Below are 57,671 nucleotides of genomic sequence, written 5' to 3'. Positions count from 1 at the left end.
TGTTCAAGTTCAAGAGCGGACAAATTGATGTTTTGGTAGCAACTGACATCGTTTCACGTGGTATTGATATTGATGACATAGCGATGGTCATCAACTATGATGTTCCACACGATGCAGAAGATTATGTTCATCGTATCGGTCGTACCGCACGTGCCGATCGTGATGGAAAAGCAATTACATTCGTGAATGAGGACGACATCTACTTCTTCCAACAGATTGAATCATTCTTAGAAAAAGAGGTTGAAAAAGCCCAACTTCCAGCAGAACTTGGCGAAGGTCCTGAATACAAAAGCAATAGTAAGCCTAAAAAAGGTAGCAATAGTGCGAAGAGTCGTCGGAAGAAAGATCGTGACCATCAAAGTCACAAAGATAAGAAACAGGGAAATAACAAGCAGCGCAACAGACGCCCTGTACCTCAGACACAAAACACCACTGATGAAAACGACATTAAAAGACAGGAGAATAAGGTAGCTAATAAACAGAACAACAATGCACTGAAACAGAAAGAAAACAATCCTGTAACAACGTCAGCAAACAAAAAGAATAATCGTCAGGGTAAAGGCAGACAGCAAGAGCGTCAAACAAAAACCGATAACGAGAAGCGCAATGAGAGAAAGCCTTCAAATAATAAAGGTAACGTAGAAAGTACTGCCAATCAACAGAATAAAAAGTCGAACAATAAGCGCAAAAAACGTAACAACCGCCAGCGTACTTCAGAAGAAAAGTCAGTAAGAAGAAGTACCAAATATGATATTCGTGAGGAGTTACCATCAACATCTAACAACGAGTCAGGTTTGAAGGCACTTATCAAGAAACCATTGAAATGGCTTCGTGGACTTGGTAAGAAATAAATTTAACACTCTAGGTCGTCAAAACATGATGCCCGTAGCCCAAACATTAAGGGTTGCGGGCATTATCTTTTCTTTACGGGTAATTAATAATTAAATCTACTGCTATCATCAAAATCTTGATTCCCTCACATCAAAACAACTTTTCGAAACAAACCTCTTGGAGTACAAAGCATCTATCTTTATGTTTATTAAAGTAATCATAGCAATATATATCATTCTCCGTCACAGTTATTATATTGTATAAGAAGGATGAGTCCCAAGTCCAAACCTTTCTTAGGTTAGACTTGCGCTCCTTAATACTATTTATTATATAACAGCTCAAATATAAGGCTATACTTTTAGGAAAGAATTTATTGTCTACATCTAAATATAACTCACCAGATCTAAAATATACAGCCAAAAGAAACTTTGAAACACAAGAAAACATAACAAGACAAGTTCGTTTATTTCCGTATAATTTAGTACTTTTGTACCAGAATTAAAAATAAAGTTATGAAACTTTCAACAATATTACTTTCCATCATGTTAGGACTTAGTTCTTCAACTATGGCACAACAGAAAGATATTACAATTAAACTTATCGAAACATCTGATGTGCATGGTTCCTTTTTCCCATACGACTTCATCACTCGAAAGTCTAAAAGCGGTTCTATGGCAAGAGTCTATACACTCGTTGAGGAACTTCGAAAGAAAGATGGGAAAGATAACATTTATCTGATGGACAATGGCGACATCCTACAAGGTCAGCCTATATCTTACTATTATAATTATGTAGTACCTGAGAAGACAAACATTGCAGCAAGTGTTCTTAACTATATGGATTACGATGTTGCAACTGTTGGAAACCACGACATTGAAACTGGTCATAAAGTCTATGACAAATGGTTCAAGGAATTAAAGTTTCCTATCCTCGGAGCCAACATTATCGATACGAAGACAAAAAAAACATACATCCTACCTTACTATACCATCAAGAAAAAGAATGGTATCAAGGTCAGTGTCATTGGAATGCTAACACCGGCCATACCAAACTGGCTAAAAGAAAGTATCTGGAGTGGTTTGCGCTTTGATGAAATGGTGTCTTGTGCAAAAAGAACTATGGCAGAGGTGAAGATGAAAGAGAAGCCTGATGTCATTGTTGGTTTATTCCATTCTGGCTGGGATGGTGGCATAAAGACATCAGACTATGACGAAGATGCGTCTCAGAAAGTTGCAAAGGAAGTTCCTGGCTTTGACGTAATTTTCTTCGGTCACGACCATACGCCACATAATTCTGTAGAAAAGAATATTGCAGGTAAAGACGTTATCTGCCTTGACCCGGCAAACAATGCACAACGTGTAGCGATAGCAACATTAACACTTAGACCTAAGAATGTCAAAGGTAAACGTCAATACACAATTACAAAAGCGAATGGACAACTTATTGATGTAAAAGATATCAAGGCTAACGAAGCATTCATAGAGCATTTCCAAACTGAAATCGATGCTGTGAAAGCATGGGGTGATCAGGTAATTGGGAAGTTTGAAAATACAATTTACACAAAGGATAGCTACTTCGGTAACTCTGCTTTCAACGACCTTATTCTCAATTTAGAACTAAAGATTACTGGGGCTGATATTGCTTTTAATGCACCTTTGTTATTCAATTCATCTATTAAAGCAGGACCAATTACTGTTGCAGATATGTTCAATCTCTATAAGTATGAGAATAATCTTTGTACTATGCGCCTCACAGGTAAGGAGATTCGGAAGCATCTTGAGATGAGCTATGATCTATGGTGTAACACTATGAAAAGTCCTGAAGATCATCTGCTTTTGCTTTCAAACACTCAGAATGATGCACAACGTCTTGGTTTTAAGAACTTCTCTTTCAACTTTGATTCCGCCGCAGGTATCGATTACGAAGTAGATGTAACTAAACCTGATGGAGAAAAGGTACACATCCTACGCATGAGTAATGGTGAACCTTTCGATGAAACTAAATGGTACACTGTAGCAGTGAATAGTTATCGTGCTAATGGTGGTGGAGAACTCTTAACCAAGGGAGCAAGTATCCCACGTGACTCTTTGAAGAGTCGCATCATCTGGGAAAGTCCAAAGGATCAGCGACATTATCTTATGGAAGAAATCAAGAAAGCTGGTGTAATGAACCCACAGCCAAACCATAACTGGAAATTTATTCCAGAAGCATGGACCATTCCTGCTGCTGCACGTGACCGCAAACTTCTTTTCAAAGAATAAGAAAAGAAGTACTCGTCAAAACTGAACTGACTCGTTTACGAGGTTAAGTTCCAAATTAAACGAATTTGGCAAAGTCTTAACACTGAGACTAATGAAGAAATATTGGTTTATTTTCTGTAAAACAGATATCATGCTTGAGAAAGTGGATGAGCATTACTTTATTCCACTCTCTGAAGATGCCCCAATATCACTGCATCCTTGGACACACGTACTTAATGTCACACCGATGAAAGATGGAACAGAGGTAAAGGCTGTCATGATTGACCAACCTATAACCAACAATGCACAATACGAGATGTGTGGCTTACGTTCCTCCTTCTATCGTCTTCCCAAAGAATTTTATCTTAAAGCAGGCAAGTGTCATGAGTTACTTTACTGGGATAATAACACCCGCTTCTGTGGCGTTTGTGGAGCGACAATGAAGATGCACACCGACATTTCAAAACGTTGCACAAACTGCGGAAAAGAAGTATGGGCACAGCTGGCCACAGCAGTCATTGTCCTTGTACATCATGACAATAAAGTTCTTCTTGTCCATGCACGCAACTTTAAAACTGATTTCTATGGACTTGTAGCTGGCTTTGTTGAAACAGGTGAAACACTTGAGGAAGCCGTTCACCGCGAAGTGGAAGAAGAGACAGGAATAAAAGTAAAGAATCTTCGCTACTTTGGATCACAACCTTGGCCCTATCCATGCGGTCTCATGGTAGGCTTCAATGCTGATTATGATGGTGGAAGCTTACACCTACAACGAAGTGAAATTTCAAAGGGAGCTTGGTTTACTAAAGACAATCTCCCGACAATTCCAGAACCATTATCAATAGCAAGAATGATTCTTGACGATTGGATAAACAAAACTTCAATATAAACAAAAGCTTATTTTTAAACCTTAAGACAATGATGACTTTCTTAGAAAAAGCCCTAGGATTTGATTCCAAATCTATGAAGCTCCGCACTGAGATTATTGCTGGAGCAACAACATTCTTAACGATGAGCTACATCTTAGCTGTAAATCCTGCTATTCTTACCACAACGGGAATGGATAAGGGAGCACTCTTCACAGGCACTGCTCTTGCTGCTGCTATCGCAACTTTACTTTTAGCGTTCATGGCGAAGCTGCCTTTTGCACAGGCACCTTCTATGGGGCTGAATGCCTTCTTTGCTTATACGCTCTGTGTGTCATTGAAGTTTACATGGCAGCAGTCTCTAGCCATCATGCTAATTGAGGGTATTCTCTTTATCATTATTACATTTTTCAATGTTCGTGAGATGATTCTCAACGCTATCCCGACAAATCTACGCTATGCCATATCAGCTGGTATCGGTATGTTTATTGCTTTTATTGGTTTGAAAAACGCTGATATTATCGTTGACAACCAAGCAACTCTCGTCGGACTTGGCGCATTCACTCCTACCTGCATCCTCGGTATTATAGCTATTCTTCTAAGTGGAGCATTAATGGCAAGAAATGTAAAGGGCTCTCTTTTCTGGGGAATTATCATCACCACTATCATTGGCATTCCAATGGGAGTTACGGTAATTCCTGACAGTTGGATGCCTGTATCAGCACCACAAGATATCACTCCTATCTTCTGCAAGTTTGACTTCTCTGGACTAATGAATCTGAAGACTGTGTTGGTCGTATTCTCTCTTCTTTTGATTAACATCTTTGACACAATCGGTACATTGATGGGCTTAGCTGACAAGACAGGTATTGTAGAGCCAAATGGCAATATCCCTCATGTAAAAGAGGCTATGATGAGCGATGCAATCGGTACAACTTGCGGTGCAATGTTAGGAAGTTCAACACTTACAACATACGTAGAGAGTGCCAGTGGTATTGCAGAAGGTGGCCGCTCTGGTGTAACAGCTTTTACCGTTGGTATCTTCTTCATCGTTGCCCTCTTCCTCTCTCCTATCTTCCTACTTATCCCAAGTGCGGCTACTAGTGGTGCATTGGTAATGGTTGGTGTATTAATGATTGACTCTGTAAAGAAAATCAATCTTCAAGATATAACAGAATCATTCCCAGCCTTTATCACAATGATTACAATGGTGCTTTGTTATTCTATTGCTGATGGTATCTGTTTGGGAATCCTCGCTTACGTCTTCATGAAGACTTTCACACGTCAGTGGAAAGATCTGAACTGGACACTTATTGTACTCGCCGTCCTATTTATCTTGAACTTCGTCAAAAGCTAAATACGCATATAATAAATCATCACCCCTATGAATCATCACATCAAGTGGTTCATAGGGAGTTTTTTATAATCATGAGATTTCATACCCAATCGTAACACATCATCGGCATTGAAAGAAAAAGAGCAAAAAAACATGATAAAGTTTGCACAGTTAAAATAAAATGACTACTTTTGCAACCGCTTACGAAAAGTAAGGGCGTTTAGCTCAGCTGGTTTAGAGCATCTGCCTTACAAGCAGAGGGTCGGCGGTTCGAATCCGTCAACGCCCACTACCTTGGGTAGTTTCCAGAGTGGCCAAATGGGGCAGACTGTAAATCTGCTGCTTCTAGCTTCGGTGGTTCGAATCCATCACTACCCACAAAAGAGTTGTAATCATTTGATTACAACTCTTTTGCTTTATATTTCTATTATACAAGAAAGACACAAACCCAAACTGTCCGGACACTCCGGACAAAGTGTTCGAAGGCTTCGGAACAACTGTCCGGAAGCTCCGGACAGAACTAGTAAGCAATCAAATAAATGAGGTTCAGTAGGAAAAGTTCCTGTCATTTATAATAAGTGATTATTATCTTATTTGGATGAAGCAACAAAAAAGGACCCTCAACATTGAGAGTCCTTTGAGGTGCCTAGCGGAATCGAACCGCTCTACATGGTTTTGCAGACCATTGCCTAACCTCCCGGCCCAAGCACCATTTTATAAACAAATCATTATTGCGATTTGCGAGTGCAAAGATAATCAATTAATTCGGTTCAGCCAAACAAATAAGAAACTTTTTTCAATAAACATTTGGGAAGCTACTTTATAAGAAAAAACTCAAGATGTTTTGTGAAACATAAGAAAAAGATATGACTTAAAGAGACTAATTGACAAAAATCTTCCTTGTTTCTATTTGAAACAGACAGGCTTCTTATACCCATTCTTCTTTTGTTTCTCTTTCAACTTATCATGTAAAGCACAACCTGCACATCCATGACAAGGGTCTTTCGCTGCACGGAAAGATTGCCACATACGATAAAGTACGTAGCCTATAGCAGATATAAGTATAACTGCTATTACAATATATTGCCACATAAAACCCTCCTTCCTAAATCTTATACTGGTGTATCAGTAGTATCTTCTGTGAAAAGATCCTCTGCTACGTTTATCTCATCGTCATCAAACCACTTTGACAATTTCTCACGTGCCTGCTTCTTCATATTATCATCAACAGATGTCCACACCTTATTTAATGCATAAAGCAGAACACCAAGATCATCTGCAAGCCCTGCTATAGGAATAGCATCTGGCACAGCATCAAGTGGCGAGATTAGGTAACCCAACGCACCCACAATAATAGCCTTGTCTTTAAACGACACCTTGTCACTTTGCATCAAATAATACAAAAGTAATGCTACATATATCAACTTAGCACCAGCGCGTTTTGCGATGCGTTGTATTTTGTCTGAAAAATCCTGCTGAGTAAACTTATCTTTGTATTTCTGAAAATCAGGTAATTCCATTCTACTATAAAATTATAAATAAAAGTTATTTGAAAGCCATTACATGGTCCACATAATTCTTTACCTCAGGATAATCCTGATTAGCTTGACGAATCTTCTTCTTAACCACGATCTTCATGATTACTCTGTAAAGAAAGAAGAGTATCAACCCAACTCCTATCGCTGCCAACACATTCATTATTCCTTCGAAAGGAAGTGAATCGTCTGGGAAAGCTGACATAATTAAAATAGGCAGACAGAGAAGAAAGCCTGCTATCGTATAACGAGAACGTTCTGTACCCTCACTATCTAAAGCTGCCTGATAGTCAAAGAGGTAATCCGCAAGATCATCTTCGCTAATATTAGCAGGTAACTGAGGGAAACCAGCATCGTTTTTATGGTTTCTTATTTTATTTTCAACTGTATGTTGGAAATCGTCCAACACAGTTACATAATGCTCTTCTAAATCTTTCATAAATAAACAAGTCTTCTATATTAGTAGCCATCATATCTCAACTCTTCAATACATTCTTCCTCGGTATTCCAACTAGAACACGATAAGATGAGCGAGTATGAAAGAAAAATAAAACAGTGTTCCTATAAGCCGGGTTCTGTTTCTTCCTCATCTTTCGATAATAGGAAGATGCCTGTCATTTATCTATATTGCAAGTTACCCTACAATTAAAGCATTCTACCCTCCGTTGTGCTTACGCTTGGGCGGGCTACCCTCAAACAACGGTTTACATGAACTTGCAGCTCCTGAACGGCACAGCCAGACGATCACCCGCCTGCTGGTAGTCTCTTACACCACCTTCTCATCCTTACCATACATTGCTATATGGCGGTTATTTTCTTCTGCCTACATCTACTGTCACCAATAGCTTCTATTTTCGGAAGCAGGATGCCCTATGCTGCCCGGACTTTCCTCTCGCACCCATTCAAGATGCCAGCGACAGAGCCGGAACACTGCCTTATTTGAATGCAAAGATAATGGAAAACATGGAAAAGCCAAAATATTTCAATGATTATCTAAACAGGGCGTATGAGAACTTTAAAAAGAAAACATATTATTACCAATACAAGAAGTGTAAAGATATCCATTTTTAGAAGAATATTAAAACTGTGTGAGCCTTTTCATAAAAAGGAAATTAAACCTTCTAAAATAAGAACCATCTAATTGCTAAATGAGCTATCACAATTAAAAGCAAGCAAACATATGGTTCCAATAAATAACATATTACTCATATCTTCACGAATAGAAATATGTTTGATTATTTCATTTTATAAATTTAAGAAAGGAAAATAAGCAGAATACAAACAAAACAAATATTAAAATCGAACAAATGCTAAATCTTAATCGTTTCAGATTAATAGCCGTTAAGGATTAAAATTCAATTGTTAAAATCGGATAAAGATATATGACAAAATGTCGGTTTTACGATTTTTGCACTTATATTTGCAATAACAATCCTGTCAACAAGACATTTTATTAATGACGACTTGACACCTATAAATGTATTTAACGTACAAATAATTAAGAATATGAAGAATTTATCAAAGTTTTTGGTTGGTGCAGCATGTGTTACTGCCCTAGCTTTTTCTACTGGCGCTTTCATCAAAGTTTATGCAGCTGAAGCACCAGCTGCAACTCCTGGTCAGCCTGTTGATCTCACTTACGCAGCAGAGAAAGCACTTCCTGCTGTTGTTCACATCAAGTATGTCCAGAATTCTAAGACACAGATGGTGGATGTACAAGATGACCCATTTGGTGGATTTTTTGACCCATTTGGTTTCTTTGGAAATCCTAACCAAGGTAATGGTTCACGTCGTCAACAGGTTCAGACGCCTAAGAAGGAGGCTACAGGTAGCGGTGTTATCATTTCATCTGATGGTTATATCGTAACAAATAATCACGTTGTTGAGGGTGCCGATGAATTAACAATCACACTGAATGACAATCGTGAGTTCTCTGCACGCATCGTTGGAACTGACAAACAGACAGACCTTGCTCTTTTGAAAGTCAATGCAACGAACCTCCCTACCCTTCCTATTGGCGACTCCGACAAGTTGAAGGTAGGAGAATGGGTAATTGCTGTAGGTAACCCATACAACCTCAACAATACTGTAACAGCCGGCATCGTAAGTGCAAAGTCACGTGGCTTGGGTGCTACACGCAATGGTATCGAGAGCTTTATCCAGACTGACGCAGCCATCAATCAGGGTAACTCTGGTGGTGCATTGGTAAATACACAGGGTGAGCTGGTTGGTATCAACGCTATGCTCTATTCACAGACGGGTGCATACAGCGGTTATGGCTTTGCTATTCCAACTTCCATCATGAACAAAGTTGTTGATGATATTAAGAAGTATGGTAGCGTACAACGTGTAATGCTCGGCATCCAAGGTGGTGATGTCCTGAATTACATCAACACACAGAAGGAAGAGGGTAAAAACGTTGACCTCGGTACAAACGCAGGTGTTTATGTAAACGAAGTGTCTGAGGATGGCAATGGTGCAGCCTTAGGTCTGACAAAGGGTGATGTTATCACTAAGTTTGACGGACAAAAGGTAACACGCATGTCTGAACTTCAGCAAGCACTCAACAGCAAGCGTCCTGGCGACAAGGCAACAGTGACCTACATCCGTAACAAGAAGGAAGTTTCAAAGACTATCACACTGAAGAATGCCCAGGGTACGACAAAAGTAATTGAGCAGGCTGACATTGACATCCTTGGTGGACAGTTCCGTCCAGTACAAAATGAGCTTAAAAAGCAGTTAAATATCAGCTATGGCTTGGAAGTATTAAAAGTTAACAATGGTGCTTTGAAGACTGCAGGAATCAGTCGCGGATTTATCATTCAGAATGTAAATGAAAACATGGTGAAGAACATTGATGACTTACAAAACATCGTTAAGAAGGCATCAACCAGCAAAGATCCTGTACTCTACGTTCAAGGTATATACCCAACTGGCAAGAAGGCTTATTTCGCTATTCCACTTGCTGACTAATATCAAATAGCTTTCAGCTGAATAGCTACCATTAAGGACTCCCCCATTTTTGTTTAATAAACAAGGATGGGGGAGTTTATTTTTGTATATAGCCAAACAGCTTATTCTCCGAACAGGTCACAAAACGCCTTTAAAATCATACTTCAGTCTCATCAAATCACACAAAATAATCTCTATTAAATAAATTTGGAAAACACAACAAACGGAACCAAATAAAGTTACTGGTAATCAACAAGTAACAAACGAAAAATTACCGACTAGAAAAATAACATAGATACATTCAAGATTCTTAGGTGAGTTTTTTACTCTTTTATTTGTTTAACTCATTGATTTTGCGTAAATTTGCCATCACTTTAAATAATGCTAAGCACATGAGACAGTTGAAAATCACAAAATCGATTACGAATCGAGAGAGTGCTTCTCTTGACAAGTATCTGCAGGAAATAGGTCACGAAGAAATGATTAGTATTGAGGAAGAAGTCGAACTCGCTCAGAAAATTAGAAACGGTGATCGAAAGGCGTTAGAACGCTTAACTAAAGCCAACCTACGTTTCGTTGTCTCTGTTGCAAAGCAATATCAAAACCAGGGGCTCTCCCTACCCGACCTAATAAACGAGGGCAATGTAGGACTCATAAAGGCTGCAGAAAAGTTTGATGAAACGCGTGGCTTCAAGTTTATCTCATACGCTGTATGGTGGATAAGACAAAGCATCCTGCAAGCTATAGCCGAACAAAGTCGTATCATTAGACTACCACTAAATCAAGTTAGTTCTGTCAACAAAATTAATAAGATTTTGACACAGTTCGAACAAGAGTACGAGCGTCGCCCAAGCATTGATGAGATTGCACAGAACACGGATATTCCAGAAGACAAGATCATTGATGCAATGAAAGTTAACTCGCGTCATATTTCGGTAGATGCACCATTCTATGACGATGAACAAAGTAGCTTGTTAGATGTCATTCCTAATGATAACACACCATCTACTGACAAAGAGTTGGTTGAAGAGAGCCTACGCGAGGAAATAGGTAGAGCCTTACAGATTCTCGAAGAGAGAGAGAAGGTAGTTGTAGAGGCATACTTTGGAATAAACCAACGTGAAATGACCTTGGAAGAGATTGGAAGTAAATACAATCTCACGCGTGAACGGGTAAGACAGATTAAGGAAAAGGCAATAAGGCGCCTACGCCAGCAGACCAATAGTAAGGTTCTGAAGGCTTATTTAGGACAATAACTATAAAATAGTAAGATAATAATTCAAGATGAAATTACGTCAGGTATTAATCATAGCAGTACTTCTGCTTGGATGGGTAAATAGTAGTAACGCAAAAGGATACAAGCCTGCAAAGGTATATATGTTCGGTTTTGCTGCATCTTTTAATGATTCAACGGTTTATATGACCAACATTCAAAAAGTAGATGCATACCTTGCAAACGACCGCACAAAATTCCTTGCGAATCGTGAGGACTACTCATATCAATTACGCAATTATCTTCAAACCAATGGTCTTGAAAGCTTTCCAACATGCGTTACATTGTATGCTGAGAATGAATCTAAGGCAATGAAGCAGTTCACGACGCTGAAAAATAGATACGAAAAGAGTAAGAAGAAATATGAGGTAAAGTTTATCTCTGATGCAGAGTTCAACTATAAGACTATAACACCTGACAATTTTATTTCAAATGAAGAGACACAAGTGAAGCCACAAGCCAATCTTAAGTAAAAGTAAGCATAGAAAGTAAAGATGGGAATACATAACTTCAGGATTGCTGACTTTGACATACAGATTATATTCCGTGAGACAAGTGTCAACGGAATGCACTTGTTAAACTCATTTGAACCATTCAGAATCAAAGATGCGTCAAAGAATCTGTTTTTTAGATTAACAGTTGATGATACATTGCGACCAATTCCTAAGGAAAGAAGACAACGTATTCGTGCTTTTGATACAGGAAATGGTGATACCATTGTTGACCGTGTTGATGATGGCAGTTATCAGTATATAATCAAAGACATCAATGGTGCTGATTGTTGTATGTTACAGGGCAACAAGGACTTCTCTGAATGTCGATGTGCGCTCAACGGCAACAGAAACATGCGTACCTTTGGCTTGAATAACGCACTGATGCTTATTTTCGCTTTTGCGGGTGCACATAAAAAGACATTGCTAATCCATGCTTCTCTTGTTCGAAACAATGGTTATGGTTATGCATTCATTGCTAAGAGTGGCACAGGAAAATCTACACAAGTTAGCATGTGGTTACGTTATATTCCAGGTTGCGACCTCATGAATGATGATAATCCTATCGTAAGAATTATAGATGGTGAGACTTGGATTTATGGTAGTCCATGGAGCGGTAAGACGCCATGCTATCGTAATATTAAAGCACGCTTAGGAGCTATCACACGTATTGACCGTGCAACTACAAACTCTGTTGAAAAGCCAAATCCGATTGCTGCTTTTGCATCTCTCTTGCCTTCTTGTTCAAGTATGAAATGGGATTCAGACATCTATAATGGCGTTTGCGACACCATAACAAAGATTGTTGAGGCAGGAAGAATATTTACGTTACATTGCTTACCTAATCAGGAAGCAGCAGAGATTTGTTACGAAACTGTAACGAAAAGATAAGACTTATGTCAAAGACTACACTTACTACTTCTGAAATTCAGTTTGCAAATGCAGAGTTCTTACCAGAAGTTGTCAAGATATTGAATGAAGGTCATACTGTAACATTACGCCTTCGTGGATACTCCATGCGACCCTTTCTCGAGAACGACCGCGATAAAGCATTGCTCGTGAAACCCTCAACTATAAAGGTTGGCGACCCTGTCTTAGCAGAGATCTCACCAAATCATTTTGTCTTACATCGCATAGACAGAATTGACGGCGACAACATCACCTTACGTGGTGACGGCAATCTTAAAGTTGAACATTGCAAAAAAGAAAACATTGTAGGTGCAGTTATTGGCTTTTATCGAAAAGGTCGGAAGGATATGGATACCACAGATTGTCGAAAATGGAAGCTATATAGCTTTTTTTGGATTCGACTTCTTCCTGTCAGAAGATATTTATTAGGCTTTTATAGACGTATTTGGATTCCTATCTTTGGACCGATTTAATGAGACATTAAAAGAATGATTATTATATAAACTATCAATAAGAATGAAAGTAAAGAAAGGCTTTAACCTCCGTGAAGTATGCGGAGAGCATATCATCGTTGCAGAAGGAGATGAGAATATTGACTTCAGCAATATCATATCAATGAACGAAAGTTCAGCATACTTGTGGGAAGAAGTACAAAAGATGGATTCCTTTACAATAGATACGCTTGTAGATTTAATCTGCAATGAGTATGAAATTGATAAGGATACAGCTCGTAAGGATGCTTCAATGCTTGCTGCTCAATGGGGGACTGCTGGTATTATTGAAGGTGATGACATTCCAGAAGATGACTCAACACCAGACAAAGAGGAGGCTAGTAAAGTAGCAAACGACACACTGAACAACACTGAAACAAAAGAAGAAAAGCCTAAGAAGAAAAGTTTCTTTAAGCGTCTTTTTGGATAATAGCAGTTTAAAAGAGAATCATACATAAAAAACTCGGACACTGAATTATTATAATCAGTATCCGAGTTTTTTATAGGAACTATTTAAGACAGTTAGACGTATCGATTAAATAGAATTCCCATCATCTTCTTAACAAACCACTTTCTTCTCGTTATAAAAAGATAGTAACACTGAGATGTATCGATAGCTAGACAATATAGCCTCATTACTGAAGCTCATTAAAGATTTTCGATAAACCATTCAGCTACTTGGCGCAACAAATGATTACGTGTGTTACCACCATAGATGCCATGGTTACGATTGGTATAAAGATTCTCCTTAAAGTCCTTATCAGCCTGTATTAATGCTTCAGAGTACTCAAAAGCATTCTGCGGATGAACATTGTCATCAGTCAGACCATGGCAGATTAAAAGTTTACCATAAAGATTCTCTGCACGCTTTATAGGATTGATAGCATACCCTTCGGCATTCTCTTGTGGTGTACGCATATATCGCTCTGTATAAACAGAATCATAATAGCGCCAATTTGTTGGTGGAGCAATTGCCACACCTGCTTTAAAAGCATTACGTCCCTCACTCATACTCATCAATGTGTTGAAACCACCGAAACTCCATCCCCAGATACCTATACGTGAAGCATCAACATAACTTTGCTTACCCAACCACAAAGCAGCTTCAACCTGATCTTTTGATTCTAAGTCGCCAAGTCTCAGATAAGTGCACTTCTCGAATGCCGCACCACGGGCACCAGTTCCACGTCCATCTATGGTAACAACAATATAACCCTTCTGTGTCAAGTAATAGTCATACATCGCACCACTACCCATAGAACCAACACTCCAGTTATCTACAACCTGCTGACTGCCCGGACCACTATACTGATGCATAATAACAGGATACTTCTTTGAAGCATCAAAGTCCGCTGGCTTCACCATCCAACCATTAAGTTTCACACCCTCAGAAGTTGTAAATGTAAAGAATTCAACTCCAGTGTTGCCATACTTTGCCAACTTTGCTTGCAGTTCATTATTATTAAGCACCTCACGTATCTCTTTACCTTTGTTATCATAGATAGCAAATACGTATGGGTGGTTGCTATCACTCCATGTATTGAGGAAATACTTATAATCACCAGAGAATGAAGCAACATTCCATCCCGCACGAGCAGAAAGGCAAGTCAACTTACCTGACTTATCTGCAACATATATCTCACGCTGCATTGGCTTACGTGCAGCTGCTTGGAAGTAGGTATTTCCCGTCTTCTCATCATAACCGTAGATTTCTGTTACATCATAGTTCCCCTTATCAATCTGACGTAAAAGCTTACCATCCTTATTATATAAATAAAGGTGCATATAACCATCACGGTCTGAAGGAACAAGAATCTGATCTTTCATAATTCGAATACCCTCCATTGCTTCCTCCTTTACATACTTTGGAACACTCTCTTTAATCAGCAATTTACAAGCACCTGTAAGAGGGTTAGCCGCATAAAGATTCAACTCGTCCTGATGGCGATTCATTGTGTAAAGGATAATTCTATTTGCATCGAAGGTCTGCTTGATACGTGGAATATAACCATCCGCAGCCAATGGTAAATCATACTTGCGTACTTTACCATCACTCAGATTATAAGACCACGCACTCACTTTTGAGTTAGCCTCACCAGCCTTTGGATACTTGTAATTATAATCACCTGGATAGATAGCGAACTGCTCAAATGTTGGGTGCGAACCTTTGTAGAACTGTAGTGTATAAGTCTTTACCTGACTTTCATCATACTTAATCCAGCTTAATGTCTTACTATCTGCACTCCAAGCAAGTGCATTATTAAAACCAAACTCTTCTTCATTCACCCAATCTGGTAAACCATTGATAATTTTATTGAATTCACCATCCGTAGTAACTTGTTTTACGTTCTCACCATCTGTAATATAGATGTTATTCTGATTGACATAAGCAATATATCGGCCATCAGGTGAGAAAGTAGGAATCTGCTCAGCACCAGCTTTTGAGAGTTTCTTTAATTGCTTCGTTTTAACATCATAAAGATAGAAATTAGCTGTGAACGAACGTCTATAAATACGATTCGTATTCGTTTGCAAAAGTAGTCGGTTGCCATCATTTGAAATCTGATAATCATCGAATGACTTTAATTGCTCACCCTTAGCATCAGCAAGGTCAAAGATAACCCCAGTGGAGTTACCCGTCTTAAAAGAATACTTTACCACCTGACGGGCATCAGATGATATTTGAGCAAACTCAGAAGTTCCTTCCAAAGGATTAACCCCCGAGATACGCTTAGCAGCAAAAGTGCCATTCGTAATGTCTTTCAAAGAAATAGGTTCTCCTGCCATCAAATGAAATGCGGTTAGCATTGATACACAAAGAAATAATATACGTTTCATAAATTCAAGTTTTAACTGCACAAAAATATAAAATATTCTGTAAATTTGCAAAGGAATGGAACAATATTATTGCGACTTCGGGAACTGGCTACGCTCTCAGTTCCCTTACAAAGTACAGAAGATATCGGTTAACGCAGGCTTTACCTGTCCTAACCGAGACGGAAGAATAGGGCGTGGTGGTTGCATCTACTGCAATAATCAAACCTTTAATCCTGCCTATTGTGATAATGGGAAAAGCGTTACTCAACAGCTTGAAGACGGCAAAAGATTCTTCTCTGGGAAATACCCTGAGATGAAATATCTTGCTTATTTTCAAGCCTATACAAACACATACGGCACTAACGACCACATAAAGAAGCTCTATGAGGAAGCACTTGCCGTGGAGGATGTGGTTGGACTAGTTATCGGTACACGTCCCGACTGCATTAATGACGACCTCTTAGATTACTTTGAGGAGCTGAATCGCCGCACATTCCTCATCGTTGAGTATGGTGTGGAAACCTGCAATGATGAAACATTACGACTGGTTAATCGTGGGCATGACTTTGCCTGTGCTCGCAAAGCTATTGAAGAGACTGCCCGACGTGGTATTCGTGTCGGTGCACATATCATCCTCGGACTACCTGGTGAGGATGCAAAAGAGAGTTTAAGACAAGCACCTATCATCTCTTCTCTTCCCTTGACAACATTGAAGATTCATCAGTTACAGATTATCCGTGGAACACGTCTTGCAAAGATGTACGCTGAAAAGTCATTTCACCTTTATACGGTTGAAGAGTTTATCAAACTCATAGCAGATTACATTAGCCTTCTCCGCCCCGACCTAGTACTCGAACGCTTTGTCAGCCAGAGTCCTCCCGACCTCCTCATCGCTCCAAAGTGGGGACTGAAGAACTATGAGTTTACACATCGCCTTCATAACTATATGAAAGAAAAGTTGAATAATAAAGTTCAATCAGACAAATGAATAAGACTGTATCAATATCTGTTTTCACTGTAATCTATATTCTTGGAGTAAGTTTTGTACAGAACACCTTCAGGAATGGTCACGATGTGGGAACAGGTATACTATACCTTTATAGCACCTTGCTCTATGTTATTAGTTTTATAATTTCATTCTCAATATTCGGAGGAAACAAGAAACGAAAATACATCTTTTTAGCTACTTCCTCCTTAGCCTTACTCTACTACATTTATCTTTGGATGCCACAATCGACTATGCCTTATGAAAGAATTTTCTACATTCTTTGGGGCATTAGCATCTATATCTGTGAGTTTATCTACCTAAAACAGCAAAAGAGCTGAGCGTAAAAATTATTTTCCTACGTTCCCCACCCTACCTTTCCATGAAACCAAAGACTGCCATTCTGTCCACAACAGATGCCACTTTGTCACCTACATAATATAGGCACAAGATTTGAGATATAGGCAACAGAAACAAAAAATAAAAACAAATTCCGAAGCCTATTATAAAGGTAAAGGAACTATAGGAAGGAGATTTGAATATGACATTTGAGAAATTTACAATCAAAGCACAAGAAGCTGTTCAGAGTGCGATAAACATTGCACAGCGAAATGGACAGCAGACCATTGAGCCAGTACACATATTAGTTGGTGTAATGGATAAAGGAAAGGACGTAATAAATTACGTCTTCCAGAAAATTGGCGTCAATGCACAAGCTGTAGAGACTGCCATTCAGAATGAGATGAGCCACTTACCAAAAGTATCTGGTGGTGAACCCTACCTCTCTTCTGAAACCAATCAGGTGATGCAGCGTACAGTAGAGACCTCCCAGAAGATGGGTGATGACTTCGTTAGTATCGAACCGATGCTACTCGCCCTACTTGCAGTGAACTCAACCGCAAGCCGTATATTGAAAGATGCGGGTTGTACCGAGAAGGAAATGACAGCTGCTATCAATGATCTTAGACAAGGTCAGAAGGTACAGTCGCAAAGTGGTGACGAGAACTATCAGTCATTACAAAAGTATGCGCGCAACCTTATCGAGGATGCACGTGCAGGAAAACTCGACCCAGTGATTGGTCGTGATGAAGAGATTCGTAGAGTATTACAGATTCTATCTCGTCGTACAAAGAATAACCCTATTCTCATTGGTGAGCCAGGTACTGGTAAGACAGCTATCGTTGAGGGGTTAGCAGAGAGAATCGTTCGTGGTGATGTGCCAGAAAACTTAAAGGACAAGCAACTCTACTCATTGGATATGGGTGCAATGTTGGCTGGTGCTAAGTATAAAGGTGAGTTCGAGGAGCGACTTAAGAGTGTGGTTAAGGAAGTAATGCAGGCTGATGGTAACATCATTCTCTTCATTGATGAGATTCACACATTGGTTGGCGCAGGTGGTGGCGAAGGTGCCATGGATGCTGCAAACATTTTGAAACCAGCTTTGGCACGTGGCGAGTTGAGAGCTATTGGTGCAACGACATTGAATGAATACCAGAAATATTTTGAGAAAGATAAGGCTCTTGAGCGTCGTTTCCAAACAGTTATGGTAGATGAACCAGACGAATTGGACGCTATCTCTATCCTTCGTGGATTGAAGGAACGTTATGAGAATCATCACAAGGTACGTATCCAAGATGATGCTTGTATCGCAGCTGTTAAGCTTTCTGAGCGTTATATCTCAGACCGTTTCTTGCCAGATAAAGCTATCGACTTGATGGATGAGGCTGCTGCAAAACTGCGTATGGAACGTGACTCTGTACCAGAGGAGTTGGATGAAATCAGTCGTAGATTGAAGCAGCTTGAGATTGAGCGTGAGGCTATCAAGCGCGAGAACGACACAGAAAAGATTACACAACTCGACAAAGAGATTGCTGAACTCAAAGAGCAGGAACATGGTTTCCGCGCTAAGTGGGAAGGCGAACGTGGACTGGTGAATAAGATTCAGCAGGATAAACAAGAGATTGAACAGCTCAAGTATGAGGCTGACCGTGCCGAGCGTGAGGGTAATTACGAGCGTGTTGCCGAGATTAGATACTCACGACTAAAGCAATTAGAAGACGATATCAAGAACATCCAACAGCAGTTGCAAGCGACACAAGATGGGCAAGCAATGGTGCGCGAGGAGGTTACAGCAGATGATATCGCTGAGGTTGTGAGCCGTTGGACAGGTATTCCTGTCACACGAATGTTACAAAGTGAGAAGGATAAACTGCTCCACTTAGAGGATGAACTACACAAGCGTGTCATCGGACAAGATGAGGCTATCACTGCCGTGGCAGATGCTGTTCGTCGTTCACGTGCAGGATTGCAAGATCCAAAGAAGCCTATTGCTTCCTTCATCTTCTTAGGTACAACGGGTACCGGTAAGACTGAGTTGGCAAAGGCATTGGCTGATTATCTCTTCAATGACGAGTCTATGATGACCCGAATTGATATGAGTGAGTATCAAGAGAAGTTCAGTGTAACTCGACTCATCGGTGCGCCTCCTGGATATGTAGGCTATGATGAGGGTGGTCAGTTTACTGAGGCTGTACGCCGCAAGCCTTACTCTGTCGTACTCTTTGATGAGATTGAGAAGGCACATCCAGACGTATTCAACATTCTTTTGCAGGTGTTGGACGATGGTCATCTGACAGATAATAAGGGACGAATTGTGAACTTCAAGAATACGATTATCATCATGACATCAAATCTTGGTTCACAATATATCCAGCAACAGTTTGAACATCTTAACGATACTAACCGTGAAGAAGTAATCGACAAGGCAAAAGTTGCGGTAATGGATATGCTGAAGAAGACTATTCGTCCAGAGTTCCTCAACCGTATCGATGAGACTATCATGTTCTTGCCTTTGACAAAAGAGCAGATTGGTGAGGTTGTTCGTCTACAGCTGGAGAGAGTTAAGGATATGTTAAAGGCACAAGGTGTTGACCTTCAATGGACAGACCCAGCCATCAATTATCTTGCTGACGTGGGTTATGACCCAGAGTTTGGCGCACGCCCTGTCAAACGAGCTATCCAACGTTACGTATTGAATGACCTTAGTAAGTCATTACTTGCAGGAACTGTCAAATGTGACAAGCCTGTCATCATCGACAGCTTCGGTGAGGGCTTAGTATTCAGAAATTAAAATAAAAGGGAGTGTATCATTTGATACACTCCTTTTTTGTTTCATCCGAAATTTCGAATGATACTACTGTAGATTTTTATGACGTAAACCTCTGTTCTCCTTGAGGCTTCTTCGTAATCAACAAGTTTTCTTATCTTTAGTGATTTTACGTGTCATAACCGTCCGCACTGTTGGTGTTCATTGTCCGCACCATTGGTGCTGAGTATCCGCACGATGATATGACATGATAACAAGGGCTATTGTGGCTCATACACTATGGAGAAAAAATAAGATGTGCCGTCACTGTGAAAACAGTTCCAAACTCCTTACTATCAAGAACGAGTCCGTCTCAGAATACGCTATTTCTCACATTCATTCCATCATCTATGATTTTCTACAATAAAAGAAGGGGCTTCTGGAATTTCAAGTGATAGTTTTTATATTTTTAGGCTACCTGCTGATAAACAAGTATGGATCTATAACGAATCGTGTGGGTAATTATAGAAAACTCAGACAAGAATATTACCTTTGTCTTATGAATAGTACCGAGATATTTACACAGGCTTTGAGCCTATCAGAAGCAACTTCTTAAAAGGAGGGCAAGGGGATTCGTAAATACAGAAAACTTTAAGTATATGGTCTATTTCATAACAGGGGAGCTTAAACTTAATTACCCACACGATTCGTTATAGAGCCGAATATTTTTTTGTAACTTTGTACTATAAAACTTAAATACATTGTCATTATGGCATCAAAAGCATATAACGTTCTATTTATTGTAGCTATGTTGTTGTTCAGTAGTTGCAGCGTATTCCGTGGACTCACACTCGATGGTCCTTCTGGTCCGGATATATATGAATATCAGAAGTTGGAACGAGACACTATTTTCAAAGGAAACAATCCGTTTCATTTTCCACTTGCTGCATCGCATCGTTGCATAGATAGAAGTATGCATATAACTCACAAAAAGGCAGGAAATGCAGAGGAGATGCGAATAGATTCACTCGTTGAGCAATGGTTTGGAAAAGATGGGCAATTGCTTATTATTCATAACGACAGTATTGTTTACGACCAATGGACAGAGCCTTTTTATCCAAGAAAGAATGCTACCATTTTCTCTGTTTCCAAATCGTTGACGGGGCTTCTTTGTGGTATTGCCGTAGACGAAGGTTATATCAAGAGCGTAGACGACTATGTAACTGATTATATTCCAGAATTGGCACAATACAATGCTACATTCAAAAAGTTACGGATTGTCCACCTACTGAATATGCAGGCTGGTTTCGATTTTTACGAGGACTATGAATTGACTCTAAAAGGTTTATTTAAAATATTCAAGATAACTCAACTGCAATATGGGCACGACTTCACCCGACTTTTCCGACACATAAAGTTCAAAAGTCAGCCTGGCGAGAAATATGAATATAACAGTTTAACAACAGCTCTACTCTCTTGGATTATTGAACGAGCTACGGGTAAAACCTATGCAAACTATATGAGTGAGAAGGTATGGAAACCATTAGGTATGGAACGCGATGCATGGGTTACAATAGACAGTCGTAAGCATCATCACACACAAGGCTTTGGAGGTATTGCTACAAACGTGTATGACCTTGCAAAAATAGGAAGATTATATTTGAATGGTGGTACGTGGAATGGGAAGCAAATTGTCAGCAAGGAGTGGATAGACAAGAGCTTAGAAAAGACTACCGAGAATAAAGGTTATCATTATTGCTGGTACCATCAGTATCGCGATAACAATGCCGATAACTCTTCTTTTTATGCGTTTGGTGTCGGACACCAATTCATTTATATTAATCAGAAGAAGAATGTGATTATTGTCCGAATAGGAAACAACTACAATTGGATGGGATGGGAAATGTCATTTTTCGACTCCTTGTGCGACAAATTGTTCTAAACAAAATAAGTAGTTAAAAATCTGAATATATTTTGTAGGTAATGACAAGTAATACTACACAAAATATCCCGAAAATTTATGAAAAACAATTTTGCCAGTTAAACTTGGGATAAGATCCTTACTGTCAAAAACGAGTCCGCCTCAGAATACGCCTTTCCCACATTCATTCCAATATCTCTGATTTTCTACAATAAAAGAAATCCTAAACATGAAAGTTCCTGTCACTCGTGTCACAAAAGAACAGCGTATAACCTTCTGATTTATAGTACGTTTACGTGAAGTGTTAAAAGTGACAGCAAAATAAAATAAAAAATACTATAGTTATATCGTTACATTTTTAAAAGAGCTAACAACTTTTTATTACTCAAAGAACAACATATAAACAGAATTATTAGACGCATCCAACTCTTACGTTAGAAAGATTAATATTTCTTCTCACGTAAAAGTGATTCTATCATAAATTAAAACATAGTGTATAGCACTAAGAGCCTTCTACTCATAGTAAAAAGAAGCTGTAAATAGTAGAGAACGAATATAAAAAGCGTTACTTTACACTTAACTATAAAGGTTCAAGACTGCATATTACATACTTCTTGCCGTGTATTAAAACATAGTTCATAAACAAACTATCTATAACAAATCCTGCATGGACTAAAGCCTTTTGACTTTGCCGCACTCACAGAAAGGCTTTTTATACTGCCAGAGCATCTATTAAGACCACGGCAATTTTGGCTTGAATGATACTTTCTTGCCTTTGGACCCGTACAAATGTAAACCGTTCCAGACTGAATATCCGTATTTCTCTTTGTAGAAGCAGTCGTTCCTCCTATCGTAGAGAACAAAGCAAGTGCTATAAACGCTGATTTAATAAATTGCATATTGGTATAAAGTAAGATTGTTGTAATGAACTTAGTAAATTAGAAGTGAGAGCGAAAGGTAAAGGCTCTACCTCTTTTGGTATACATTTATAAAATATAAAAATAGGCGGTATACCTACATAAAAACATGGTATACCGCCTAAAAAATATATTTCTAAGAAATTACTTCATTTCTTCCACTGCTGCTTGTGCCGCAGCGAGTCTTGCGATAGGCACACGGAATGGAGAGCAGCTAACATAATTAAGACCTACGCGATGGCAGAACTTAACAGAACTTGGTTCGCCACCATGCTCACCACAGATACCACACTTGAGGTTCTTGCGAGTATTACGTCCTTTCTCAACACCCATCTTTATAAGCTGACCAACACCCTTCTGATCGAGAACCTGGAATGGATCTACATCCAGAATCTTCTTCTCCAAGTAGCTTGGCAAGAAGCTTGCGATATCGTCACGACTATAACCGAAAGTCATCTGAGTCAAGTCATTTGTACCGAAGCTAAAGTATTCTGCCTTCTGTGCAATAACATCAGCTGTCAAAGCAGCACGAGGAATCTCAATCATCGTACCCACCTTGAATTCAACCTCAACGCCTTCCTTCTTGAAGAGTTTGTTTGCAGTCTTGCGAATGATGCTCTCCTGAATGTCAAGCTCATTAACAATACCTACCAATGGTACCATAATCTCAGGCTTAGGATTATAACCTTCCTTCTTCAACAGAACAGCTGCACCGAGGATAGCCTTGGTCTGCATTGCAGTAATCTCTGGGAAAGTATTACCCAAACGACAACCACGAAGACCCAACATTGGGTTGCTCTCAGAAAGTGCGCTTACACGGCTCTGGATAAAGTGAACGCTTACACCCATTTCCTCAGCCATTACCTCCTGACCCTTAAGATCGTGTGGAACAAACTCATGCAAAGGAGGATCGAGCAGACGGATGTTAACTGGCATACCGTCCATACATTTCAAGATACCATAGAAATCCTGCTTCTGATAAGGCAAGAGCTTATCAAGAGCCTTCTCACGCTCCTCTGTGCTGTTTGCGAGAATCATCTCACGCATAGCCTTAATCTTCTCGTTCTCAAAGAACATGTGCTCAGTACGGCAAAGACCAATACCAACAGCACCGAAGTTACTTGCTACCTCTGCATCGTGTGGAGTATCTGCGTTGGTACGAACAACCAACTTACTATACTTCTTACAAAGATCCATCAGCTCAGCGAAGTCACCTGTCACCTCAGCAGGGCGAGTCTTCACCTCACCAAGATAAACCTCACCTGTTGAACCATTCAATGAGATATAGTCGCCCTCACGGATAATTGTTCCATCAATCTCTAAAGTACGTGTCTTATAGTCGATCATGATAGCACCAGCACCACTGACACAGCACTTACCCATACCACGTGCCACAACGGCTGCGTGTGAAGTCATACCGCCACGAGCTGTCAAGATACCCTCAGCAGCAGACATACCTGCGAGGTCCTCTGGAGATGTTTCAATACGAACCATGATAACCTGACGGCCATCCTCATGCCACTTTGTAGCGTCATCAGCAAAGAATACTACCTGACCGCTTGCAGCACCAGGAGAAGCTGGCAAACCACGTGTTAAGACATGAGCCTGTGCCAATGCTTCCTTATCAAATACTGGGTGGAGAAGTTCATCGAGCTTGTTTGGCTCACAACGCATAAGCGCTGTCTTCTCATCAATCTCACCCTCATGGAGAAGATCCATAGCAATCTTAACCATTGCAGTACCTGTACGCTTACCATTACGAGTCTGGAGGAACCAAAGCTTACCTTCCTGTACAGTGAACTCCATGTCTTGCATATCATGGTAATGCTTCTCAAGCTTATCCTGAAGTGCATAAAGCTGCTTGTACAACTCTGGCATTGCTTCTTCCATAGAAGGGAACTTATTTGCACGAGTCTCCTCATCAATATTCTGCTGAGCTGCCCAACGAAGTGAACCTTCCTTAGTAATCTGCTGTGGTGTACGAATACCTGCTACAACATCTTCACCCTGTGCATTGATAAGATACTCACCATTGAAGAGGTTCTCACCAGTACCAGCATCACGAGAGAAGCATACACCTGTTGCAGATGAATCACCCATATTACCAAATACCATTGCCTGAACGGTTACTGCTGTACCCCATTCCTGTGGGATTCCTTCCATCTTACGATAAAGGATAGCGCGCTCATTCATCCATGAGTCGAATACTGCACAAATAGCACCCCACAGCTGCTCCATTGGATCGTCTGGGAAGTCCTTACCGGTCTGATCCTTAATAGCCTTCTTGAAAAGAACAACGAGTTGTTTCAAATCCTCAACAGTCATATCACTATCGAGTTTCACACCACGTTCTGCCTTAACCTTCTGGATAATGGCTTCGAATGGATCAATGTCTTCCTTGTTTACTGGTTTCATACCAAGGACAACATCACCATACATCTGTACAAATCGACGATAACTATCATAAGCAAAACGCTCATTACCCGTCTTCTTTACTAAACCTGCTACAACAGTGTCATTGAGACCAAGGTTTAGAATAGTATCCATCATACCTGGCATAGAAGCACGAGCGCCTGAACGTACACTCACCAAAAGAGGGTTGGATGGATCTCCAAAAGTAGAATTCATCAAGCTTTCTACATGCTTAACGCTATTTTCTACTTCTGCTTTTAATAACTTTACTACAGTCTCTTTACCCTTCTCGTAATACTCTGTACATACATCTGTGGTAATTGTAAATCCTGGAGGAACAGGAACACCAATAAGATTCATCTCAGCAAGATTGGCACCCTTGCCACCAAGAAGATTTCTCATGTCAGCCTTACCTTCAGCCTTACCATTACCAAAGGTATAAACTCTCTTTTCGCTCATAAGTTATAAATGATAATAATTTTTAGATATTTCTATAGTGCAAATATACCAATAAATAGGCAAAGCAACAAACTTTTCAGTGAAAATTGCTATCTTCACCTTACATTTTCAAGTTGTTAGCGAACACAGAGGGTATTAAAATTATTTAGAAGATTACAAACAAGAAAAAATTAGTAACTTTGCACCGAAATACAAAACAGATTATGAGTAGAAAAAGAAAGCCGTTACCCATTTTGGAGAATGTCACAATTGAAGCTGTGGCAGCCGAAGGTAAATGTGTTGCACATGTTGATGATAAAGTTGTATTTATTCCTTTTGTCGTACCTGGAGATGTTGTTGATCTTCAAGTACGCAAGAAGAAACGCAGTTATTGTGAAGCAACTGTCATCCGTTTCCTAAAAAAAAGTACAATACGTGTAGAACCTATGTGCGAACACTTTGGCATCTGTGGCGGTTGTAAGTGGCAAAATCTTCCTTATAACGAACAACTCAAAGCAAAGCATCAACAAGTTTATGATCAACTCAGCCGAATTGGAAAAGTGGAGCTTCCTGAGTTTCGTCCGATAATGGGTTCTGTGCATACAAAGGAATATCGTAACAAACTCGAATTCGGCTGTGCAAATAAACGATGGTTTACAGAAGAAGAACTGAAAGCGTTACCTGAAGGTGTTGGATTGTCTGAAGGAGCCATTGGATTCCATATAACTGGTGCTTTCGATAAGATATATCCCATTAAGAAATGCTGGCTAATGGATAATCTTTGCAATGAGATTCGCAATGATATCTACGACTACGCTCGCAACATAGGAATGAAGTTCTATGATAACCGTGCACAACATGGATTGTTGCGTGACATCATGGTTCGCAACTCCAATACTGGTGAATGGATGGTGCTCATTCAGTTTCACTATGATGAGGAGGGAGATGACAAACGTGCTGAGGCACTGATGCAGCATATTGCCGACCGTTTCCCACAGATTACATCTCTTTTCTATGTTGATAATCAAAAAGGTAACGACACTTTTAACGACTTAGAACTTACTCTTTTCAAGGGCAATGACCATATCTTTGAGACCATGGAAGAGTTAAAGTTTAAAGTGGGACCAAAAAGTTTCTACCAAACCAATACAGAACAAGCATATCATCTTTATGCTGTTGCTCGCGAGTTTGCAAACCTTTCTGGTAACGAACTCGTATATGACCTCTACACAGGAACAGGAACCATTGCCAACTTCGTCGCTAAAAAAGCAAAGAAAGTCATAGGAATAGAATATGTCCCTGAAGCTATCGAAGATGCCAAAGTTAACTCAGAGGTTAATAAGATTAATAACACACTCTTCTATGCAGGTGACATGAAAGACATCTTGACAGAAGATTTCATTCACGAACATGGACGTCCAGATGTTATCATCACTGACCCTCCTCGTGCTGGCATGCATCAAGACGTTATCAACGTTATCCTCGGAGCAAGTCCAAAACGAATTGTTTACGTTAGTTGCAATCCAGCAACACAGGCACGCGACCTAGCTCTCCTTGACGCAGACTATAAGGTAACTACAGTTCAACCAGTAGATATGTTTCCACATACACCACACGTCGAGAACGTAGTCCTATTGGAGAAAAGATAGAAAATAAGTCCTATTATAAAATTTGCATGCTATATCAGTAAATGGAATGATGCAGCTAATTACTGATTTAGCAGGCAAATTCACCTTAATATATCATATGCATCTTACAGTCCCACCATTTCAAAGAAAAACACATGACAAAAGCAGCATAATATTTTGCAATTATTCTATAAAATACTACCTTTGCATCATTAAAAGTTGAGTTATCTACCTAAATATATTATCATTACCTAAATTCATAGAATTATGAGAAAAACAATTATCCTATCAGCAATGTTGCTGTGCTCACTTCTCAGCAAAGCACAAGATGCACCGAAGTGGATTAACAATGTAAAATTGTCAGGATTTGGTATTGTTCAATACCAATACAACGGCATGAACAACAACAAGTCAAACACATTTAATCTTCGTTTAGGGCGCGTTTCTCTTGACGGCCGCATTCTTAATGACTGGGCTTGGAAGGCACAGATACAATTCAACGGAAACACATCAACACTGGGCGCATCACCACGCCTTGTTGACCTCTTCATTGAATGGCAAAAATATGACTTCTTCCGCATTAAAGCAGGACAGTTCAAAAACCCATTCACCTTTGACAACCCAATACACCCGATCGACCAAGGTTTCATGAGTGTTGCACAAAGTGTTCTGAAATTAGCAAGTTTCTCTGACCGAGCAGGTGCACATCCATCAAATGGACGTGACATCGGTGTTCAAATACAAGGTGACTTCTTAAAAAACAATGCAGGCAGAAACCTCGTACACTATCAAGTTGGTGTATTTGATGGACAGGGAATCAACGTTAGAGATGTTGACCAGCAAAAGAACATCATAGGTGGCGTGTGGGTTATGCCAGTTGAAGGCATGCGTTTAGGTTGGTTTGGCTGGACAGGTTCTTATGCGCGCAAGGGAACATGGACGGATGCCAGCGGTGCGACACAAACAGGCGTACGTAGTTTACAGCAACGCCGTTACGCTTTTTCAGCAGAATACAAAATAAAAGACTGGACTCTCCGCTCTGAATATATTCATTCTACGGGTTATGCCTTTGCAAAAGCTTTGAGTAACACGGATGCTTCAGCAGCAACAGACTGCAATCTAAGTGCAGATGGCAATAAGGCACAAGGTGTTTATGCATTGGTAATTGCACCTATCATTCCTAATAAACTACACGCAAAGGCTCGCTATGACATGTATCAGCCTTCAGATGGTGCAGAAAAGCAACGTACGCAGTACGACTTAGGAATCGATTATGAATTTACAAAAAACCTTGAATTAAGTGGCATTTACTCTTATGTACACGACCGCTCCATGAATGGTCCATCAGGAAAACCAAACTACTCAATGTTTGACTTAGAATTAAGTTTCCGCTTCTAAATTAAATTAAATTAAAAAAAAATCACGAACATTTAGGTAGTGTTCGTGATTTTTTGTACCTTTGTCAAAATTAATTCAAAGATGTATTTATGAGAGAAGGCCTTATACCATCCAGGGAAGACCTTTTTGTACAAACTCTAAAACATGACAAGACATCATCACAGTAACTACAACAATGGGGGAATGAAACCTCCATCTTCATCAGCAAGACGCCGTCGCAGAATATTAAACAAGATTATGAAGGTCATAATGACTTTCTTTGCTTTAGCTATTGTAGCAATAGTGTATTGGTTATATAATAACTAAGACCATTTACATCAAACACAGCTAAACATTCTTCCAAATCAAACATTATCTATCTTTATGAATTATATGAAGATGATAATGCGATCCATCATAATCCATACGCATCATCCTATTATGAAGCTCTTCGAAAGCAGATAAAGCTAAGGCTACATGCCCCATCGTACGTCTTAAATTTATTTCTACAACAGGATGAAGCTTAAATTCTCCCTTTGCTGCTACAATCATCATATCAACACCTAATGGTCCCAAATAAATACCTCTTAAGTGAGTAGTAAGCAACTGTTCCAAAGTTATTATCGCTTCATTTAAAAGTCCATTTGACACATAAGCTGACAAAACAGATCGTTTCTCTACTTCGTCTGCAAGACTATTACCAATATAAGCTCCATTAAGAGTATGAAAAACAGATAGCCCTGCATAGTGAACTCCTTCCGCATCAGAATAAAACTCAACGCCGAAATCCCTAACCTTATTATAATAGGGCTCTATCATAATACCACCTTGTGCCTTTATCACATTCTTTGCCCAATTCGCTAAAGCAGGATCCAAAACTGTATCAATATAACGTACCCCTCTTCCACTACTACTCCAAGGTGCCTTTATGACGACCTTCCTCGTTTCTTGAAGCATCTCTTCAAGTGCGGCAAGATTATCGACATAGAAGGCCTCACCTAATAAGTTGGGATTAGAGAGACTAGATTGCAAATCTTGTTGAATAGTAGTCGAAAACTTACGATTACTAAGTCTACGAATATCAGCAAGTTGCTCATCATTAGGCAATATAGAATTGGTAACTCCCATCTGTCCTAACTGAAATTTAACAGAAGCGTCCCATCCCCATGGCAACACCTTATCTATCTGTCCTGACAGGCGTCCGACATCATCTTTGTTAACAAAATGCACCTTCTTACTATAACGTTGAAAGCGAAATGCATGCTGACGAGCTGAATTTATGTTCTCAATCAGTACACAATCTCCATCTTCAGCCCAAAGCATAGGCAAGAAATCTAAATCATAGCGAAGTTGCCTGCCGGCATGCGGAGCTGTAAAGTACTTATTATCATAAGCTAACGCTATATCGTGTTCTGGATTAAATACATGTAATGTCATTATTTTTCTTCATTTATACAATGCAAAGGTACATCAAAGCAAATGCAATACAAAATAAAAAATCATTTTTTGCTATCTATAGTTTGCAAATAAGAGAAATAAGTAGTAACTTTGCATCTAGATTATGTTGTATAACGGGAACAAGATGGACGCATTCTTTCGCACGCATACTTACTTAGTGGAGCATGTATATGCCCCAGTGCGCCGTCGTCTCATGGATGAAATCAATTGGGACGACCGCCTCATTGGCATTAAGGGTACGCGTGGCGTAGGTAAAACAACCTTCCTCCTGCAATATGCCAAAGAGCATTACGGCTCTACTGATCGGCAATGCCTTTATGTCAACATGAACAACTTTTACTTTCAAGGCAGAGGTATAGCTGATTTTGCTGGTGAGTTTTATCGCCACGGAGGAAAAGTCTTATTGATTGACCAAGTTTTCAAACAGCCTGAGTGGAGTCGGGAACTCCGTCAATGTCATGACAATTACCCAGAGTTAAAGATTGTATTCACAGGATCAAGCGTCATGAGACTGAAAGAAGAAAACCCTGAGCTAAATGGCATTGTAAAAAGCTATAATCTTAGAGGGTTCTCTTTCCGTGAGTATTTGAATCTACAAGCAAAATTACAATTTGAGCCCTACACGTTAGAAGAAATCATTAACAACCATGAGGAGATAGCAAGACAAATCCTATCTAAGGTAAGTCCGATGAAATTCTTCGCAGATTATGTTCATCATGGATTTTACCCATTCTTCTTAGAGCATCGCAACTTCTCAGAGAATCTTCTCAAGACAATGAATATGATGACTGAGGTTGATATTCTTCTCATCAAGCAGATTGACTTAAAATATCTGACTAAGATTAAGAAGTTATTTTATCTCCTTGCATTGGAAGGTCCTAAGGCTCCTAACATCAGTAATCTTGCAAATGAGATTAATACAAGCCGTGCTACGGTCATGAACTATATCAAGAATCTTGCTGACGCACGTCTTATCAACCTCCTTTACCCAGTTGGACAGGAGTTTCCTAAAAAGCCAGCAAAGGTTATGTTACAGAACTCAAACTTGATTTACGCCATCTTCCCTATCCAGCTTGACGAACAGCAGCTCATGGAAACATTCTTTATCAATGCACTACAAGAGGTATGCTCAGTCAATGTAGGTAACAAACAAGGCACATACATCGTCAATCAAAAAGAAAAGTTTAAGGTATGCGACACTAGAAAGACTAAAAAACGATTCAGTAGTGACACAACCTATACTATATACAATACTGAGGTGGGGAAAGACAACCAAGTACCCCTTTGGTTAATAGGTTTCCTTTATTAGGCAAGACCAAAAACATTATAACAATATTCATTTAATAAATTTCAAAATGGCTAAAGAAAAGAAGTTTATCACTTGTGATGGTAACGAAGCCGCTGCTCATGTGAGCTACATGTTCTCTGAGGTTGCAGCTATCTATCCTATCACTCCATCATCTCCTATGGCTGAGCACGTTGACGAGTGGTCAGCACGCGGACGTAAGAACCTTTGGGGTCAGACAGTAAGCGTTCAGGAAATGCAGTCAGAGGGTGGCGCAGCTGGTGCCGTACATGGTTCACTGCAGTCAGGTGCCCTCACAACAACATTCACCGCATCACAGGGTCTTCTCTTGATGATTCCTAACATGTACAAGATTGCTGGTGAACTTTTGCCATGTGTATTCAACGTTTCAGCACGTACACTTGCAAGTCACGCTCTTTGTATCTTCGGTGACCACCAAGACGTAATGGCTTGCCGTCAGACAGGCTTCGCCATGTTCTGTTCTGGTTCTGTACAAGAGGTTATGGATCTCTCTGCAGTTCCTCACCTTGCTTCATTGAAGACATCAGTACCTTTCATCAACTTCTTCGACGGTTTCCGTACATCTCACGAGTATCATAAGATTGAGTGCATCGATGTAGAGGATATTCGCCCATTAGTTGACGAGGAGGATATCAAGCGTTTCCGTGACCGCGCAATGTCACCGGAGCGTCCAGTAGTTCGTGGTACAGCTGAGAATCCTGAGACATTCTTCACACATCGTGAGGCATCTAACAGTGCATACGAGAATGTAGCAGAGGTTGTTGAGCACTATCTCGGGGAAATCTCAAAGATTACAGGCCGTGAGTATCACCTCTTCGATTACTATGGAGCTAAGGATGCAGAGAATATCATCATCTTGATGGGTTCAGCAACAGAGGCCGCTCGTGAGGCTATCGACTACTTGATGTCTCAGGGTAAGAAGGTTGGTATGATTGCTGTACACCTCTATCGTCCATTCTCTGTTAAGCACCTGCTCGCTGCAGTACCAAAGTCTGTTAAGCGTATTGCAGTTCTTGACCGTACTAAGGAGCCAGGAGCAGAGGGCGAGCCATTGTACCTCGATGTTAAGAGTGCATTCTATGATGTTGAGAATAAGCCATTGATCGTTGGTGGTCGTTATGGTCTCGGTTCTTCAGATACTACACCTGCTAAGATTATCGCTGTTTATGACAATCTTGAGTTGCCAGAGCCAAAGAATCACTTCACAGTAGGTATCGTTGATGACGTAACCTTCACTTCTCTTCCAGAAGTTGAGGAGATTCCATTGGGTGGTGAAAGCACATACGAGGCTAAGTTCTATGGTCTTGGTGCTGATGGTACCGTTGGTGCTAACAAGAACTCAGTAAAGATTATCGGTGACAACACCAATAAGTACTGTCAGGCTTACTTCTCTTATGACTCTAAGAAGTCTGGTGGTTTCACTTGTTCTCACCTCCGTTTCGGTGACAACCCAATCCGTTCTACTTATCAGGTAAATACTCCTAACTTCGTTGCTTGTCACGTTCAGGCTTATCTGAATATGTACGATGTTACACGTGGTTTGCGTAAAAATGGTACCTTCCTTCTGAACACTATCTTTGATGGTGAGGAACTTGTACACTTCATTCCTAATAAGGTTAAGCGTTACTTCGCAAAGAACAATATCAGCGTTTACTATATCAACGCTACTAAGATTGCACAGGAGATTGGCCTTGGTAACCGTACCAACACTATCCTCCAGTCTGCATTCTTCCGTATTACTGAGGTAATTCCTCTCGACCTTGCTGTTGATCAGATGAAGAAGTTCATCGTTAAGAGTTACAGTAAGAAGGGTCAGGATGTTGTAGATAAGAACTTCGCAGCTGTTGACCGTGGTAACGAATATAAACAGTTGACAGTTGACCCAACTTGGGCTAACCTCGCAGATGATGAAGCTAAGGCAGACGACGCACCAGCATTCGTTAAGGAGCTCGTTCGTCCAATGAACGCACAGGCAGGTGACCTCTTGAAGGTTTCTGACTTCGTTAATCATGACACTGTTGACGGTACATGGTCAGTAGGTACAGCAGCTTTCGACAAGCGTGGTGTTGCTACCTTCGTTCCAAAGTGGGATGCAGAGAATTGTATCCAGTGTAACAAGTGTTCATACGTTTGTCCTCACGCTTGTATCCGTCCATTCGTTTTGGATGAGGCTGAGAAGGCTAACTTCAATGAAGAGACACTTGATGTCATCGCTCCAAAGCAACTCAAGGGAATGCAGTTCCGTATTGAGGTATCAGTTCTCGACTGTACAGGTTGTAGCAACTGTGCTGATGTTTGTCCAGGCAAGAAGGGTAACAAGGCTCTCTCTATGACACAGTTCGTTGCTGGAGAGGAAGAGGCTAATCATCGTGCTGCAAACTGGGATTATCTCGTTAAAAACGTTAAGAGCAAGCAGAACTTGGTAGATATTAAGTCAAACGCTAAGAACTCTCAGTTCGCTCAGCCATTATTCGAGTTCTCTGGAGCTTGTGCTGGTTGTGGTGAGACTCCATACGTTAAGCTCGTTTCACAGCTCTTCGGTGACCGTGAGATGATTGCTAACGCTACTGGTTGTTCTTCAATCTACTCAGCTTCAGTACCTTCTACTCCATACACAACTAATGAAGAGGGTCATGGTCCTGCATTCAACAACTCACTGTTCGAAGACTTCTGTGAGTTTGGTATGGGTATGGCTATGGGTAACAAAAAGATGCGTGAACGTATCGCTGTGCTTCTTAACGATTCTATGGCTAACGACCATACACCTGCTGAATTCAAGGAGGCTGCTCAGGAGTGGCTCGACAACATGAATGATGCTGATGCATCTAAGGTTGCTGCTGCTAAGCTGAAGCCATTAATCGCTGCTGGCGCAGAGAAGGGTTGCCCTGTATGCGCAGAGTTGAAGACACTCGACCACTATCTTGTTAAGCGCAGCCAGTGGATTATCGGTGGTGATGGTGCTTCTTACGATATCGGCTACGGTGGTCTCGACCATGTTATCGCTTCTGGTGAGGACGTTAACATCTTGGTTCTCGATACTGAGGTTTACTCTAACACCGGTGGTCAGAGTTCTAAGGCTACTCCACTCGGTGCTATTGCTCAGTTCGCTGCTAAGGGTAAGCGCATCCGCAAGAAGGACCTCGGTTTGATGGCAACTACATATGGTTATGTTTACGTAGCTCAGATTGCTATGGGTGCTGACAATGCACAGACATTGAAAGCTATCCGTGAGGCTGAGGCTTATCCAGGACCATCACTCATCATCGCTTATTCTCCATGTATCAACCATGGTTTGAAGGTTAAGGGCGGTATGGGGCGTAGCCAGGCTCAGGAAGCAAACGCTGTTGCTTGTGGTTACTGGCACCTATGGCGTTACAACCCACTGTTGGCAGAAGAGGGCAAGAACCCATTCTCACTCGATTCTAAGGAACCAGAATGGGACAAGTTCCAAGACTTCCTTCACAGTGAGGTTCGTTTCCTCTCTGTCCTCAAGGCTTATCCAAATGAGGGAGAGGAACTCTTCAAGGCTTGTGAGGATATGGCTAAGCTCCGTTACAAGAGCTACGTCCGCAAGACTAAAGAGGACTGGAGTGAGGAGGCATAATTGCCTAACACACAGATTAAAAAGATATAGTTAAAATACTATATAACATACGCAAAGAGGCTTCTCCATCAAGGAGGAGCCTTTTTTTGATACCTATTCGTGCAACTTATTAATCTTAACTAGGGATATTCAGAATTTTTCTAACTAATTGTTTGTCAGTGTAATATATTATTTGTACCTTTACATAAAATCCCCCGAACGACCCTTCACGGGCAGAATCGGGGGAAAAATTTAAAAAAAACGTCGTGAAGATACAAAAAATTTCTGATATAACACCAACTTTGCCCTTTACAGAGTTTGATTTTTTACAGAGCTATCGTGACAGCTTTGCAAAAAGCGAACTTGGACGTATCCATTCCCAGCTCCCACTTAAGGAGTTGGCAGCAGCATGTACGAGTCGTAGCCATAAGAGCAAGCGGGGCAAAAAGCCTCTTTTTTCGTGTGAGGGAGAAATAGCCCTGATGTTCCTCAAGTCATACACAGGTCTGTCTGACGATGGCTTGATAGAGATGCTTAACGGAAGCATCCACATGCAGATGTTCTGTGACGCTCTGATAGACCCTTCCTGTCCCATCAGGGATGGAAAGATTGTAAGTGCCATACGCAACCGTCTTGCCCGTCTTCTTGACATAGACAGCCTTCAGGGCATATTGTACGCCAAATGGAAAGACAGCCTCAAGGACAAGGACCTATGCCTGACGGATGCGACCTGTTATGAGAGCTACCTGCGCTTCCCGACAGACATCAAGCTACTCTGGGAGTGTTGCCATTGGCTTCACAAGCTGCTCGTCTCCGAGTGTAAGCACCTGTCGGAGCGTGTTCCGAGGAGCAAGTATAATGATGTTGACAAGGCTAGGCTTGCATACGCCAAGCAGCGCAAGCACACAGCATCATCCACGCGCAAGCTCAGGAGAAGACTTCTGAAACTGCTCTCCAAACTTCTTTCTCAGTGGTACCGTCTTTGCAAATTGTATAGCCCTTGTATCAGCCTGTCGGCAGAACAGGAAAAGCGTCTCTCCGCCATACGTGCCGTATTCCGCCAACAGTCAGCCTTGTTTTCAGGCAAGGAAGTCAGGCACCGTATTGTCAGCATCGACCGTCCCTACCTCCGTCCCATTGTCAGGGGCAAGGAAAACAAGCGTGTGGAGTTTGGGGCAAAGGTCAACAACATACAGATTGACGGCATATCATTCATAGAACACCACAGCTTTGAGGCTTTCAACGAGGGTGTCCGTCTTAAGCAATGTGTTGAGTATCAGGAATCTCTGACGGGAGTCAAAGTTAAGCGTGTCGGTGCCGATTCCATATACGCCAACAATGCCAACCGAACAATGTGTACGGAAAAAGGCATAACCACCTGTTTCGTCAGAAAAGGTCCCAAACCCAAAGAAGAGTCTGAGTGTCTCAGGACGGCAAGAAAGATTATCGGAAACCTCAGGGCCACGGTAATGGAGGGCAGCTTCGGGAATCAGAAACAGCACTATGCCGTTGGGCGAATCAAGGCACGTAACATGTTCAGCGAAACATTACTGCTCTTCTTCGGAATCCATACGGCTAATGCCGCCATTCTTGCCGCAAGGCAGATGGCCAGGGACATGAAGAAGGTGGCTTGATAAAAAGATAAGGTGATTTTATATCCATCCATAGGCAGGTATGGAAGGGGCAGGTATGCCCATACGGCTCAACATTTGAGATTTTTGAGCAGAAAACACTGCAAATTCTTTTTCTAGGAGCTTTTCTAAGAAAAAGAATCCAGTTTTTGAATGCTCTTGGCAGGTTCAGGAGTGAATTAACTGAAATTCCCTAACTATATGTGTATTAACGACATACACCCATCAAAATAATAACATTAATGTCATGTTTCAATATTTTTAACCAAAGTTTCACGATCCAACATATGTGTGAAACAACTTCAATCCACTAAAGTTAAAACTTGTTAAATACAAAGCAACTAAACGAAATTATACCTATCTTTGGCAAATATAGTAGTTCAAATTTTAATTCACTTAAGCTAAAAAGATTATGAAGAAGGTTTTTATTATGGCTATTGCCGTAATTGCAATGACATTCGCAAGTTGTAACAACGGTAAAACTAATGCTCCAAAAGCTAATGCAGACTCAGACACAACAGAGTCAGTTGCTACAGATTCAGCAACAACTGCAGCAGCTCCTGCCTCAGCAGATCAGCTCATCGAGCAACTCAATGAGAAAGTAAAGGCTAAGGACGATAAGGGTGTAGCTGCATTGCTTACAGCAGCACAGACCAAAATGGCTGAATTAGCACAGAAAGATCCAAAAGAGGCACAGGCTTATGTTGCAAAGCTCCAGCAGTGGATGCAGAGTAACTCTGAGAATATTCAGGCTGCTTTAAAGTCTTCTGGCAATGAAGCTGCCGCTAACGCAGTAGGTGCTGCTATCGACGCTGCATCGAAAGCTGACCCAAAGGCTATTACTGAAGGAATGTCAAAGGCTAAGGAAGCTATGCAATCAGCATCACCTGAGCAGGTAGAAGCTGCTAAGAAGGCTGCCAAGGAAGCTGCAGAAAAGATGCAGGGCAAGACTGGCGAGGCTGCACAGAAGGCAATGAAAGACTTAGGTCTTTAATATCACCTACCCCACTTCCTTCACAGTTTGAAGGAAGTGGGAGATTATTCAAGCCGACACGATAAAGAAATCATCCAAGAGAAACACACTATCTCAAATAGTTTTCGTATCTTCGCACTATGATTAAGATTGAAGATGCACAAAAAGAGCAGGCTACGGTGATAGCCCATCTTATAATGGAGGCTATGAACCATGAGTGTTGTCAGTGGTTTGCAGGCCCTAATCATAGTTTAAAAGACTTTCATCAACTCATAACAAAGTTGGTAGAACGCGAAGACTCGCAATACTCCTATCTTAATACACTTGTAGCAATAACGGAAACAAATAAGATTGTTGGTATCTGTGTCAGCTACGATGGAGCCAAACTTAAAGAACAAAGAAAGGCTTTCATTGAAGGAGTTTTGGAGGCTTTCGATCGTGATTTTTCTAATATGGATGACGAGACAACAGCTGGTGAACTATACATCGATTCACTTTGTGTTGACAATTCTTTCCGTGGACGAGGACTTGCTAAGCAACTACTTGAAGCTACAATAGAAAAGGGAAGAAAGATGAACCTCCCTACTGGCTTACTTGTTGATACCGGAAACCCACAGGCAGAACGCCTTTATCATCGAATAGGTTTCGTTTACATAGATGACAACCAATGGGGTGGTCATAAGATGAAACACCTACAAAAACCTCTCTAAGAATCTCGTCTCTACAACTGATAACCATCACGCTGTAAGTAGAAAAATACACCTTTATTTGCCAATCTCTCCCCTTTGTCGTATCTTTGCATATGCAATAGGTTCATTACCATCATGATTAAAAAGGGAAAGCGGTGGGAATCCGCTACTGTCCCGCAGCTGTAAGTTATCTCTCATTGGTAAGCTGATACCACTGGTGAATATAAACTGGGAAGGTGCTTACCTACATTGGATAACAAGTCAGAAGACCTGCCATTGCAAGTCATTGCATCCCTCGAGGAAGGGCATTGCATAGAACCCTTTGATTATAGAAAGAGACATGAGGCAGTTGGCTTCTTTCTTACTTTTATTGTGCCCACTCGGTGCGATAGCACAGACAATTGATTCTGACACAACACAAACCATAGATGAGGTTGTGGTCAACGGTTTCCGTATTTCTGGAAATGTATTGGCAAGTTCGCCAATACAGGCGCTTTCACATGCTGACATGGAAAAACTTGGCATCCGTGACATGGGTGACGCCTTGAAACGCTTTGCTGGTGTACAAGTGAAAGACTATGGTGGTGTGGGCGGTATGAAGACGGTAAACATCCGTGGTCTTGGAGCAGCTCATACGGGAGTCATTTATGATGGTGTACAGGTGGGTGATTGCCAGAGTGGACAAGTTGACTTGTCTCGCTTTACACTTGACAACATCTCACTCATCAGTCTTCAGATTGGTCAAGACGATAATATCTATCAGAGTGCAAAGTCATATGCTTCTGCAGGTATGATTAACATTAGCACACTGCAAGACTATACAGTCCATAATGATAAATCAACAAGAAAGAAGACCGACCTCTCTACAACCATCCGTACAGGTAGTTACGGTCTTTTCTCACCTTCCCTACTCTTCCACCAGCAGTTCTCACGGCTTGGCATTGGGGCATACGGAAGCTATGAAAGGGCTGATGGTGTTTACGCATTCAAGTTGAAAAATGGTATCAAGACCATCAATGAACGACGTAACAATAGTGACATTGAGACTTGGAGAGGAGAAATTAACCTCGATTATCAGCTCAATGATAAACAAATACTGAAGTGGAAGACATACGGCTTCACCTCTCATCGAGGCTTACCGGGTGCGGTCATCTACGATAACACCTACTCTGCCGAGCGATTAGTTGACAAGAATGTCTTCACACAACTATTCTATGAAAACCAATTCAGCCAGCGTATCAAGTTAAAAGCAGCAGCTAAGTGGAATTATTCATGGTCACGTTACTCAGATGTGCCTGCCAGTGGCTATAAAGAAGATATCTACAGACAGCAGGAAGCATATCTAACAGCAACCTTATGGAGCGAGCCTTTACAAGGACTTCACCTCTCTTTGGCACAAGACTATGCACATAATCATCTCTCAATGTCTCTTTCACAGGCTGCAAACCCTACACGTAACTCTCTGTGGACAGCACTTGCGGCAAACTATCGAATTGGACAATTCACATTCAACACTTCACTCTTAGCAACAAATATCACCGAACGAGTAAAACTTGGAAATGCCTCTGATGGCTTCCATCGTCTCTCCCCAGCCTTCAGCCTACAATGGAGAATCTTGCAAGACCTCCGTTTCCGCTTTGGATATAAGGATATCTTCCGTACTCCAACACTTAATGAACTTTATTATACAGGCATTGGCAATCGTCGCTTAAATCCAGAGAAGTCACGCCAGTGGAATCTCGGTGCAACCTATTCTCATACCTTCAATCGTACACTTCAGCTCTCATTGACGGCAGATGGATACTTCGGTAATGTCACAGATAAGATTATTGCAGTACCCAAGATGTTCTACTGGCAAATGATGAATGCGGGAAAAGTGCGACAAATAGGCCTTGACATCTCCGCTAATGCAGAGAAACGATGGAGCAATGACTGGTCACTCAGTGTGACAGGAAGCTATAGTATGCTCAACGCAACCGATAAAACTAATCCAACCGATATTTACTATGGACACCAGATAGCTTATACTCCACGCCATTCGGGGTCAGTTAGTTCGCTACTGCACACTCCGTGGCTGGATTTAAGCTACAACCTATTGTTGATGGGCGAACGCTATTCATTGGGATATAATATTCTTGACAACCGCATGACAGCCTTCACCGACCATAGTATTACAGTTTCAAAGGATATCAACATCCTCGAACAACAACTGCGTCTACAATTTGACTTACGCAACCTTGGTAATAAAAACTATGAGGTTGTACGCTTTTATCCTATGCCAGGAACAAACTGGAGACTCACAGTAAGTTGGAAACTTTGAGGAAAAAGAGACAATTGTAAAAAGCAAAGAGTAAATAAAAGAGATAACAACAAATTATAAACAAAACAACAAGAAAAATGAAAAAGAATCTTCTTGCGCTTGGTGTCATTCTGATGTCAGCGCTTACATTCACAGCTTGTAGTGATGACAATGACTTTACTTACACACAGCCAGCAGTATCTAACACAGATGTATATGTTGCTTGTGCTGGTAACTGGAATCAAAACGATGGTACAGTGGGTATTCTCGACTATAACAGCGAGTCACGTCCAACTGCACCATACATCTACAGCAATGCTTACATGACTCAAAATGGTATCGGAATCGGTGATGCACAGGACTTAATTGTCTTTGGAACTAAGCTTGTCGTTACTTGTACAACATCTTCAAAGGTTGAAGTTTTGGACCGAATGGGTAAGACAGAACAAACAATTAAGTTGCATAACGCCAGTCCACGCTATTTGGCAACAGATGGTAATTATGTTTACTTCTCTGCTTACAATGGTAAGGTATACAAGATGAACCCTAACAACGCACAGAAGCCATTGGTTGACTCTGTAGAAGTAGGCGATCATCCAGAGGCACTTTCTGTTGCTAATGGTAAACTTTATGCAAACATCTCAGGTTATGGTAATGGGAATACTGTAGCTGTTGTTGACTGTAACTCATTTAAGAAGACAAAGACACTTACCGTAGGTAAAAATCCTTACAACCAGAGTATTGCTGTTGGTAATGATATTTACTTTGTATCAATGTTCAACAATGATAATGCTCTTGTACAGAAGATTAATGCTAAAAACGATGAGGTTAAAAAGCTCTTCAAGGCAAGTTCAATTGCATACAGTGCTAAGAAGAACGCACTCGTATGCCTATATGCTACCTACTATGATACGAACAAGCGTTTCTTTATCTATGATCTCGCAACTGGAAAGGAAACCGACCTTGATATGGCAGGCCTCAAAAATCCTTCACAGGTTAATGTTGACCGTTATGGTAACATCTATGTTATAGATAACCCAAGCTATACGGCACCAAGTGAAGTTTTCTATTACTCTCCAGAGGGTAAACTTATTCAGGGCAAAATTGTAGTTGGATATAGCGCACAGAACGTTCGCTTTGCCAACTAAAGTAAACTTTGCAGCTTGATGTAACGACTATTTTTATAGGTCAAGAAAAACATAAAGTTACCTATAATAGGCTTTACATCAAGACTGAACAAAATCGCTATAGACAATGATTAGGGGTGCACACTTTTGTGCATCCCTTTATTGTAAATCATTCAGAGCAGGAGGCGACAACACAAACCTATAAAACTTTAGGTATTTTTTTTCAACATATAACTAGTTACAGCAAAGTAAAATGGGCAAATGAAGTTGTAAAGTTACCTCCGTCAACGCATTAGAATAATTTATGCCTTAACTTATTCTATGTTTCTTCAATCTAACTATTATTCGACGTCGTGTTTATAAACTTCAGATCTGGTGCGGAGGCTTAGCACAATTGGTGCGGAGCGTATGCACCACATGTGTGAAGGACAAGCTTCACGATGACATATGGTTAAAATGGGATGTGTTATCGTAAAACATTGTAATACAAAGTTTTACCATGAGGAGTAAATAAATGAACACAAAAAAGTAGGAACAAAAACTCACAATAAATCCTACATGGACCAACTAAAGCTTTTATTCCTACTTTGATTATAATATCAAATGAAATTAACTATTAAAGTGGAGTTGTGAAAACAAATGAGCGGATAACCCAGTATGAGAGAATTCCGGCAATATAACCAACGAAGGCAATCCAAGATATGCGCTTCATATACCAGCCAAAGGTAATCTTTTCAAGACCCATTACAACGACACCTGCTGCAGAACCAACGATAAGCATTGAACCACCTACACCTGCACAATAAGCGAGCAACTGCCAGAAGAGACCATCGACAGCCATATCACCTGTTGCCTGAATAGGATACATACCCATACTTCCTGCAACGAGAGGAACGTTATCTACGATAGATGAAAGTACACCGATAATACCTGTAACAGCATAATGGTTACCATCGAAAGCAATGTTCAAACCACTTCCTAATTCTCTCAACACACCAACTTCCTCTAGACAAGCCACAGCCATCAAAATACCAAGGAAGAAAAGAATGGTTGACATATCAATACGACTTAGCAAGGTGCTCACGCGCTTTGAGAAGTGAACATTGTCACCTCTCCGTTTGTGAAGATTATGATAGAATACTTCAGTAATAGTCCAAAGAATACCCAGTACCAACAAGATACCAACAAAAGGAGGTAAGTCAGTGAAGAAATGGAACACAGGTACAAAGCAAAGGCCACCTACGCCGATAGCAAAAATAATTTTTCGCTGCATTCCATTAAACTCTAACACTTCGTGATCACCTGACAGGTCATTTGCCAACTCGTCTCTTTGGATATTGCCTTTCAATGAAAGCGATAGTAAGAAGGCTGGTATCAACATTGAAACCAAGGATGGAATAAATATCTCACTGAGAACACCACCAGCTGTAATCATACCTGAATTCCACAACATAATAGTTGTTACATCGCCGATTGGTGAGAAGGCACCACCAGAATTTGCCGCAATAATAACCAAAGAAGCGTAAATCATTCGGTCATGCTTATCGTGAATCAGCTTACGAAGAATCATTATCATCACGATACTCGTTGTCAGGTTGTCAAGAATAGCAGAGAGGAAGAAGGTCATAAAAGCAATCTTCCATAAAAGACTGCGCTTCGTCTTCGACTGCATGACATTCTTCACCCAGTTGAAACCACCATTCTGATCGACGATTTCGACAATCGTCATAGCTCCCATAAGGAAGAAAAGCGTAGTAGCAGTGTCGCCCAAGTGCTCCGTTATCAAGGAGTTGGCAAAAGCAACAACATTCTCACCTGCACCACTAAAATCAGGATGCATAAGCTGTACAAACGGAGCTGGATCAACCATGAAAAGTGTCCAGCAGAACACAAACATCAACAAAGCGATTGCAGCCTTGTTAATCTTAGTAAGGCCCTCCATAGCAATGAGCGCATAGCCCAAAACGAAGACCGAGATAATTGCAATTGTTAGTGTAGACATAATATTTATAGTTTCTATTTCTTTCTGGCGTACAAAGATAAGCAAAAGATATGAGTTGACATCTAAAGAAATGAAATTAATTATAAGAAAGGTGCAATCATTCAGCAAATTGTAGTATATTTGCAAATAAAGCAAGGAATAAAAGAAAGATATTACCGGGCAATAGATAAAATTATGGAGACGAAACATCTCAACGTTGTTTGTGCTATCGTTCGTGATGGCGACAAAATCTTATGTACACAGCGATTACGCAAAGGTCCCAATTACATTGCCGAACATTGGGAGTTTCCTGGTGGTAAAGTCAAACAGGGAGAGAATGATTACGAAGCGTTACGTCGTGAATTGCTTGAGGAGATGGACTGGAACATTTATGTAGGAGCAAAACTTGGTAGCATAGAATATGAATACCCTGACTTTACGATTCGCCTTACGGCCTATGACTGCATGGCACACGACAATGACTTTAAGCTTCTTGCACATATCGATTCTTGCTGGTTAACACCTGAGGAGTTCGCTAAACTCAATTGGACTGGGGCTGATGCGGAACTTATCAAACAACTTTGGAAATAAAAACCGAGTTGTTTCTCATCATCTGTTTCATCTTATTTATATATTAGTACTAGTTATCATCGTCAATTATTATCAAAACTATGAACGAAGAGATACAATCACTTATTGACCGGCTTAATGCAGCTTCTGACGCCTACTATAATGGTCGTGAAGAGCTTATGACTGATTACGAATGGGATGCTGCCTTTGATAAACTAAAAAGATTAGAAGAAGAAACAGGCATCATACTTCCCAATTCGCCCACACAAAATGTTTCTGCCGATAAGTTAACAGGAAAAAAGGAAGCGCATGAGTTCCCTGCACTGTCATTAGCAAAGACGAAAAAAGTAGAGGACCTTGCTAAATGGGCAGAAAACAAACCAATTTGGATTTCATGGAAGTTGGATGGACTAACCCTTGTTGTCACATACGATAATGGCAAACTAACCAAGGTTGTCACACGTGGTAATGGACACATCGGAACCAATATTACCCATCTCTCCAAGGCCATTGATGGTATTTTACAGACCATACCTTATAAAGGGCATCTCGTCATACGTGGTGAAGCAGCCATCAGCTACCCTGACTTTGAGCAGTTTAACATGGAAGCAGAGGAGGAATATGCTAATCCTCGCAACCTAGCATCAGGTTCTCTAACCTTAAAAGACATCAACGAAGTGAAGGCTCGCCACATACGTTGGATTCCTTTTACCCTTGTCTATACAGAGGAAGAAATCAACTCTTGGGGTAAAAGAATGGAATGGCTTGAACATCAAGGGTTCAATGTTGTTGATAGAGAACTTATAGAACAACCTACAATAAACAATATAGAACAAGTCATTCATCGTTGGACTGAAAGAGTAACGGGCACAAGTTCGTCACCTTTCCTCTACCCTGTTGATGGTTTAGTCATAACATATGACGACACAGCATACGCAGCAACAGGAACTGTCACAGGTCATCATGCTACACGTGCTGGCTTCGCTTTCAAATGGCAAGATGAAAGTGCAGAGACAGAGTTGAACTTCATAGAATGGTCTTGTGCAGCATCAACCATCTCCCCTGTTGCTGTTTTTCAGCCTGTCGAACTAGAAGGAACAACTGTCAAACGTGCATCACTCTGCAATATATCGGAATGTGAGCGATTAGGAATTGGCGATAAGGGAACGAAGATTGCTGTTATCAAGGCAAATAAGATTATTCCGAAGGTTATCAATGTCATTGAAAGAGTTGGAATTTTCCACATTCCTGAAACCTGCCCTGTATGTCATTCTGCTACAGAAGTCACCGAGAGTGAAGTCAGCAGTACACGTACACTGCATTGTACAAACGTTCATTGCCCAGCAAAACAACTGAAGAAGTTCGGCAGATTCGTTTCGAAAGAAGGTGTAAACATCGACGGATTATCAGAACAGACTATTCAAAAATTCATTAATCTTGGATGGATTATAGAATATGCAGACTTCTTCCACCTCAATAAACATGCTAACGAGCTGCGCACTATGGAAGGTTTCGGCAATAAGAGTGTCGCCAAGTTGTTAACAGCCATTGAAAAGGCTCGCAACGTAGAAGCACGTCGTCTACTCTTTGCACTTAACATTCCACTTGTAGGACAAGATGTCTGCAATCGTTTGTTATCAGCTTATTCATTGGAGGAACTTATCAAGACAGCTGCAGAAAGCGCTAACGATGATGTCTTCTCAACAATTGCAGGTATCGGACCAGAGAAAAGCACAAGCTTTGTTCGTTGGATGAAAGATGCTGATAACCATTCCATGTTACAGCATTTACTATCTGAATTAAATATCAGTCAAACGTCTTCTGCTCCCACGGGGACCGGTTGTCAAGGATTGACTTTTGTTATTACAGGTGATGTTCATCACTACAAGAATCGCAATGAACTGAAGGTCTACATAGAGAGTCAAGGCGGTAAAGTAACAGGTTCTGTGTCTAAATCAACAAATTACCTTATCAACAATGACGTTGACAGCACTTCTGGAAAGAATCAGAAAGCAAAGGAGCTCTCTATTCCTATAATTTCAGAGGATGAGTTCATAGCTCGATTTGCACAAACAAAAGCATCTGAACAACCCACAGAAATGACTTTATTCTAGGGACAGAACAACTTAATACATAGCAAAAGGAGACGATGTGTGGTTATCGTCTCCTTTTGCAATTTAATAAAACAAAGTTTATTTGGCTGTTTAGAATGTCCACTTAGCAGCTACCGTAGGGATAGCATAGAAGCGATTGTTCTGTCCTTTGTCATTCCAAACAAAGTTATTGCTAATCTCAACCTCAGTACCCAAAGAGAGGTTTACATCTTTCATTCCCTTTAGCGTATTGAGATTAAACCAGAACTGAGGCTCAGAGAGAAGAATCATTTTACCATTAACATTTGGATCATACCAAAGATCACAGAATCCAGAGAATGTACAAAGACCTTTAGCGAAAGTTGTACCCCATACTTCAGTCAGCTGAAAACCACTGAAAGGATGTGCACCAGTGTGAGCATTCTTAAACTGATACTTATACATTAACTGAAGACTAAACGTCTTTGAAAAGTCTTTTGATGCCCAGTTCCATGCTCCACCAAGAAGAACAGCATGCTGATAACGGTTACCATAATAGCTATCCATACTTTTACCAGAGCCTAAACCACCATTATACTCTACGTGTGCAGCCCACTGCTTATTCTTCGTAAGATTAAACTCACGTGAAATCTCCCAATAAGCACCCATTACTCCATCACTCTTGTAGTCAATATCAGTAAACATATAGGTAGAACCCCATGTGTCAGGTTTGAACATTTCTACTGTTGTTGTTACTGACGTACGAGAACTTAGGTTCTTATAAAGACTATGACCTAAGTCATAATGCAACTGGACATCTTGTGCATTTGCACAACAAAAAGCTGCTATCATACAGATAGCGAGGGTAAAGAATCTCTTCATAACTGTTCTTAGTTTATATATTAGAATCTACGGCAAAGTTACAAAAAAATCCTAAACTATCAACGTAATAGCAAAAGATTAGTTAACTTTGTACCTATATGAGAATAGATATCATCACCGTATTACCAGAGATGCTGGAAGGATTTGTACACGAAAGTATCCTTGCCAGAGCGGAAAAGAAAGGATTGGCAGAGATTCGTCTGCATAATCTTCGTGACTACACAAAGGATAAATGGCGTCGTGTTGACGACTATCCTTTTGGTGGACAGGCTGGTATGGTCATGCAGATTGAACCTATCGACCGTTGTATTACTGCTTTGAAAGAAGAACGAGAGTATGATGAAGTTATCTTCACATCTCCTGATGGCGAACAGTTTAATCAGAAAATAGCTAATGACCTCTCATTGGGAGGTAACTTCATTATTCTTGCAGGACATTATAAAGGTGTTGACCAACGTGTGCGCGACCATCTTATTACACGTGAGATATCTGTTGGCGACTTTGTTTTAACAGGTGGTGAACTACCAGCTGCCATCATTGCTGATGCTGTTGTACGATTAGTCCCGGGTGTTATCAGTGATGAACAAAGTGCACTCTCTGACTGTTTTATGGATGATATGCTCTCAGCACCTATCTACACTCGCCCTCGTAGCTATAATGGTTGGGATGTTCCAGAAATTCTACTCAGTGGAAACGAGGCTAAGATTAGACAATGGGAGTTTAATCAAGCAATGGAACGCACTAAACGACTACGCCCTGACCTCTTAAAAGAATAAGACTACTGAGCGCTGTAATATAAAACAACAATAACTAAGGCGCAGTTTTAAGATATACAAAAGAAGTTGCAATAACAGATAGGTACGCAATCCATACTCCTATCCTTTATTGCAACTTCTTTTTTGACATACTTCTATTACTTTAAGAAGAAGCAATTTACCCATTGTTAGGTATTGTAGCATTCTAATTTTATCTATACTTTTGCATCCCAATATTATATTTTCAGGATTTATACATTTATCAATATGGTTAAAAGATTACACTCTTATCTTTTATTGACAGGCACCTTATTATATTCAGCAGCTCTGCCAATAAATGCACAAGGAAACACTATGGGAAAAGTCCCAACTGACAGCCTTACACAAGACACATTATTCTCAACTCCTTATCTGCACGCTCAAACGTTGCAGACGGTTGAAGTAATTGGGCGTAACGAACGTTCCTATAAGAATACCAACTCTTTCATCGGTACAAAAACAGAGACACCTTTGAAAGACATTCCACAGTCTATCGGCTACGTAACAAAGGAGTTAGTGCGCGACCAAGGCGCAACCACAGTTAATGAAGTTGTAAAGAATATCAGTGGTGTAAACCAATATACCTTCTATAATGACTTCTCTATCCGTGGTTTCCGCACTACTGGTAACCGCAATTCAGGAAACCTTGTCAATGGTATGCGCGCACAAACAAGTCTTTGGAAACAGCAGTCACTGGCAAATATCGAGCGTGTTGAAGTAATCAAAGGTCCTGCTTCTGCCCTTTTTGGCAATGCTGCACCAGGTGGTGTTATTAATCGTGTAACTAAGAAACCACTACCTTATCAACGCAATACAGTATCAACAACCGTTGGTAGCTTCAACACACTGAACACCTACGGAGATTTTACGGGACCATTAGACAAGAAGAACACCCTTCTATATCGTCTTAATATCGGTTACGAACATACTGATTCTTACCGTGACCTACAGGAAAATACAAACTATATCGTTGCACCATCTTTCTCATTCCTCCCAACACAAAAGACACGCTTTAACGTTGACATAGTTTATCAGCGCACCAATGGTAAAGTTGACCGTGGTCAGCCTATCTTTGGAGATGGTGACCTCAATTCAGTACCAATTAGTCGTTCGCTCTCTGCAACAAATGATTATCTAAAGGAGAACCTCGTGAATATCACACTTGGTGTAACCCATAAGTTCACGGATAACCTCTCCTTTAATGCTACCTATCTGAACTCTTCCTATGATGAGGACCTTCGTGAGCACAATCAGGCTAATGCGTATGTGAAGTTAGCCGATGGTACACAAAGTCCGTCACGCATTCTTATGCAGTGCCTTGTACGCCAGCGTCACTTCCGTAACAACAGTTTCAACACCTATTTTAACTATAACGTAAACACAGGTCCCGTTAATCATCGTATCCTTTTAGGTTATGACTATTTCCAGATGGCACAGCAAGCTGGCTCGTCAGCAATGACTGCAGGAGGCTATCTATTGAAGGACGGTACGACAACAACAGCCTTCAAGCCTGCCAACATTGCTAAGTACGTACTTGACAAGGATGGTAATCCACAAACGAATGTGCCTTACTATGACTTGACAAGTAATAATAACAACATTGAGCGTGACTATTCGAAGTATATCTTTGTCTCAACAGCACTCTCTCCTTACCTGCAGTATTCTCATGGTATCTATCTTCAAGAGCAGATGGAAGTAGGACCAGTAAAACTTCTCTTGGGTATACGTCAGGAGATATTCACCGATGTACTAAATTACAAGACCAATAAGGAGAGCCGTACAACTCAACATGCGTTCATTCCACGCCTTGGTGCTGTCGTTGCTATCAACAAGAATCTGAATGTGTATGGTACATGGGTAAAAGGCTTTGAACCACAGAGTGCATCCGTACAGGGGAACCCTAACACTGGTGGACCATTTGACCCAGAATACAGCCAGCTGTTAGAGGCGGGCTTGAAAGGTGAATGGTTTGACAAACGACTCAGTACTACCCTTTCTTTCTTCCATCTTCAGAAACGCAATACACTCTATAATGCCAACGACGCAAATAATCCAGAGTTGTTGGAACAAGTGGGAGAAGAAACTTCAAAGGGTATTGAATTAGATGTAGCAGGTTTCATTCTTCCTAATTGGAGTATCGTTGCTAACTATGCCTACACCCATGCTGCTATCACAAAGACTGCAACCAACTCTGAGAAAGACTATGGTATGCAACGTCCAAACACTCCACGCAACTCATTCAACATTTGGTCAAAGTATATCATTCAGACAGGTGCTTTACGCAACTTTGGTTTCGGTCTGGGTTTCAATGCAGTAACAAAGCGTTACGGACAAGTTGGAAGACGTGAGAATACCATTGTCTATCCTGGCTATGGACTCCTCAATGCAGCACTGTATTATCGACTTCGTAACTTGCAGGTACAGCTAAATCTCGACAACGCAATGAATAAAGTTTATTGGGTGGGAGGTTACGACAAGCTCCGTTCCTTCCCAGGTGCTCCACGCAGCATAAAAGCTACAGTGACTTACAAGTTCTAAGGAGTTAAAAAGCGTCCTAAATAAAAAGCCTTCATCCATCTACAGAGCTATAGCCTTTGTAAAAGGATGAAGGCTTTTTCTATAAGTAACAACGCACTATAAACCATGTACGCACCTTTACACCCCACTACTTTGACAATGTATGTTTTTGTAAATAGGCATATTTACCAGGAAAAGGGCTATCATAATCAAAATCCTCTACACAACTAAATACCACATATCGATTGTAGACTATCAGGTTATAACGCCGATTTAACTTATACACAAGCGAGTCTGTAAGCGGTTTATCATAGATTCTATAATTAAATTCTTTATTTCCTGTCTTCCCATAAACGATTTCTGTATAGTCACTTATTGCACCACCTCTACTGACAGATAAGCCTCGATAACCCATCTTCTGCAAGACTAAACGAACTGAATCAAGCTTTTCTATACTTAATCCTATCTTTTGTAGTTCTCTTTCCTGTTCTTTCTTCGACTCTATCTCATCACCTTTGAAATTAACTTGTTGCTTTGAAGAGACACCCCAATCCGTCAGTTTTCCATGCTTCGAATACTCTACAGAGAACCCAGTACTATCTGGTAGCCAACATCTTGTAACTTTAATAAGTCTCTCTATGTTCTGCCGATTAGCCTTGTAGGACACCTCCATCGTCTCAGGGGTACACTCTTTTTGTGGAACAACAGCAAAGCCCACAATACACAATACCTGTAAGATATTAAAGCAATGGAGTCCAAGAAAGATATTGTTCACATAATTACGATACCAAACTGACTGTACAAGAGAACAGATATAAACAAGAACAATAGGTATTGAAATGTACCAACCAAGTATTGCAAAAAACATTAACCAGGAGAGCGAACCCTCTGTATCATCCTCTTCGTAGAAGACAAACATGGTTGTTAACAACAGGAAAGTTATAAGAACATATATCAAAAAACGTAGAAACAGCCAGAAGAAGAAACGATAATAGCTTTTACAAGAACCCTCTGCATCGACAACTACATCCTTTTGCTTACTTTTCTTCCTGGTATCCATCCATAGCCAAACACCAAGAACTATTAAGAAGAGGAAAATGTTAACAGCAAAAATAATCATGTTATATGTTGATTAAACTTTCAGGAAATTATTGGACAAAGATATTTATTTATCTTCGAAATTACAAGAGAACAAACTAAAACATGTTCATAAATAAATAGGCAAATCCCACTTAACTTAAAAGCCATTTATTACACTATCGGTATCATAGTTTTTTTTATTTTCAAGTTGCTGTCATTTTAACATTTAAAGAAAACTCACTGTGTAACAGTTTATTATCTCTTCACAAAGAATGACAGCAGTGACAGCAAATTTGATTTCAGGAAGAAATAGGTAAACTACCCAATATCACAACACAAAGTAGCTGGAGAGCATTAAAACAATGAAAACCAAGAAAAACTTTATTCGTATAATCACGATGTCGAATAGCTTGAACCAGCGAGCAAATATAAATAATAATAAGAGGTATTGAAATAAACCAACTTCCAACAACAAATATCATAATCCAAAAGCAACATTCGCCTGCATCATCACCTGCAAACGATGCAAGTAACACTAAGAACAAAAAGGCAGTAACCAAAGCATACGACAACACACGTAGGGATATCCAAAAAAAGGAGCGCCAATTCTTTTTGTAAAGTGTTTCTATTTTTACCGCTTCCCCACTCTTCGCACCATTACTCCAATAACTCACTAATAGTGATATACCAAGAGCAAGAATACAAATTAGTATAATGATAGTAAATGCAAACATAATTAATTTATTGTACCAGAAAAGCCGACCGAATAAATAACAAGAAAGATCTCTTGCAAAGATATCCTTTTATTCTCACATATACAAGTGAAGCATCTATAAAGAAATGACTTCAACAACTTATAAGGCTGTTTTATGAAATATATCTTGTTACTCGTCACACATGGGGTTGAGCATTAACTCCTTACAACATACTATAGAAGGAGGGTGTATCAATCGCTTGACACACCCTCTAACATTATCTGTAATCTATTTGATTATACTTTATTCAGCATAAACTTACTTGATAGCTTCACCATTTGCCTCAACTGGCCAGTAAATATTCTGGTACAAGTTTGAGTTCTCTGCAGTACCATCAGGAGAACAGAGCTGCATCTCCTGATAAGAGAATGGAGACAAGTAGTGTGCCTGATAGAAGGTGTAACCATTATAAAGAATATTGTTAGTCTTCTGAATCTGGTAAGGACGGATATACTTTGTAAGCTCCTTAGCTGACATTGTAGCCTTAGCACCACCATCAGCAATAATCAGACTAACACCCTTATCATTTACAAAAGAAGGATTCTGATAAATCTGATCCCAGAAGTTAACACCCTCAATCTGATAGTTCTTCACCTGATCCAAAGATGCCCAACGAATCAAGTCGTCATTACGAAGACCTTCGCCTGCAAACTCGCTACGACGCTCACGACGGATAGAATAGAGTGTTGCATCCACTGGCTGACCAGCTGAGAACGCTGCCCAGTCGTATGATGGACGATTTACATCAGCCTCCTTAGTCATATCAGTAGCAGCAATAGTTGTTGAGATTGGAGCAGTGATACCAGCGCGTGCACGCAAAGCAGTCCAATAACCAGTTGCTGTTGCATCCAATGAACCAGTACGGAGATAAGAAGCCTCAATGTAGTTGAGCATAGCTTCCTCAACGCGAATGATAATCTGACCATCAACATCAGAGAAAGTCTGACCTAACTGCATATCAGGGTTATAGTTGTAGAACTTACGCTGACGATATCCAGTTACGTCTCTACTTGCCTGGTCTGTTGCAAAAAGAGTTGCCGCATCGAATAAAAGTTTAGTAATGGTAGGTTTACCTTCTTTAACTCTTTGCTTATTAATTAAATCAATACTCTTCTGATCAATATCAAGGTCATTAGACTCACCGAACACGAAAAGCTGCAGACGCTCATCGCGATCAGTCTTAGTCAAGTCAACAGTTGTATCACCGTGATAGCCTGATCCAGATGCGTAGATTGGTAAACCATTCTTCATAAGGAATGACTCAACAAGACCACGTGTCCAACCAGTTGCTGCACCACCACGAAGCTTATTAGAAGTGAGGTGAGCAAGAGATGGTGTCAAATTTGAATTAAACTGACGCCACAACAACACCTCAGGGTACTTAGACAAGTCTGGACTTGCAAACATATCATAGTATGGATTCCAACCATTGAAATTACCAACAGTACCTGGGTTCATTACGTGGTTGTTTTGAGTTGTCAAAGGCACTGCATCACACACCTTCTTTGCAGCATCAATAGCCTGATCAAGGAAGAAGTTAACCTCATCATCCTGATTAATAGTGAAGTTCTTGTTCCACTCCTTGTTCTTACCTGGCCAGTTAGCATCACCTGGCACACGACCAGTACCTCTGTGATACTTCTCAAAGGTTGCCTCATAGAGTGCCATTCTTGACTTCATAGCCAAAGCAGCATTCTTATTAATACGCACCTTACTTGCAAAATTCACCTGTAACTTATCAATAGCCTTATCCATATCAGAAAGAATCTGACGTGCAACAAGGTTACGAGGCTGACGCTTATTTGCTTCAACAAGGTCGTTGTCAATGTTAAGCTCCGTCAGCGAGATAGGAAAGTCTCCATAAGTCTGGAGCTTATCATAATAGAGCATCGCTCTGATGAAGTAAGCCTCACCCATATACTGGTTGATAAGATCAGAAGAACCAGTTATCTTGCCGGCAGCTATCTTAGCCTCAGTCTCATTGATGAACTTATTGACATTACGAATAGCATTCATACCAATACCACCAGCTGTAGGTACCTTCCACTGGTCCTGTAAAAACATTCCGGTATTTCCACTTCTTGCAGCCTGATTATCAGTCCCATTATCAAATGTTGCCACGCCTGCCCACCATCCACTGTTGTTAGGGAAGATAGATGTGTAATAGTTGATTGGGAACGTACCTAACTGATCAGCTGTTGTGTAGTAAGAGCCAGGAGAAATTGCGTCGAGTGGCGGTCTATCGAGAAAATCGCTACACGAAGTAACCGTCATACCCAAGCAAAGAATAGGCAATCCTCCCTTCAATATATTTGAAATTATATTCTTCATAATTGCTACGAATTAAAAATTAAGATTTAAACCGAAAGAAATTGTTCTCTGGAGTGGGTAAAGCTTACCTGGTCCCCAATCACCGCCAGTTGCCTCTGGGTCAAAGATCTTGTTCATCTTTGTAAATGTTGCGAGGTTCTCAGCAGAGAAGTAGAAACGAATGCGGCTTGCACCAATCTTGCTTGCAATAGCAGCAGGAAGAGTATAACCAAGCTGAATATTCTTGATTCTCATATAAGCTGCATTCTGCAAGTAGCGATCACTTGTCTGGAAATTCTTACCTCCCGCACCGAAGAGAGGACGTGGATAAAAAGCATTGGTATTAGGACCTAAGTTAGTGTCAGTCTCTGGACGCCAGTAGTCTAAGTGATCCTTGAAGGCTGCAGCCTGCCACATACCAGTATTAGCACCTACACTGTAAGGAGAAGCATCCCAGAAGTCACGCTTACCAACACCCTGCATAAAGATGAGGAAGTCAAAGCCCTTCCAATTAGCATCCAAAGTGATACCGAAACGATAACGTGGCAAAGAGTTACCAATCTTGGTCAAGTCACCCATATCATCGTATGTGCTCTTACCAGAGTTCACCTTCTTATCACCATTGAGGTCTTTGTACATAACGTCACCGGCAGCCCAGTCAGAACCCCATGATGGCTTGTTATTAGCCAACCACTCAGTCATCTGCTCGTTTGTCTGCGCAATACCCTCTACCTGATATCCGTAGATGTCACCCATACGCTTGCCTTCGCACCACTTTGAAAGCAGACGATTCGGGTTGTAAAATCGAGTAATAGTCTGGAAGTCATCAGAAAGAACAAGCTTAATACCATAGCCAACCTGACCAACTCTATCACGCCATCTAACCTCCAAGTCCCAACCATTAGAACGCATATCACTATTGTTCTCTCTTGGTAAATCAGCACCCAAAATAGAAGGCTTAGCAGGTGCAGGACCTACCATATCCTTTGTAGTACGAACATAGTAGTCGAAAGTACCCTGCAGTCTGTTGTTGAACATACCAAAATCAAGACCGATATTCCATGAACGAACACTTTCCCAGGTAAGGAAAGGTGACACCAAACCTGGAGCATTAGAAATGTTCACACGCTCACCATTAACAAGCCAAGAAGAAGCAGATGCACTTACCGGCTGGCTCAAGAACCAAGGATAGAGTGCTGTAATATTGGTATTACCCAAAGCACCGTAGGTTGCACGGAGTTTCAGCGTATTAACAGTCTTTGTCAAAGGCTTGAAGAACTTTTCGTTAGCAATGTTCCAACCCAATGCGAGTGAAGGGAATGTACCCCATGTCTTATCGCCGATAAAGCGTGAAGAACCATCACGACGGATAGAGAACTCTGCGAGGTAACGTGAATCGTATGCGTAGTTGATACGACCAAAAGCACCCATTGTAGCCCACTGAGTATTTGAGAAGCCTGGCTTCACATCCTTGTTAGTAGCATTGTTAAGTGTAGGAACAGTTGGAGTAATCAAGTCTGCACGTGATACACTAAGATAAGTGTAAATGTTTGACTCCATATCCAAACCAGCCAAGAACTTAAAGTCATGCTTATCGTTCAATGTGAATGCGTACTCTGTAAAGAAACGACCATTGTAATAGTTGTTCTTTGACATAGACTCGCCTACGTTTGACTTACCAGCTGCGTACTCACCGCTCCATGCAGCAGCTACTGGATTCTGATCTGGGTCATAATAGTAGATTGGCAAGACATCCCAATGATTGTGGTAGTTAACGGTATTGTAGTTACCCTCCAAACGAATCTTCCAACCCTTGATTGGACGGAATTCGAGAGCTAACTGCTGATAGAGCTTATCGTTCTGTGTAGCGTCAAGACCACCATTCTCCATCTGAAGAATCTCATTACCATGAACATAGTGTCCGTTTGGATCGAAAACTGGGTTAGTCGGCCAACGACGAGCAATGTTATGGAAGAAGAGACCTGTCATGTAAGAAGGACGACTATAGTCCTCACGTACCCACTTTGTATTATAGGTAACTGTGAACCAATCTTTCAAGTTAGCAGTAATCTTACCTGAGAAGTTGTAACGCTTAAGTTTGTCCTTACCATGACGAATCAAACCCTGCTGGCTAAGAACAGCACCACTGAGGTAGTAGTTCACCTTGCTTCCGCCACCACTAAGGGAAACGTTATGCTCGGTAGAAGGAACACCAGACTTATACATCTCCTTAAACCAGTTGGTATTGTCCCAAGAACCATTATACATACTCCAAGGCTCATTAGCAGCAGTACCCTGCCATGTTGTAGTAGCCTCTTCACCTGGTCTTGGAGTACCATTGATATGATTCTTGATTTTTTCAAGCATATCCTGGCTGAATGGAACACTACCAGCACCACTATTAGCAGCAGCATCATTCCAATAACGTGCGAAGTCATATGAGTTAGGCATCTCAGGAATCTGAGTTGCTGTAGAGAAACGTACGTTACCATTGTAAGACACGTTCATACGTGAATCCTTACCGCTCTTTGTAGTAACGAGGATTACACCGAAGGCTGCACGTGAACCGTAGATAGCACTTGAAGAAGCATCCTTCAATACAGAGATACTCTCAATGTCATTTGGAGAAATAGAGTAAAGATCACCTTCTGAACCATCGATAAGTACGAGTGGAGCAGCATTAGAACCATCACCAATAGTTCCTATACCACGAATATTCATGCTCATACGGCTGTTAAGCGAACCACCAGAATTGCCAACGCTGAAGTTCAAACCAGGAACCTCACCCTGCAATGCCTGAGCAACACTTGTTACTGGACGAGACTCAAGCTGCTTAGAATTAACAACTGAGACTGCACCAGTAAGGTTAACTTTCTTCTGAGTACCATAACCGACAACAACAACATTGTCGAGCATCTCACTGCTCTCCTGAAGTGTCACCTTCAAGTCCTTACCATTCCAGGTCACCTGCTGGGTCTTATAACCAACATAAGAGATGGTAAGTGAAGAGCCTGAAGCGATACCGTCTATCTCGAAATTACCATCAAGATCAGTTACACTTCCTTTCTTGTGTCCATTACTTACGGCAAAAACAGAGGCTCCAACAACAGGGTCTCCAT

38 protein-coding genes, 3 tRNA genes, 1 other RNA gene and 1 riboswitch (2 of these 43 only partly in view) are annotated in these 57,671 nt (G+C 40.7%); of the genes, 28 read left to right on the top strand and 14 right to left on the bottom strand.

Features of this window, described 5'->3' with window-relative positions:
• From J4856_RS08185 to J4856_RS08160, 6 genes are all read left to right on the top strand, one after another.
• A protein-coding gene (locus tag J4856_RS08185; RefSeq protein WP_025839078.1) for a DEAD/DEAH box helicase crosses the window boundary here: on the top strand, positions 1–851 show its 3' portion. The gene continues 862 nt to the left of window position 1, outside the view; the window shows 851 of its 1,713 coding nt (coding positions 863–1,713); its start codon lies off the left edge, out of view; its stop codon occupies positions 849–851.
• Positions 852–1,343: 492 nt separating this feature from the next.
• A complete protein-coding gene (locus J4856_RS08180) occupies positions 1,344–3,092 on the top strand; it encodes a bifunctional metallophosphatase/5'-nucleotidase (RefSeq protein ID WP_025839076.1) in 1,749 nt (582 codons plus the stop codon).
• 91 nt (positions 3,093–3,183) lie between these two features.
• A complete protein-coding gene (gene nudC, locus J4856_RS08175) occupies positions 3,184–3,960 on the top strand; it encodes an NAD(+) diphosphatase (RefSeq protein WP_025839074.1) in 777 nt (258 codons plus the stop codon).
• A 32-nt stretch (positions 3,961–3,992) separates the two neighbouring features.
• Positions 3,993–5,294, top strand: a complete 1,302-nt coding sequence (locus tag J4856_RS08170; RefSeq protein ID WP_065367878.1) for an NCS2 family permease — start codon at positions 3,993–3,995, stop codon at positions 5,292–5,294.
• A 193-nt stretch (positions 5,295–5,487) separates the two neighbouring features.
• Positions 5,488–5,562 (top strand) — tRNA-Val (locus J4856_RS08165).
• Between the two features lie 7 nt (positions 5,563–5,569).
• Positions 5,570–5,651, top strand: a tRNA-Tyr gene (locus J4856_RS08160).
• A gap of 262 nt (positions 5,652–5,913) precedes the next feature.
• Here J4856_RS08160 and J4856_RS08155 read toward each other — a convergent pair.
• The 5 genes from J4856_RS08155 to rnpB all read right to left on the bottom strand — a co-directional run bounded on the left by J4856_RS08155 (position 5,914) and on the right by rnpB (position 7,742).
• Positions 5,914–5,984, bottom strand: a tRNA-Cys gene (locus J4856_RS08155).
• Positions 5,985–6,179: 195 nt separating this feature from the next.
• Positions 6,180–6,365 carry a FeoB-associated Cys-rich membrane protein gene (locus J4856_RS08150; protein WP_025839072.1) on the bottom strand — a complete coding sequence of 62 codons (186 nt, stop codon included), beginning with the start codon at positions 6,363–6,365 and terminating at the stop codon, positions 6,180–6,182.
• A gap of 20 nt (positions 6,366–6,385) precedes the next feature.
• Positions 6,386–6,793, bottom strand: coding sequence for a YkvA family protein (locus tag J4856_RS08145; RefSeq protein ID WP_025839070.1), 408 nt, complete (start codon positions 6,791–6,793; stop codon positions 6,386–6,388).
• Between the two features lie 25 nt (positions 6,794–6,818).
• Positions 6,819–7,247, bottom strand: coding sequence for a hypothetical protein (locus J4856_RS08140; RefSeq protein WP_025839069.1), 429 nt, complete (start codon positions 7,245–7,247; stop codon positions 6,819–6,821).
• Between the two features lie 109 nt (positions 7,248–7,356).
• An RNA gene (rnpB, locus tag J4856_RS08135) (RNase P RNA component class A) lies at positions 7,357–7,742 on the bottom strand.
• A 572-nt stretch (positions 7,743–8,314) separates the two neighbouring features.
• Here rnpB and J4856_RS08130 point away from each other — a divergent pair.
• From J4856_RS08130 to J4856_RS08105, 6 genes are all read left to right on the top strand, one after another.
• Positions 8,315–9,781, top strand: a complete 1,467-nt coding sequence (locus J4856_RS08130) for a trypsin-like peptidase domain-containing protein (protein ID WP_025839065.1) — start codon at positions 8,315–8,317, stop codon at positions 9,779–9,781.
• A gap of 371 nt (positions 9,782–10,152) precedes the next feature.
• On the top strand, positions 10,153–11,016 hold the full coding sequence (locus J4856_RS08125) for a sigma-70 family RNA polymerase sigma factor (RefSeq protein ID WP_025839063.1): 864 nt from the start codon (positions 10,153–10,155) through the stop codon (positions 11,014–11,016).
• Positions 11,017–11,044: 28 nt separating this feature from the next.
• Complete coding sequence (locus J4856_RS08120; protein WP_025839061.1) at positions 11,045–11,506, top strand: hypothetical protein; 462 nt, start codon at positions 11,045–11,047, stop codon at positions 11,504–11,506.
• Between the two features lie 21 nt (positions 11,507–11,527).
• Positions 11,528–12,415: a hypothetical protein gene (locus J4856_RS08115; protein ID WP_025839059.1), complete on the top strand. Its 888-nt coding sequence runs from the start codon at positions 11,528–11,530 to the stop codon at positions 12,413–12,415.
• 5 nt (positions 12,416–12,420) lie between these two features.
• A complete protein-coding gene (locus J4856_RS08110) occupies positions 12,421–12,906 on the top strand; it encodes a S24/S26 family peptidase (RefSeq protein WP_025839057.1) in 486 nt (161 codons plus the stop codon).
• 43 nt (positions 12,907–12,949) lie between these two features.
• Positions 12,950–13,354, top strand: coding sequence for a PqqD family protein (locus tag J4856_RS08105; RefSeq protein ID WP_025839056.1), 405 nt, complete (start codon positions 12,950–12,952; stop codon positions 13,352–13,354).
• 218 nt (positions 13,355–13,572) lie between these two features.
• Here J4856_RS08105 and J4856_RS08100 read toward each other — a convergent pair whose 3' ends face one another.
• The gene (locus J4856_RS08100) at positions 13,573–15,762 is read right to left on the bottom strand and encodes a S9 family peptidase (RefSeq protein WP_025839054.1); all 2,190 of its coding nucleotides are present in this window, start codon (positions 15,760–15,762) and stop codon (positions 13,573–13,575) included.
• Between the two features lie 55 nt (positions 15,763–15,817).
• On the opposite strand from J4856_RS08100, the gene mnmL reads away from it, so the two are divergent.
• From mnmL to J4856_RS08085, 3 genes are all read left to right on the top strand, one after another.
• Positions 15,818–16,729, top strand: coding sequence for a tRNA modification radical SAM protein MnmL/YtqA (mnmL, locus tag J4856_RS08095; protein ID WP_025839052.1), 912 nt, complete (start codon positions 15,818–15,820; stop codon positions 16,727–16,729).
• Between the two features lie 538 nt (positions 16,730–17,267).
• Positions 17,268–19,856, top strand: a complete 2,589-nt coding sequence (gene clpB / locus J4856_RS08090) for an ATP-dependent chaperone ClpB (RefSeq protein ID WP_025839049.1) — start codon at positions 17,268–17,270, stop codon at positions 19,854–19,856.
• Between the two features lie 724 nt (positions 19,857–20,580).
• The gene (locus J4856_RS08085; RefSeq protein WP_025839046.1) at positions 20,581–21,753 is read left to right on the top strand and encodes a serine hydrolase domain-containing protein; all 1,173 of its coding nucleotides are present in this window, start codon (positions 20,581–20,583) and stop codon (positions 21,751–21,753) included.
• Positions 21,754–22,793: 1,040 nt separating this feature from the next.
• On the opposite strand, the gene ppdK is transcribed toward J4856_RS08085, so the two are convergent.
• On the bottom strand, positions 22,794–25,520 hold the full coding sequence (gene ppdK, locus J4856_RS08080) for a pyruvate, phosphate dikinase (protein WP_025839044.1): 2,727 nt from the start codon (positions 25,518–25,520) through the stop codon (positions 22,794–22,796).
• A gap of 203 nt (positions 25,521–25,723) precedes the next feature.
• Between ppdK and rlmD the strand changes: the two genes are divergently transcribed.
• Together rlmD and J4856_RS08070 are read left to right on the top strand one after the other, a co-directional pair.
• A complete protein-coding gene (gene rlmD, locus J4856_RS08075) occupies positions 25,724–27,148 on the top strand; it encodes a 23S rRNA (uracil(1939)-C(5))-methyltransferase RlmD (RefSeq protein ID WP_025839042.1) in 1,425 nt (474 codons plus the stop codon).
• 246 nt (positions 27,149–27,394) lie between these two features.
• Entirely contained in the window at positions 27,395–28,525 is a 1,131-nt protein-coding gene (locus J4856_RS08070) for a porin (RefSeq protein ID WP_025839041.1), read from the top strand.
• Between the two features lie 351 nt (positions 28,526–28,876).
• Here J4856_RS08070 and J4856_RS08065 read toward each other — a convergent pair whose 3' ends face one another.
• Positions 28,877–29,941: an ATP-grasp domain-containing protein gene (locus J4856_RS08065; RefSeq protein WP_025839040.1), complete on the bottom strand. Its 1,065-nt coding sequence runs from the start codon at positions 29,939–29,941 to the stop codon at positions 28,877–28,879.
• Positions 29,942–30,086: 145 nt separating this feature from the next.
• Here J4856_RS08065 and J4856_RS08060 point away from each other — a divergent pair, with 145 nt between their 5' ends.
• The 7 genes from J4856_RS08060 to J4856_RS08030 all read left to right on the top strand — a co-directional run bounded on the left by J4856_RS08060 (position 30,087) and on the right by J4856_RS08030 (position 41,612).
• A complete protein-coding gene (locus J4856_RS08060; protein ID WP_025839039.1) occupies positions 30,087–31,271 on the top strand; it encodes an ATP-binding protein in 1,185 nt (394 codons plus the stop codon).
• A gap of 46 nt (positions 31,272–31,317) precedes the next feature.
• The gene (gene nifJ / locus J4856_RS08055; protein ID WP_065367822.1) at positions 31,318–34,893 is read left to right on the top strand and encodes a pyruvate:ferredoxin (flavodoxin) oxidoreductase; all 3,576 of its coding nucleotides are present in this window, start codon (positions 31,318–31,320) and stop codon (positions 34,891–34,893) included.
• A gap of 245 nt (positions 34,894–35,138) precedes the next feature.
• On the top strand, positions 35,139–36,506 hold the full coding sequence (locus J4856_RS08050) for a transposase (protein WP_065367823.1): 1,368 nt from the start codon (positions 35,139–35,141) through the stop codon (positions 36,504–36,506).
• Positions 36,507–36,915: 409 nt separating this feature from the next.
• A complete protein-coding gene (locus J4856_RS08045) occupies positions 36,916–37,497 on the top strand; it encodes a biopolymer transporter (RefSeq protein ID WP_065367824.1) in 582 nt (193 codons plus the stop codon).
• A 119-nt stretch (positions 37,498–37,616) separates the two neighbouring features.
• Positions 37,617–38,186, top strand: coding sequence for a GNAT family N-acetyltransferase (locus J4856_RS08040; RefSeq protein ID WP_025839719.1), 570 nt, complete (start codon positions 37,617–37,619; stop codon positions 38,184–38,186).
• A gap of 81 nt (positions 38,187–38,267) precedes the next feature.
• Positions 38,268–38,457, top strand: a riboswitch (cobalamin riboswitch).
• Between the two features lie 48 nt (positions 38,458–38,505).
• Positions 38,506–40,485 carry a TonB-dependent receptor plug domain-containing protein gene (locus J4856_RS08035; RefSeq protein ID WP_025839720.1) on the top strand — a complete coding sequence of 660 codons (1,980 nt, stop codon included), beginning with the start codon at positions 38,506–38,508 and terminating at the stop codon, positions 40,483–40,485.
• A gap of 77 nt (positions 40,486–40,562) precedes the next feature.
• Positions 40,563–41,612 carry a YncE family protein gene (locus J4856_RS08030; RefSeq protein WP_025839721.1) on the top strand — a complete coding sequence of 350 codons (1,050 nt, stop codon included), beginning with the start codon at positions 40,563–40,565 and terminating at the stop codon, positions 41,610–41,612.
• A 595-nt stretch (positions 41,613–42,207) separates the two neighbouring features.
• Here J4856_RS08030 and nhaD read toward each other — a convergent pair.
• A complete protein-coding gene (gene nhaD, locus J4856_RS08025; protein ID WP_025839722.1) occupies positions 42,208–43,593 on the bottom strand; it encodes a sodium:proton antiporter NhaD in 1,386 nt (461 codons plus the stop codon).
• Positions 43,594–43,767: 174 nt separating this feature from the next.
• On the opposite strand from nhaD, the gene J4856_RS08020 reads away from it, so the two are divergent.
• Both J4856_RS08020 and ligA read left to right on the top strand, forming a co-directional pair.
• Positions 43,768–44,163, top strand: coding sequence for a (deoxy)nucleoside triphosphate pyrophosphohydrolase (locus J4856_RS08020; protein WP_025839723.1), 396 nt, complete (start codon positions 43,768–43,770; stop codon positions 44,161–44,163).
• Positions 44,164–44,243: 80 nt separating this feature from the next.
• On the top strand, positions 44,244–46,256 hold the full coding sequence (ligA, locus tag J4856_RS08015; RefSeq protein ID WP_025839724.1) for an NAD-dependent DNA ligase LigA: 2,013 nt from the start codon (positions 44,244–44,246) through the stop codon (positions 46,254–46,256).
• A 90-nt stretch (positions 46,257–46,346) separates the two neighbouring features.
• On the opposite strand, the gene J4856_RS08010 is transcribed toward ligA, so the two are convergent.
• The gene (locus J4856_RS08010) at positions 46,347–47,096 is read right to left on the bottom strand and encodes a nucleoside-specific channel-forming Tsx family protein (protein WP_025839725.1); all 750 of its coding nucleotides are present in this window, start codon (positions 47,094–47,096) and stop codon (positions 46,347–46,349) included.
• A gap of 98 nt (positions 47,097–47,194) precedes the next feature.
• Between J4856_RS08010 and trmD the strand changes: the two genes are divergently transcribed.
• A complete protein-coding gene (gene trmD, locus J4856_RS08005) occupies positions 47,195–47,872 on the top strand; it encodes a tRNA (guanosine(37)-N1)-methyltransferase TrmD (protein ID WP_025839726.1) in 678 nt (225 codons plus the stop codon).
• A gap of 246 nt (positions 47,873–48,118) precedes the next feature.
• Positions 48,119–50,428 (top strand): TonB-dependent siderophore receptor, encoded by a 2,310-nt coding sequence (locus tag J4856_RS08000; RefSeq protein ID WP_025839727.1) that lies wholly within the window; start codon positions 48,119–48,121, stop codon positions 50,426–50,428.
• A gap of 127 nt (positions 50,429–50,555) precedes the next feature.
• Here the strand turns inward: J4856_RS08000 and J4856_RS07995 are convergent, their stop codons facing one another.
• The 4 genes from J4856_RS07995 to J4856_RS07980 all read right to left on the bottom strand — a co-directional run.
• Positions 50,556–51,467: a hypothetical protein gene (locus tag J4856_RS07995; RefSeq protein ID WP_044081267.1), complete on the bottom strand. Its 912-nt coding sequence runs from the start codon at positions 51,465–51,467 to the stop codon at positions 50,556–50,558.
• Positions 51,468–51,786: 319 nt separating this feature from the next.
• The gene (locus tag J4856_RS07990; RefSeq protein ID WP_025839729.1) at positions 51,787–52,221 is read right to left on the bottom strand and encodes a hypothetical protein; all 435 of its coding nucleotides are present in this window, start codon (positions 52,219–52,221) and stop codon (positions 51,787–51,789) included.
• A 279-nt stretch (positions 52,222–52,500) separates the two neighbouring features.
• Positions 52,501–54,573 (bottom strand): RagB/SusD family nutrient uptake outer membrane protein, encoded by a 2,073-nt coding sequence (locus J4856_RS07985; RefSeq protein ID WP_025839730.1) that lies wholly within the window; start codon positions 54,571–54,573, stop codon positions 52,501–52,503.
• A 12-nt stretch (positions 54,574–54,585) separates the two neighbouring features.
• Positions 54,586–57,671, bottom strand: partial view of a SusC/RagA family TonB-linked outer membrane protein gene (locus J4856_RS07980; RefSeq protein WP_065367825.1) — the 3' portion only. It continues 145 nt past the right edge of the window; 3,086 of the gene's 3,231 nt are visible here — the last part of the coding sequence; the start codon falls outside the window, past its right edge — the gene reads right to left on this strand; it ends in the stop codon at positions 54,586–54,588.

The sequence above is a fragment of the Prevotella scopos JCM 17725 genome (assembly GCF_018127785.1).
GTDB classification, from domain to species: domain Bacteria; phylum Bacteroidota; class Bacteroidia; order Bacteroidales; family Bacteroidaceae; genus Prevotella; species Prevotella scopos.
The sequence above is the reverse complement of the archived record's forward strand: the minus strand, read 5'-3'. Positions and strand labels throughout refer to the sequence as shown.

Bases quoted from the DNA above. Each gene is read 5' to 3' on its own strand.
- J4856_RS08180 (WP_025839076.1), top strand. From the start codon at position 1,344: ATGAAACTTTCAACAATATTACTTTCCATCATGTTAGGACTTAGTTCT.
- nudC (WP_025839074.1), top strand. From the start codon at position 3,184: ATGAAGAAATATTGGTTTATTTTCTGTAAAACAGATATCATGCTTGAG.
- J4856_RS08170 (WP_065367878.1), top strand. From the start codon at position 3,993: ATGACTTTCTTAGAAAAAGCCCTAGGATTTGATTCCAAATCTATGAAG.
- J4856_RS08150 (WP_025839072.1), bottom strand. From the start codon at position 6,365: ATGTGGCAATATATTGTAATAGCAGTTATACTTATATCTGCTATAGGC.
- J4856_RS08145 (WP_025839070.1), bottom strand. From the start codon at position 6,793: ATGGAATTACCTGATTTTCAGAAATACAAAGATAAGTTTACTCAGCAG.
- J4856_RS08140 (WP_025839069.1), bottom strand. From the start codon at position 7,247: ATGAAAGATTTAGAAGAGCATTATGTAACTGTGTTGGACGATTTCCAA.
- J4856_RS08130 (WP_025839065.1), top strand. From the start codon at position 8,315: ATGAAGAATTTATCAAAGTTTTTGGTTGGTGCAGCATGTGTTACTGCC.
- J4856_RS08125 (WP_025839063.1), top strand. From the start codon at position 10,153: ATGAGACAGTTGAAAATCACAAAATCGATTACGAATCGAGAGAGTGCT.
- J4856_RS08120 (WP_025839061.1), top strand. From the start codon at position 11,045: ATGAAATTACGTCAGGTATTAATCATAGCAGTACTTCTGCTTGGATGG.
- J4856_RS08115 (WP_025839059.1), top strand. From the start codon at position 11,528: ATGGGAATACATAACTTCAGGATTGCTGACTTTGACATACAGATTATA.
- J4856_RS08110 (WP_025839057.1), top strand. From the start codon at position 12,421: ATGTCAAAGACTACACTTACTACTTCTGAAATTCAGTTTGCAAATGCA.
- J4856_RS08105 (WP_025839056.1), top strand. From the start codon at position 12,950: ATGAAAGTAAAGAAAGGCTTTAACCTCCGTGAAGTATGCGGAGAGCAT.
- J4856_RS08100 (WP_025839054.1), bottom strand. From the start codon at position 15,762: ATGAAACGTATATTATTTCTTTGTGTATCAATGCTAACCGCATTTCAT.
- mnmL (WP_025839052.1), top strand. From the start codon at position 15,818: ATGGAACAATATTATTGCGACTTCGGGAACTGGCTACGCTCTCAGTTC.
- clpB (WP_025839049.1), top strand. From the start codon at position 17,268: ATGACATTTGAGAAATTTACAATCAAAGCACAAGAAGCTGTTCAGAGT.
- J4856_RS08085 (WP_025839046.1), top strand. From the start codon at position 20,581: ATGGCATCAAAAGCATATAACGTTCTATTTATTGTAGCTATGTTGTTG.
- ppdK (WP_025839044.1), bottom strand. From the start codon at position 25,520: ATGAGCGAAAAGAGAGTTTATACCTTTGGTAATGGTAAGGCTGAAGGT.
- rlmD (WP_025839042.1), top strand. From the start codon at position 25,724: ATGAGTAGAAAAAGAAAGCCGTTACCCATTTTGGAGAATGTCACAATT.
- J4856_RS08070 (WP_025839041.1), top strand. From the start codon at position 27,395: ATGAGAAAAACAATTATCCTATCAGCAATGTTGCTGTGCTCACTTCTC.
- J4856_RS08065 (WP_025839040.1), bottom strand. From the start codon at position 29,941: ATGACATTACATGTATTTAATCCAGAACACGATATAGCGTTAGCTTAT.
- J4856_RS08060 (WP_025839039.1), top strand. From the start codon at position 30,087: ATGGACGCATTCTTTCGCACGCATACTTACTTAGTGGAGCATGTATAT.
- nifJ (WP_065367822.1), top strand. From the start codon at position 31,318: ATGGCTAAAGAAAAGAAGTTTATCACTTGTGATGGTAACGAAGCCGCT.
- J4856_RS08045 (WP_065367824.1), top strand. From the start codon at position 36,916: ATGAAGAAGGTTTTTATTATGGCTATTGCCGTAATTGCAATGACATTC.
- J4856_RS08040 (WP_025839719.1), top strand. From the start codon at position 37,617: ATGATTAAGATTGAAGATGCACAAAAAGAGCAGGCTACGGTGATAGCC.
- J4856_RS08035 (WP_025839720.1), top strand. From the start codon at position 38,506: ATGAGGCAGTTGGCTTCTTTCTTACTTTTATTGTGCCCACTCGGTGCG.
- J4856_RS08030 (WP_025839721.1), top strand. From the start codon at position 40,563: ATGAAAAAGAATCTTCTTGCGCTTGGTGTCATTCTGATGTCAGCGCTT.
- nhaD (WP_025839722.1), bottom strand. From the start codon at position 43,593: ATGTCTACACTAACAATTGCAATTATCTCGGTCTTCGTTTTGGGCTAT.
- J4856_RS08020 (WP_025839723.1), top strand. From the start codon at position 43,768: ATGGAGACGAAACATCTCAACGTTGTTTGTGCTATCGTTCGTGATGGC.
- ligA (WP_025839724.1), top strand. From the start codon at position 44,244: ATGAACGAAGAGATACAATCACTTATTGACCGGCTTAATGCAGCTTCT.
- J4856_RS08010 (WP_025839725.1), bottom strand. From the start codon at position 47,096: ATGAAGAGATTCTTTACCCTCGCTATCTGTATGATAGCAGCTTTTTGT.
- trmD (WP_025839726.1), top strand. From the start codon at position 47,195: ATGAGAATAGATATCATCACCGTATTACCAGAGATGCTGGAAGGATTT.
- J4856_RS08000 (WP_025839727.1), top strand. From the start codon at position 48,119: ATGGTTAAAAGATTACACTCTTATCTTTTATTGACAGGCACCTTATTA.
- J4856_RS07995 (WP_044081267.1), bottom strand. From the start codon at position 51,467: ATGGATACCAGGAAGAAAAGTAAGCAAAAGGATGTAGTTGTCGATGCA.
- J4856_RS07990 (WP_025839729.1), bottom strand. From the start codon at position 52,221: ATGTTTGCATTTACTATCATTATACTAATTTGTATTCTTGCTCTTGGT.
- J4856_RS07985 (WP_025839730.1), bottom strand. From the start codon at position 54,573: ATGAAGAATATAATTTCAAATATATTGAAGGGAGGATTGCCTATTCTT.